The 41,424-nt window shown below is 61.6% G+C and carries 40 protein-coding genes and 4 pseudogenes; 21 read left to right on the plus strand and 23 right to left on the minus strand.

The window, feature by feature from the left end; translation table 11 throughout:
* From YH3_RS37455 to YH3_RS32345, 8 genes and pseudogenes are all read left to right on the plus strand, one after another.
* Positions 1–143: pseudogene (locus tag YH3_RS37455) on the plus strand (helicase); the annotation flags it as partial.
* Between the two features lie 130 nt (positions 144–273).
* Positions 274–1,068, plus strand: a pseudogene (locus YH3_RS32315) (AAA family ATPase); the annotation flags it as partial.
* Positions 1,068–1,805: pseudogene (locus tag YH3_RS32320) on the plus strand (helicase); the annotation flags it as partial. The pseudogenes YH3_RS32315 and YH3_RS32320, both read left to right, overlap by 1 nt.
* Positions 1,806–1,952: 147 nt before the next feature.
* A complete protein-coding gene (locus YH3_RS32325) occupies positions 1,953–2,192 on the plus strand; it encodes a hypothetical protein (protein ID WP_238592762.1) in 240 nt (79 codons plus the stop codon).
* A gap of 139 nt (positions 2,193–2,331) precedes the next feature.
* The gene (locus tag YH3_RS32330) at positions 2,332–2,547 is read left to right on the plus strand and encodes a hypothetical protein (protein WP_064444958.1); all 216 of its coding nucleotides are present in this window, start codon (positions 2,332–2,334) and stop codon (positions 2,545–2,547) included.
* Positions 2,548–2,850 (plus strand): type II toxin-antitoxin system PemK/MazF family toxin, encoded by a 303-nt coding sequence (locus YH3_RS32335; protein WP_011133429.1) that lies wholly within the window; start codon positions 2,548–2,550, stop codon positions 2,848–2,850.
* A gap of 28 nt (positions 2,851–2,878) precedes the next feature.
* The gene (locus YH3_RS32340; RefSeq protein ID WP_238592763.1) at positions 2,879–4,849 is read left to right on the plus strand and encodes a hypothetical protein; all 1,971 of its coding nucleotides are present in this window, start codon (positions 2,879–2,881) and stop codon (positions 4,847–4,849) included.
* On the plus strand, positions 4,849–5,646 hold the full coding sequence (locus YH3_RS32345) for a hypothetical protein (protein WP_064444861.1): 798 nt from the start codon (positions 4,849–4,851) through the stop codon (positions 5,644–5,646). The genes YH3_RS32340 and YH3_RS32345 overlap by 1 nt, the downstream gene beginning before the upstream one ends.
* Positions 5,647–6,079: 433 nt before the next feature.
* Here the strand turns inward: YH3_RS32345 and YH3_RS32350 are convergent, their stop codons facing one another.
* The 9 genes from YH3_RS32350 to YH3_RS32385 all read right to left on the minus strand — a co-directional run bounded on the left by YH3_RS32350 (position 6,080) and on the right by YH3_RS32385 (position 14,528).
* Complete coding sequence (locus tag YH3_RS32350; protein WP_011133432.1) at positions 6,080–8,227, minus strand: cation-translocating P-type ATPase; 2,148 nt, start codon at positions 8,225–8,227, stop codon at positions 6,080–6,082.
* The gene (locus YH3_RS32355) at positions 8,220–8,612 is read right to left on the minus strand and encodes a DUF3703 domain-containing protein (RefSeq protein ID WP_011133433.1); all 393 of its coding nucleotides are present in this window, start codon (positions 8,610–8,612) and stop codon (positions 8,220–8,222) included. Before YH3_RS32355 ends, YH3_RS32350 begins: the two co-directional genes overlap by 8 nt.
* Before the next feature lie 27 nt (positions 8,613–8,639).
* Complete coding sequence (locus YH3_RS32360) at positions 8,640–8,969, minus strand: helix-turn-helix transcriptional regulator (RefSeq protein ID WP_030538015.1); 330 nt, start codon at positions 8,967–8,969, stop codon at positions 8,640–8,642.
* A gap of 311 nt (positions 8,970–9,280) precedes the next feature.
* A complete protein-coding gene (locus YH3_RS32365; protein ID WP_037127360.1) occupies positions 9,281–10,000 on the minus strand; it encodes a TIGR02206 family membrane protein in 720 nt (239 codons plus the stop codon).
* A gap of 89 nt (positions 10,001–10,089) precedes the next feature.
* Positions 10,090–10,509: a ubiquinol-cytochrome c reductase iron-sulfur subunit gene (locus YH3_RS35285; RefSeq protein ID WP_011133436.1), complete on the minus strand. Its 420-nt coding sequence runs from the start codon at positions 10,507–10,509 to the stop codon at positions 10,090–10,092.
* On the minus strand, positions 10,506–11,771 hold the full coding sequence (locus YH3_RS32370) for a ZIP family metal transporter (protein WP_011133437.1): 1,266 nt from the start codon (positions 11,769–11,771) through the stop codon (positions 10,506–10,508). Before YH3_RS32370 ends, YH3_RS35285 begins: the two co-directional genes overlap by 4 nt.
* Positions 11,768–12,829, minus strand: a complete 1,062-nt coding sequence (locus YH3_RS32375; protein WP_011133438.1) for a multicopper oxidase domain-containing protein — start codon at positions 12,827–12,829, stop codon at positions 11,768–11,770. Before YH3_RS32375 ends, YH3_RS32370 begins: the two co-directional genes overlap by 4 nt.
* A gap of 245 nt (positions 12,830–13,074) precedes the next feature.
* Positions 13,075–13,557: a signal peptidase II gene (gene lspA / locus YH3_RS32380; protein WP_051721011.1), complete on the minus strand. Its 483-nt coding sequence runs from the start codon at positions 13,555–13,557 to the stop codon at positions 13,075–13,077.
* 50 nt (positions 13,558–13,607) lie between these two features.
* On the minus strand, positions 13,608–14,528 hold the full coding sequence (locus YH3_RS32385) for a cation diffusion facilitator family transporter (RefSeq protein WP_030538018.1): 921 nt from the start codon (positions 14,526–14,528) through the stop codon (positions 13,608–13,610).
* Positions 14,529–14,707: 179 nt separating this feature from the next.
* Here YH3_RS32385 and YH3_RS32390 point away from each other — a divergent pair, with 179 nt between their 5' ends.
* The 6 genes from YH3_RS32390 to YH3_RS32415 all read left to right on the plus strand — a co-directional run bounded on the left by YH3_RS32390 (position 14,708) and on the right by YH3_RS32415 (position 21,458).
* Positions 14,708–16,657: a bifunctional copper resistance protein CopD/cytochrome c oxidase assembly protein gene (locus YH3_RS32390; RefSeq protein WP_051721010.1), complete on the plus strand. Its 1,950-nt coding sequence runs from the start codon at positions 14,708–14,710 to the stop codon at positions 16,655–16,657.
* A gap of 132 nt (positions 16,658–16,789) precedes the next feature.
* Complete coding sequence (locus tag YH3_RS32395; RefSeq protein WP_225320456.1) at positions 16,790–17,671, plus strand: M23 family metallopeptidase; 882 nt, start codon at positions 16,790–16,792, stop codon at positions 17,669–17,671.
* Between the two features lie 32 nt (positions 17,672–17,703).
* A complete protein-coding gene (locus tag YH3_RS32400) occupies positions 17,704–18,063 on the plus strand; it encodes a BlaI/MecI/CopY family transcriptional regulator (protein WP_011133443.1) in 360 nt (119 codons plus the stop codon).
* Complete coding sequence (locus YH3_RS32405) at positions 18,064–19,014, plus strand: M56 family metallopeptidase (protein ID WP_011133444.1); 951 nt, start codon at positions 18,064–18,066, stop codon at positions 19,012–19,014.
* Positions 19,015–19,131: 117 nt separating this feature from the next.
* A complete protein-coding gene (gene ctaD, locus YH3_RS32410; RefSeq protein WP_011133445.1) occupies positions 19,132–20,889 on the plus strand; it encodes a cytochrome c oxidase subunit I in 1,758 nt (585 codons plus the stop codon).
* Between the two features lie 29 nt (positions 20,890–20,918).
* On the plus strand, positions 20,919–21,458 hold the full coding sequence (locus YH3_RS32415; protein ID WP_011133446.1) for a hypothetical protein: 540 nt from the start codon (positions 20,919–20,921) through the stop codon (positions 21,456–21,458).
* Between the two features lie 132 nt (positions 21,459–21,590).
* On the opposite strand, the gene YH3_RS32420 is transcribed toward YH3_RS32415, so the two are convergent.
* The 3 genes from YH3_RS32420 to YH3_RS32430 all read right to left on the minus strand — a co-directional run bounded on the left by YH3_RS32420 (position 21,591) and on the right by YH3_RS32430 (position 23,241).
* Positions 21,591–21,782, minus strand: a complete 192-nt coding sequence (locus YH3_RS32420; RefSeq protein ID WP_030538021.1) for an antitoxin — start codon at positions 21,780–21,782, stop codon at positions 21,591–21,593.
* 143 nt (positions 21,783–21,925) lie between these two features.
* Positions 21,926–22,588 carry a vitamin K epoxide reductase family protein gene (locus YH3_RS32425; protein ID WP_030538022.1) on the minus strand — a complete coding sequence of 221 codons (663 nt, stop codon included), beginning with the start codon at positions 22,586–22,588 and terminating at the stop codon, positions 21,926–21,928.
* Entirely contained in the window at positions 22,585–23,241 is a 657-nt protein-coding gene (locus YH3_RS32430; protein WP_030538023.1) for a thioredoxin domain-containing protein, read from the minus strand. The genes YH3_RS32425 and YH3_RS32430 overlap by 4 nt, the downstream gene beginning before the upstream one ends.
* Positions 23,242–23,424: 183 nt before the next feature.
* Here YH3_RS32430 and YH3_RS32435 point away from each other — a divergent pair, with 183 nt between their 5' ends.
* The gene (locus YH3_RS32435; protein ID WP_225320455.1) at positions 23,425–23,967 is read left to right on the plus strand and encodes a copper resistance CopC family protein; all 543 of its coding nucleotides are present in this window, start codon (positions 23,425–23,427) and stop codon (positions 23,965–23,967) included.
* Between the two features lie 42 nt (positions 23,968–24,009).
* The gene (locus YH3_RS32440; RefSeq protein ID WP_030538024.1) at positions 24,010–24,945 is read left to right on the plus strand and encodes a cytochrome c oxidase assembly protein; all 936 of its coding nucleotides are present in this window, start codon (positions 24,010–24,012) and stop codon (positions 24,943–24,945) included.
* 58 nt (positions 24,946–25,003) lie between these two features.
* Here YH3_RS32440 and YH3_RS32445 read toward each other — a convergent pair whose 3' ends face one another.
* The 7 genes from YH3_RS32445 to YH3_RS32475 form a co-directional block, all read right to left on the minus strand.
* Positions 25,004–25,708: a DUF305 domain-containing protein gene (locus tag YH3_RS32445; RefSeq protein ID WP_095996212.1), complete on the minus strand. Its 705-nt coding sequence runs from the start codon at positions 25,706–25,708 to the stop codon at positions 25,004–25,006.
* Positions 25,709–25,739: 31 nt separating this feature from the next.
* Complete coding sequence (locus YH3_RS32450) at positions 25,740–26,540, minus strand: DUF3105 domain-containing protein (protein ID WP_011133455.1); 801 nt, start codon at positions 26,538–26,540, stop codon at positions 25,740–25,742.
* Between the two features lie 46 nt (positions 26,541–26,586).
* Complete coding sequence (gene lnt / locus YH3_RS32455) at positions 26,587–28,107, minus strand: apolipoprotein N-acyltransferase (RefSeq protein WP_370627693.1); 1,521 nt, start codon at positions 28,105–28,107, stop codon at positions 26,587–26,589.
* A gap of 89 nt (positions 28,108–28,196) precedes the next feature.
* Entirely contained in the window at positions 28,197–29,777 is a 1,581-nt protein-coding gene (locus YH3_RS32460; RefSeq protein WP_125053621.1) for a cytochrome c biogenesis protein ResB, read from the minus strand.
* Positions 29,778–29,824: 47 nt separating this feature from the next.
* Entirely contained in the window at positions 29,825–30,631 is an 807-nt protein-coding gene (locus YH3_RS32465) for a cytochrome c biogenesis CcdA family protein (protein ID WP_064444863.1), read from the minus strand.
* The gene (locus YH3_RS32470) at positions 30,628–31,272 is read right to left on the minus strand and encodes a TlpA disulfide reductase family protein (protein ID WP_082920752.1); all 645 of its coding nucleotides are present in this window, start codon (positions 31,270–31,272) and stop codon (positions 30,628–30,630) included. Before YH3_RS32470 ends, YH3_RS32465 begins: the two co-directional genes overlap by 4 nt.
* Positions 31,269–31,910: a TlpA disulfide reductase family protein gene (locus YH3_RS32475; RefSeq protein WP_064444865.1), complete on the minus strand. Its 642-nt coding sequence runs from the start codon at positions 31,908–31,910 to the stop codon at positions 31,269–31,271. Before YH3_RS32475 ends, YH3_RS32470 begins: the two co-directional genes overlap by 4 nt.
* A 267-nt stretch (positions 31,911–32,177) precedes the next feature.
* Here YH3_RS32475 and YH3_RS35290 point away from each other — a divergent pair, with 267 nt between their 5' ends.
* The gene (locus tag YH3_RS35290; RefSeq protein WP_082920753.1) at positions 32,178–32,405 is read left to right on the plus strand and encodes a DUF4229 domain-containing protein; all 228 of its coding nucleotides are present in this window, start codon (positions 32,178–32,180) and stop codon (positions 32,403–32,405) included.
* A 136-nt stretch (positions 32,406–32,541) separates the two neighbouring features.
* On the opposite strand, the gene YH3_RS32485 is transcribed toward YH3_RS35290, so the two are convergent.
* From YH3_RS32485 to YH3_RS32495, 3 genes and pseudogenes are all read right to left on the minus strand, one after another.
* Positions 32,542–32,850, minus strand: coding sequence for a hypothetical protein (locus tag YH3_RS32485; protein WP_064444867.1), 309 nt, complete (start codon positions 32,848–32,850; stop codon positions 32,542–32,544).
* Positions 32,847–33,251: a MerR family transcriptional regulator gene (locus YH3_RS32490; RefSeq protein ID WP_064444868.1), complete on the minus strand. Its 405-nt coding sequence runs from the start codon at positions 33,249–33,251 to the stop codon at positions 32,847–32,849. Before YH3_RS32490 ends, YH3_RS32485 begins: the two co-directional genes overlap by 4 nt.
* Positions 33,252–33,306: 55 nt before the next feature.
* Positions 33,307–33,959: pseudogene (locus YH3_RS32495) on the minus strand (magnesium transporter MgtE N-terminal domain-containing protein); the annotation flags it as partial.
* A 701-nt stretch (positions 33,960–34,660) separates the two neighbouring features.
* On the opposite strand from YH3_RS32495, the gene ccsB reads away from it, so the two are divergent.
* The 4 genes from ccsB (at position 34,661) to YH3_RS32525 (ending at position 38,993) form a co-directional block, all read left to right on the plus strand.
* Positions 34,661–35,647 (plus strand): c-type cytochrome biogenesis protein CcsB, encoded by a 987-nt coding sequence (gene ccsB / locus YH3_RS32505; protein WP_064444871.1) that lies wholly within the window; start codon positions 34,661–34,663, stop codon positions 35,645–35,647.
* 515 nt (positions 35,648–36,162) lie between these two features.
* Complete coding sequence (locus YH3_RS32515) at positions 36,163–36,381, plus strand: hypothetical protein (protein ID WP_084326696.1); 219 nt, start codon at positions 36,163–36,165, stop codon at positions 36,379–36,381.
* Between the two features lie 1,497 nt (positions 36,382–37,878).
* Positions 37,879–38,106 carry an ANTAR domain-containing protein gene (locus YH3_RS36985; protein WP_231783883.1) on the plus strand — a complete coding sequence of 76 codons (228 nt, stop codon included), beginning with the start codon at positions 37,879–37,881 and terminating at the stop codon, positions 38,104–38,106.
* Positions 38,107–38,339: 233 nt separating this feature from the next.
* Positions 38,340–38,993, plus strand: coding sequence for a PhoU domain-containing protein (locus tag YH3_RS32525; protein ID WP_064444875.1), 654 nt, complete (start codon positions 38,340–38,342; stop codon positions 38,991–38,993).
* A gap of 632 nt (positions 38,994–39,625) precedes the next feature.
* Here YH3_RS32525 and YH3_RS32530 read toward each other — a convergent pair.
* Positions 39,626–41,424: heavy metal translocating P-type ATPase (locus YH3_RS32530; protein WP_082920767.1), on the minus strand; the 1,799-nt coding region annotated here is incomplete at its 5' end.

Below are 41,424 nucleotides of genomic sequence, written 5' to 3' on the forward strand. Positions count from 1 at the left end.
GACCGGTCCCGCCGTCGCCGCGCCCGCCCGTCCCGTCGCTGACGGGGTGGCCGGGGTCGGAGATCATGGCCGACCCGATCACGGCGCGTGTGCTGTTTTCGGTGTGGTCGGGTGATCCTGCGGTGGTGGTGCCGTCCCCTCCTGGTGCGGGCAAGACCCGCTTGGTTGCACTGCTCGCAGCGGCGTTGGCGCACCGGGCGGATCTGCGGGTGGGGATCGCGGCGCAGACCCGCGAACAGGCGGTGGAGATTGCACGCCGTTTGGGAGCACTCCGGTGCGGGCAAGACCCGCTTGGTTGCACTGCTCGCTGCGGCGTTGGCACACCGGGCGGATCTGCGGGTGGGGATCGCGGCTCAGACCCGCGAACAGGCGGTGGAGATTGCACGCCGTTTGGGAGCACTCACCGATCGCGCCGCCTTGATGTGGAAGGCGAAGGCACCGGCACCGGATAGCGGCGGCACGCCGGTGGTCTCGGGACAGAAAGTGCGCTGGCAGGGCGACGTCGGTGCAATTCTGATCGGCACGACGGCGCGATGGTTGTTCTCGGACCCGGACCGAGTCGGTGCGGACGTGTTGATCGTGGACGAGTCGTGGCAATGCACCTACGCCGATCTGGGAGCGCTGGGAGCCATGGCGAAACAGGTGGTGTGCGTGGGCGATCCCGGACAGATCGACCCGGTGGTGACCGGCGATGTATCTCGTTGGGAGGGAAGCGAAACCGCCCCCGATCTACCCGCCCCGATCGCGCTGTTGGCTGCGCACGGCGATGCGGTGGGGATGGTGCGGTTGGCGCACACCTGGCGACTCGGACCCGACACCACAGCGCTGATTGCGCCACTGTTCTACCCCGATCTGCCGTTCACCTCCAAGCGGCCCCCGGAACACCTCACCGATTCGAGTGGCGCTGTGTGGCCGGAATTGGCGCATCGCCCGATCACAGCCTGCGCAGGCCCGTCCGATCCGGCCCTGGTGACCGCATGCGCTGCGCGGGTGCGAGAGCTACTGGCAGCGGATCTGGTCACCACCACAGGCCAGCGGCCAATGGCGGCCGCCGACGTGGCCGTGGTGTCGGTGATCCCGGGCAGATCGACCCGGTGGTGACGGGCGATGTAACTCGTTGGGAGGGAAGCGAAACCGCACCCGATTTGCCCGCCCCGATCGCGCTGTTGGCGGCACACGGCGATGCGGTGGGGATGGTGCGGTTGGCGCACACCTGGAGACTTGGCCCCGCCACCACAGCACTGATCGCGCCACTGTTCTACCCCGATCTGCCGTTCACCTCGAAGCGGCCCCCGGAACACCTCACCGATTCGAGCGGAGCTGTGTGGCCCGAATTGGCGCACCGCCCGATCACAGCTTGCGCAGGCCCGTCCGATCCTGCCTTGGTGACTGCATGCGCCGCGAGGGTGCGGGAACTACTGGCAGCGGATCTGGTCACCACCACAGGCCAGCGGTCAATGACGGCCGCCGACGTGGCCGTGGTGGTCCCGCACGTGACCCAGGCTGCGGCGATCCGTGCCCTACTGAGCGAGCACCCCGACGTACTGGTCGGCACCGCCAACTCGCTGCAAGGCCTCGAGCGTCCCGCCGTCGTGGTGCTGCACCCATTGGCGGGATACCGGACCGTCGAACCCTTCAACCTCGATCCGGGCCGCGCCTGCGTGATGCTCTCGCGTCACCGCGCCCACATGTCCGTCGTCATCGACGACACGTCCGCGAGCGTTCTCGCACACGGTGCGCCGTCGCCCGCGCTCGAGGTCCAGACCGGCCTGTTGGCCGCGCTGCACAGCACCCCCGCTGTGTAGTTCAACCGAAAAAGAAAGGGACACAACGAATGTCCGAAACAACGAAGATCGAATACCGTGCACGCGTCTGGGAAGGAAAGGAATAGACACATTCGATGCAGTCGCAGCCGTCGACGGCGGGCGGGGGGTATGCGCGATGAGTTCCTTGTGCGAGCAGGACCGAAGAGTCGCAGATCCACGACAACTTCCGTCCGCGCTGTGCGGGCAGCGGACGCAACGATCGCGTATGCCCGCCGCTGCGGTACCGGCACCGAAGAATTGCCCACGGTGTTCGCGGACTTCCTCGGCGATGCACATCATCTTGCCGACGCGTTGGGCGTCGATTCGGTGATGCCACACGCAATGGGGAGGGGCATTTTCGCCGCCGAGTTGTACGGCACCGAGTAATCGGGCACTGACGGCGTGATAGTCCACGGACGTTCGGCCGGCAGTACCCGGCACCGGGAGTGTCAGGGACGGTGGTGACAACGAACTGAACGGAATGGAACGGTACCGATTTGCATCCCGATTCGGTATCATGATGGTTATGAGCACGCAGATCGCGGTACGGCTACCCGAGGACATCGTGGCGTTTCTCGACAGCGAGGTCAGCGGTGGACGCGCGAAAAGCCGTGCCCAAGTGGTGCTTCGAGCGTTGGAGCGTGAGCAGCGTCGGCAGCTGGCGGTCCGGGACGTGGAGCTCTTGTCTGACGGCGCGGGTAGCGATGTGAATATCGCTGCCGCGCACGGAAAGAAGAACTGAGTGCGGCCGATTCACGACGCCCAGCTTGGAGGTCTTTGTCCGGTGTTGGTTCTGACGAGGGAATTGGTCCGGCCTCATCTGGGGACGGTCACTGTTGCTCCCATTCGTTCGGAGGGGCGGGGGTTGTCGACGGAACTGAGTTTAGGCGAAGGCAACGGCGTCGAGGACGGATCGGTTGTCGACTGCGACGGGGTGACGACGATCCCGGTGTCGGCACTCGGGGTGAATCGAGGTTTTCTCTTGCCGGCTCAGGAAGTGTTGTTGAGCAGGGTTCTGCGATCAGCATTCGATCTCGAATCATGAGGACATCGGTAGCGAGGAGGGGGCAGCGATGGCGGTGAAGAAGTGGGAGCAGATCCCTCTGTTCGACCTCGATCCTCCTCCGGTGCCCGAAGTTCGGGAGGATGGTCCTGAGCTGGATTCTGAACCAGCACTCTTCGATCTCGACGACGCCGCGGCGCCGGAATGCGATGCTGACGCGGATGGCACATCGCCGACTGCGGCAGATCGCGCCGACGCGGAGCCTGAACCCGAACCAGAAACCGGCGAAAGCACTGATGCCGATCGTCAAGGTGCCGGCTCGACGTCGCCCATGTCATCGGTCTCGGACACCGAACCGGTTGTGCCCCAAGCCAGGACCGCCGCTGACGTGGCACCGGAACCGGAATCCATCCAGGCGTCCGAACGGGGCGCAACTGAACCGGCCGCCCTTCCTCCCGCCAGCGAGGCAGCAGACGGCCACGCCGTCATTGTCACAGCAGCTGGCACCTACACACCATCTGGCCACACACTCACCGGCCCAGTCGATTCCATCGAAAAACTCGACAAACTCATCAGATGGGCAACGCTCACCCCGCTGGGCGCACCGGCACAGATCTGGATAGTCGGAATCGAAGCCTGCGAAATGCTCGGATGGATCATCGACCCAGGCAGCGAAGACGATGGCGACGACATGGAAATCCTCCGCACCCGCGCTGCCGAAGAACTCACCGCGATCCTCCACGCCACGCTGACCCCGATGCTGACCGCAGGATGGGAACTGCGCGGAGAACCCGGCCACGTCGTTCACCTCTCCCGCACCACCGGGAACTTCACATCCATGGTCGACATTTTCATCGAACCCTACGTGTGGACCTACTGGAACAAAGACTTCGGATGGGGCAATCGCGTGGGGGACATGGGGATCCTCGGATCACCCACCGCCGGAACCTACCTCCCCGACGACGACCTCCCCGCTGCCCAGGAACTGGGACGCCGACTCGCCTGGTGCGCACAACACCTCGGCGTGCTACCCGGCCCCACCCCCGCACGCACCGGCGCCGCCATCGTCGACAAGATCAAACGCGACCGCACCCGCAGCGGCAAAGGAATCGTCGTCACTGTCGGTGGACCGGGCCCACCGCTGGACGGCGAACCCCGCGGAGATCTCGAACCTGCCCTCGGATGGACCCGCATCCCGGACCTCGAAGAACTTTCCGACGCAACACAACTGGTATCGATAGACCAACGAGCTGCGTACCTCGCGTCCGCTGGCATGCTCGAATTCGGCTACGGAAAACCTCGACATCTTCGCGGCGAGAACGCGCTCGACGCTGCGCGGCAATCGAAAACCCCGTTCGGACTCTGGCGTGTAACCCTCCCACCGGGTGACATGCTGGCGCTCCCACCCGCTCTACCGTTGCCTCACCCACACATGCTCGCCGACCAACCTGTGCAGACCTGGATCACCACCGTCAGCCTCGATGCACTGCAAACCTCTGTCGCCGATGGCGGAATCGGCGCAGAACTCGACGACCTCGACATCGCAGAAGCGTGGGTCTACCCCGAACAGGGTCGAGCCCTCGACAAGTGGGCGAAATTCTTGAGAGAAGCCCGCAAAGTTGCCGTCGACACAGGCGACACAGCAATGAAACGGTTCATCGGCGCCTGCTACAAGGGTTACATCGGCCGAATGGTCAACCCTGACATGTGGACTGCCAAACAAATGCAACACCACCACCAACCGCTCTGGCGAGCAGCGATCATCGCACACTGCCGCTGGCGAGGTCGCCGTGTCGCGATGCGCATCGCACGCGAAACCGGCCGATGGCCGCTGCGTACGGTCACCGACTCCTGGGTCTACCCCCTGCCCCCTGGCATAGACATCGCAGACGACAGTGACGCACTCGGGAAAATGACTCTGGAAAAGCGTGCCCCGCTCACCGAGGACATAACCGTCATGCTGACCGACGCCCGCGACACCCACGAGATCAACCTCGCACTCAAAGCTGCGTTCACCGACGAAGATGAAGGAAACATATAGTGGCCCTGCATCTTCCGAAACCGCGATCAACCAAACCCGCACAAAAGACTGTCGGCTTGGACGGACTCAACGTATCCGTCTCGACAGCAGCGACCAGTGGTGTCGAAAAATCGAAATCGGTCAAAAGTGGGGGATTGGCCGGACTCACCAGCAAAGTCTCCGTACGCCAGCTCCGTACCGAAATCGGCAAAGAAGGCCTACGGCAAGCAGCTGTCGACGCCGGAAGAAAGCCACCCTCTGACCGAACACTGCGCCGCTGGGCGCAGCAAGGACGAATCCCGCACCCCGACGTCACCGAACGTGCACAACGGCGAGCCGCCATCGAACGCCTCGGCGGAATTGATGCTGTCGCAAAGAAAATCGGCCGTTCACGATCAGCGGTCTCTCGCTACCGTACCGGCGAAACGAACGAACTGCGCGCTGACGCGAAAAAGAAACTCAAGAACGTCAAAGCTCGCGACATCATGGACCGCGCCGGCGTCCTACGCCCCGACGGACGACCCAAAAAGGCCACCATCCGAGTCCGCGGGGGAGTGTCCGTCCGCAACGGTTCCGAGGAGGGTTACGACTATCGAGTGCGTACCCTCGACTTCGCGAACTCCGACAGCCCCTTCAGTCTCGACGAAACACGGGAACTCGCCATGGCTTTGGCAGGCGACGATCATGCCCGGGTGGTGGCGATCCTCGAACGTCACGCCACGATGGACTACCCCGAGAACAAGGGATTCGACCAGTACGGCGACACTTTCGGATTTCACTTCGATTCCATCGAATCCGTCCACATCGACTGGACCTAGATAGGTCATTGCGATCGCACCTCGCCGATCCGATGGCAGCCCAATTGGTCTGGATAGGCGGCTGCGTACGAGGTAGATTCACGTGAACGCGAGAGCCTCGTCACGCTCTTGCCAGCACGTACTCGGTGTTCGACAAGCACGCAACGTAAGTGCTTGGAAGTTGGTGGCGGGCAATGCGACGGGATTTCGGACCATCGGGATCCGGGAGAAAATCGCCTAATTCGACGGAATAGGGCGCGATACAGTCCTTCTCGAACGCCGGACAGCAGCGCATTCCTGATCTTCTGAACCGTCAATCGAAGCATTTTCGGCAACCGATCCGTCATATGTGATCAGTGACTCGAAGCAGCGCTTAGTGCGAGTGCCGAGGGATGGCGAGCGGGTTGATGAGTCACGATTCCCGCCGGTCTAGGCGGTTCCTCGTGGCCGGATGTCACGTTCCGCGTTGGTGAGTCTCTATCGGCTCCGGATCAGCGGTTTCACAGCAAGAGCAACCGCCGTCGGATTCGCCGTCGGCTTTCGTGGGGTGCGGTGTAGTCAGCGTCAACATGGTGGGCGGTGTGCCTTCGCGCTTGTTCAGTGTCAGTGGTGCAGGTGCAGGTGTGCAGCAAGCGTCACCGAGATCGTGACGTGGCGGCGCAATGCTTACGTTCAACTGGCCCGTTGTGCGCGGAATCTCGGGTTGGCCAGGCAGCGGCGTGGTGCGTGCCGCGCGAATCGCGTTCGCGATGACGAGGACTTCGGCGAATTCGTGGACGAACACCACGGTGGCGAGTCCGAGGACACCGGTGGCGGCGAGCGGGATGAGGACCCCAATGATGGCCAGGGAGAGCCCGATATTCTGCAACATCACCGCCCTGGCGTGGCGGGCGTGAGTGAGAACCTGCGGTAGATGCCGCAGGTCCTCACCCATCAGTGCGATGTCGGCGGTTTCGATGGCGACGTCGGTGCCCATCGCACCCATGGCGATACCGATGTTCGCGGTGGCCAGCGCGGGGGCATCGTTGACTCCGTCGCCGACCATCGCAATGTGACGGCCTCGCGCGATGTCTGGGAGCAGTCGGGCTTTGTCTTCGGGGAGCAGTTCAGCGTGGACGATGCCGATTCCGACTTGCCCGGCCAGGGCCTGTGCGGTGCGGTGATTGTCACCGGTGAGCATGGCTGTTTCGATGCCGAGTGCGGTCAGTTGGCGGATCGCTTCGGGTGCTTCTGGTCGTAATTGGTCGCGGACGGCGATCGCCGCGACCACCACGCCTCCACGTTCGATGAGGACGACGGTGGCGCCCTCGCGTTGGAGTCGGTCGACATCGGCTGCAAGGGCACCGGGTTCGACCCAGCCCGGTTTTCCCAGCCGCAGTACTACGCCGCGATGTGTGCCGTGCAGTCCGTGTCCGGCGACGGCAGTGACGTCGTCGGCCGGATCGACGGTCTCGGCGGCGTCGAGGATTGCTCGGGCGAGTGGGTGTTCGCTGCGAGATTCGAGTGCTGCTGCGGCCGAGAGTGCTTGTTCGCGTGTGGTTCCGGGCGTGGTGACGACGTCGATTACTTCGGGTGCTCCGGCGGTGAGGGTACCGGTCTTGTCGAGGGCGACCACCGTGATGCGGCCGAGTTCTTCGAGTGCAGCTCCTCCTTTGACGAGGGCGCCGTTTCGGCTTGCGGCACCGATCGCCGCCACCACTGACAGGGGTACTGAGATTGCGAGTGCGCAGGGTGATGCGGCAACGAGCACCACCAGTGCTCGTTCGATCCACAGCATCGGATCGCCGAGGAGCGTGCCCATTCCCGCGACCAGTGCGGCGAGGACCATGATTGCCGGTACCAGGGGGCGGGCGATGCGATCGGCAAGGCGTTGGCCGGACCCCTTACGATCCTGGGCTTCTTCGACGATGTGCACAATCCGAGCCAATGAGCTGTCGGAGGCGCGGGCGGTGACGTCGACTTCGATGGCTCCGCCGCCGTTGATCGCCCCCGCATGGAGTTGATCGCCCGGTCCGGCTTCGACGGGCACCGATTCGCCGGTGATCGCGGACAGGTCCAGGCTGGTGGTGCCGGCGGCGATGGTGCCGTCGGTGGCGGCGCGTTCACCGGGGCGCACGAGCATGCGGTCACCGACGGTCAACTCGTCCGGTTCGATCGTGACTTCGCGGCCGCCGCGCAGGACGGAGACGGTCGGCGGCACCAACGCGAGGAGCGCTCGCAGGCCGCGCCGGGTTTTGGTCACGGCATAGTGTTCGAGGCCTTCAGCGACGGAGAACAAGATCCCGAGCATCGCGGCTTCGTTGATCTGGCCGAGCGCGATCGCGCCGATCGCGGCGATCGTCATCAGGGTTCCGACGCCGATGCGGCCGTGGCGCAGGTTCACCGCGGTATTCGGTACGAAGGTCGATGCCGCGATGATCGCGGCGACGAGAGCTACGGCGGTGCCGGCGGCGGTGCGTCCGATCAGCCAGGAGATCGCCAGTAGAAGCGCTGCTGCTGCGGCTATCTGCAGGTCGCGGACATGCCAGAGTCGTTGCTCACTCTCGTGCACCTCGGTGGCGTCTTGCGCGCTGGGGTCTGGGCCGCAGCATGCGTCAGCCATGAGTGCTCTCCGGTTCGGTTGCAGCGTCGGAGTCTTCGGTGTTGCTGCGCGCTAGCAGTTTCTGTATGTCAGCCGGGATCGGCATCGGTGTCATCAGCCCGACAGCAGTGCGTCCGGTGTTGCTTACCGGATACCGCCCACTCAGCGATCCGGGCGCGGCGACCACAATGCGGAGGACTTGACCGAGTGCTTCGCGTCGATCATGTTGCCGCAGCGCCAGGTTGAGCATCGAGAGGTGGTTGCGGGTATGCAGCCACGGATGTGGCTGCGAGAGGATATGGGGGCGTTCGAGGTGACTCCACCGGACCGTGTCGTCGGACGCGGTGTGCGCGGAAGACATTTCACGCTCGTACAGTGCGCGAACTGCGGTGGTCGGCGTAGACATGGCGGTTCCTCCCTATTCGTGACACGGTCAGCAGCAGCCTTCGGCATCCGATTTCGGGCACAGAGTGGGGTCGACGGCGAGGACGAGGTCCATCAATTGTCCGAGGGTGTCCCCGATCCGTGGATCGGCCAGCTCGTAGCGCGTTCGGCGGCCCTCGGGGACGGCGACGACGAGTCCGCACCCGCGCAGGCAAGCGAGGTGATTCGAGAGAATCTGACGCGATACCCCGATCTGGTCGGCGAGGTCCGACGGATACCCCGGGGTCTCCCGCAGGCTGAGCAGTACCTGGGTTCTCGTCGAGTCCGAGAGGGCGTATCCGAATCTTGACAGGGCGTCCCGATGCAGCAAGGTATCCATATCAACCATAATACAGAATATTATGAATACAGGAAATAATGAATAGTCTGCGGTATGTCGACAGACGCCTCTCGTTATAGGTGTCGACGATTGGATCAAGCACGTGCCGACGAACTCGCGTGGGTGAAACTCCGAGTCGCCGATCGGAGCGTGCGCCGCCCACCGGATCCACATACCGGTTGAGCAATCACATCTGCCGCTCTCGTTGGCCTGCCACTGGGCTGCCCGGCAGTTCTGTTGGGCGGGACTCTGTGCAGATTGTTGTTGTGAAGCAGTCCAGTGCCAGGGGCGCGAAGGTCGAGCGAGGGCGGCTAGCCCATAGGTTGATCTGCGGCATCCTTGTCGAGACTCCCGTCTCTCTCCCACGGCCACGTCATCAGAGCCCAGATGACGAATACGATCGTCATCCCAGAAAACAGATACACCGGCCACGGACCCATCAGATCCAGCAGCGATGCGGTGGAAGGTTTGGCGTTGAGAAAGCCGTAATTGGTATCGGCGACGCGATTGAAGATGAAAGTGACTATCGCCCATGTGAGCGTGACCAGTACCGCGAGGCGGTAGCTGCGCCATGTAGGTCGCATTCTCCGGCCCCACGTGAGATAGATCGCGGCCCAGACGACAAACAGGTGAATCGCCCAGAAGACAAGAAACTCGTAACCGGGGAAGTCTGGCCCGGCCAGAGCCGGTGAAATCAACGCCTGCGTACTCAATACAAGCCCCCAGTAGTAGGTGAGGGCGAACGGCCAATGTCGGTGCGACCACAATGCGTAGATCGCGGAAACTGTCGCGAGATCGGTGAGTTGTAGGGGTACGGATCCTCCTAGCGTGGGCGAGGACAGCGAGTAGAGCACCGCCGAGCCGTATATCACCGCCAGTATTCCGCCGAGGACGCGGCTGAGGTGGCGAGCTTGCACCTCGGTCTGTCTACGTCCCGCAAAGATCAGAAACACCGAACCCACGACAAACAGAGCGATGACGGCCCAATGCGATAGGCCGTACGCCGAAAACTCGGGTTGCGCAGAATACACATCTCTCACTTCCTCGGCGCCGCCGAACGCACTGCTCCATGACAACCTTCGCAGATAGCTGTTCCAGTTCGGAAGTGCCGTTCTCCGGCTTAGTTGACGATGATCGTGTCCCCAGTGAGAGAAAGGGGGTAACTGTGTAGGGACTTCTGAGCCGGTCGTTGCACGACCGAGCCATCGACGATGGAGTATCGGCTGCCATGACATGGGCAGTTGATCGTTCCATCGCTGACCTCGGAGACTACGCATCCCTGGTGGGTACATACCGCAGAGAAGGCTTGGAACACGCCTTCCTGCGGCTGGGTGATCACGACTTGCTCGTCCGCCAGAATGACTCCGCCGCCGACAGGAACCGCTGATATCGGAACCTCGGCACTGCCCAGGGTTACGCCGGGTGCATTGCTGTTGTTCTGGGTGCTACATCCGGCGACGGCGAGACAAGTTGTTGCGCAGGCTGTTAGGAGGACCGTTCGGCGCCCGACCTTGATGTCGGATGGATCGATCGTGCTCATGCGGGGACCACCAAACCAGTGAGAAACATCAGGAGTATTCCGACGCCGACGCCGACGAGGACCAGAGGGTCCAGGTCTGAGCGGCCTTGTGTGCGCAGGGATGGTGCGATTTGGATGATGACTTGAATGATTGCCCCGACACCGACTCCGAGCAGCAACGCAGATACTTCACGGTTGTCGACGCCCGCTCCGATAACAGCACCGAGGATTGCCGGCGCACCCGCGATCAACCCCAATCCCAACAAGGTCAGTAGGGGGGTGCGTCGCCGAGCCAATGGGGCGATGATCGCGAGCCCCTCTGTTGTGTTGTGCAGGGTGAATCCGATGACGAGGAATGCGCCGAGTGCAAGTTCACCTACCGCATACGCGGATCCGATCGCGAGGCCTTCTCCGAGGTTGTGCAATCCGATGCCGATGGAAATCATCAGTGCCAGGCTGAGTTCGGATGCGCCTGTCGTGCCGGCTCGGCGCCGTTTTCCTCTCAGATAGCGGTCGATGCACGTGAGCGTCAGGAAGGCGATCACCGCGCCGAGGACGACGAGAGTGCCGCCGCCGAAGGCTCCGCTCGAGGCTGCTGCCAGTTTGAACCCTTCACTCGTGCCGTCGAAGATCAAGAAGGCGAGTAGGCCGACCGTGACGGCCAGTACGAATCTGACTGCCCTGGTGCCGGCGCGCCGCATCACCGGCAGCAAGAGCATCCCGAGCAGGACCGGGATGATTCCGACGTATGTGCCCAGGAGGGCCATCAGGCCGAAGAATGCCACTCCGGGGGCGGGAGTTGCTACAGCAGCGGGAATTTCGTGTTCGATGACCAATCCTGTGGAGGTGAGCATCGATACGAGGTACGGCTGGCCGGTGATCCACGGGTAGTCGAGGGTGACCGTCTGGGACTCGAGTCTGCCGATGGGATCTGCAGCTCCTACCAAGTCGACGAATGTGTCGTTCACGGCAACTTGCGCGACGGTCACCGCGTCGGGGCCGGTGTTGCGTAGCGTCAACGTGATTCGGCCTGGTTCGAGGGCCGTCCGTTCGACGGAGATGTTCTCGATCGGTGGGCCGGTACGTTCGGGAAGGCTTTGTCCGGCGAGCATTGCCAGCGCAGTCAAGGCGACGACGATGATCGCGAGCACTGCAGCGCCTCGGAACCAAAGGCCAGCGCGAGATGTGTCGCCGTGATCGGACTCTGTCTGCGCGGAACCCGCAGCGCCAAGGGAATTCTCATGAGTGCTCGTCGGAGGGGTTGAATTCGGGGCGTCACTCATTCGGTCACCTCGAAGAACCCCATCCAGCCCAGATCGGCGAATTCAGTCTTGTGGGCGTGGAACATGTACTTGCCCGGGTGGGGAAAGCGCAGTTCGCATATTCCACGTTGGCCCTGGGCCTGGACGATCGTGTCGGTGAATTCGCTGGGTTCGAGCCGTGTCCCGGTCGGGTAGTAGTCGAAGAAGTTTCCGTGGATGTGGAAGCTGTTGATCGGGTCGTATTCGAGGATGTTGACCAGATAGATGCGAACCAACTCGCCTCGTTTCACCTGTACAGGTTCGTGCATGTAGTGAAAAGGGATGCCGTTGACGGCGTAGAGCTGATTTCCTTGTCCGTCGAAGGTGGTGTTGTAACCGTGCATCACCATCACCATTTCGTCGGCCGCTGGACGGCCCTGAGCGGGATCGACGATGAATGTGCCGTACATTCCGCGGGCAATGTGCTCGGCGAGCGGACTGACGTGGCAGTGATAAAGATGCAATCCGAAAGGGGTGGCATCGAATTCGTAAGTGAATGACTCTCCTGGCTCGATGATGCCCCGGCCCACCCCGGGAATTCCGTCCATTTCAGCGGGATGGATTCCGTGAAAGTGCATCGTGTGGGGGTGCGCGGAACCGTTGACGAACTTCACTCGGAGCCGGTCTCCCTCACTGCACCTCAATGCGGGACCCGGAATGCGGGAGTTGAAGGTCCACGCGGGATAATAGACTCCCGGTGCTACCTCGATCTCCTCGTCCGCTGCAAAGATCTCCCACTCGCGTAACGTTCGGCCGTCAGACGATACGGAAGTCGTCCCGTAGTCGAAGTCACGCAGCATTGCGGTGGGATGAAATCCGTTGGCGAGGTGGTTCACCTGCCGACCGGCCCGAAAGGTCGCACCGCTCGTGCCGCCGTGACGGACTCCGCCGTCTCCGTCAGGTGCGGCGGCACCCGGGTTGGTGTCTCCGGGATGCTCGGTAGGCGATGCGCCCGCCACTCTTCCTGCGTTCATCATGAGTCCGGCTGATCCGGCGAGCGCCCCGCCGATCAACAATTGGCGCCGCGAGGGTGCGCTCATGGCCACCCGACCGAAGCATCGACATTCTTAACAGTCAAGAGAGTCACACCTCAAAGTTTGTCATGCCAAACTTTATTTTCATAGTCCCCAAACTATCCGAACTGATTTGACCGAAGCCAGGCGGACCTCGCGAATTTTCGACGAGTGGGGGCGTCGTGGTTTCGCCACCTCGAACCGCAGAAGTTCGAAGAGATGGGCTGCTGCCCCGCCGACAGCGCTCCGGCTCCCTCCTCGCGCGAGTCAGGTCACACGGATTGCGGGCGCTGAATCTCGGGTTCGGACCCGCACGAGGATTCGACCAGCAGCGACACGACGACCAGGATGAATCCACAGGTGAGGTAGGTATCGGCAAGATTGAAGGTGGGCCACCAGCCGGTGTGGAAGTAGTCGGTGACCTTCCCGTCGAGGGCTCGGTCGACCACATTGGAGGCAGCTCCGGCGACAATCAGAGCGAAACCGATCACGGCCACCCCACGACTTTGCGGGACACTCCGCCAGGCGTATACGGCGATTCCAATGGTGGCGAGAGCGGTAAAGGCGATGATGACGGCACTTGGCAGCTGATTACCCAGGCTGAAGGCGACACCACTGTTGTATGCCAGTCTCAATCTGACGACGCCCAGATCTATCTCGTTGGACCCGGAAAGGTGCTTCCGTGCAACGGGTTCAACCGCCAGAGCTATGCCTGCCGAAATAAGCGCTGTTGTTACGAAGAGTGCTCGTCTCATGCGATATGTGGTTTGTTGTTCGTGTTCCGGGGCAAGTGCCTCGCTGGCGCTCACCACGGAAGCTCCTGGCAACGCCCGTCGCCCGCAGCAGGTTCCACTTGCAGGGTCGCGTGCACGAGATCGAACTGCTTGGCCAACAGATCCTGGGCCACAGCAAGAACCTTGGTCGGATCGGACTCGTCATCGATCGTCAGATGAGCCGACGCAACCTCCATGCCCGATGTCAGCGTCCAGATGTGAAGGTCGTGGGCGTCCTTGACTCCGGCGATCCCCTGCAAGGCTTGCGTCACCTCGGTGATGCTCACGCCCGCGGGGGCATGCTGGAGCAGGATTCGCAGAGCATGGCGCCCGAGATTGTATGCACGCGGTAGGACGAACAAGCCGATCGCAACGCCGATTACCGGGTCTGCGTATCGCCAGCCGAAGATCAGTGTGACCAGTCCGCTGATCAGGACTCCGACGGATCCGAGCATGTCCGCCATGACTTCGAGATACGCGCCGCGAACATTGATGCTTTCCTTTGCTCCGCTGCGAAGCAGCAAAAATGCCGCGATGTTCATTACGAGGCCGACGACAGCGACAATGCTCACAGGGAGCCCCGGAACCTCAGGTGGATCGGAAAGTCGACCGGCTGCTTCGTAGAGAACCCATCCGGCGACACCGAACAGGAGTAGAGCGTTGAACAAGGCTGCGAACACTTCTGCCCGATACATACCGAACGTGCGATCAGGGCGCGATCGTGCCCTTTGAGCAAGCAAGATGGCTGTCAAAGCCATGAGGATGCCGAACACATCGGTGAAGACGTGTGCGGAGTCGGAGAGCAGGGCGAGCGATGACGTGGACAAGCCCACGATGACTTGCGTGACGAACGTGACCAGGCCGAGTCCGACGGCTATCCACAGTTTGCTGACATGTTTACCGGATGCACTCGCAGCCTGTTCTGCAACACCGTGCCCATGACCGTGACCCATCTCGATTTGCCCTTCTCTGTCGTCGACCACATGGTCGCATTGTCATATGCGCATATCTGATGATTGGAGGGCTTCAGTAAACCCCGACTGAAACCCCCTTGCAACTATCGGTCATAGTATTTTGGTCCGGAGCGCCGATCGCGCGGGCGAGATCCACACCCCGAGAGGCCCCACCCGCAATGATCGAAACCGAACCGGATGACACTCGCGCCGATATTCTTGTCATCGGACGACCCACGCGGAAAGTGTTGGGATGGGGTGTCGTAGCCGCGATCACTGCAGCGGTGTTGGCTAGGGCGTCAACATCCGAAGCGCTGCGATTGCTCGGACTTCCTGATCCAGGTCCCCTGACCACTTACGGACTCCCCGCAGTGATGGCGTTCGGCGAGGTTGCCGCCGTGATTACCGTAGGCAGTCTGCTTTTGGCTGCCGTTCTCGTTCCGCCTCAAGCTTCAGGTGTACTCGATGTCGACGGATATCTGGCGCTACGAACCGCAAGCGTCGCCGCCGCTATCTGGGCGGTATGCGCGGCGCTTCTCGTTCCACTCACCCTCTCGGACAGTTCAGGCCAACCTCTCTCCGTCGTGTTCGCCGATCCAGGGCTGTTCGCTCGCGCGATTGCGGACATCGATGTCACCACTGCATGGGCATGGACCGCAGGACTCGCACTCGTGCTCGCGATTGCGTGTCGTCTGACCCTGCGATATTCGTGGACACCGTTACTCCTCGCATTCGCTTTGTTCAGCCTGCTCCCCAGGGCACTGTCGGGTCACTCCTCCTCGGGAGGATCCCACGACATCGCCACGAACAGTTTGGTTCTGCATATCCTTGCGGCGTCGATCTGGATGGGAGGAATAGCGGCTCTCGTGCTGCATGCCCGCAGAAAGGGGAGCTATCTCGACTTCGCCGCGCGCCGCTTCTCGGCCGTGGCACTCATGGCGTTCGTCGTCATAGCGATCAGCGGTGTGGTCAACGCTGCCGTGCGGGTGCCGCTCACCGAGGTGTGGAGTAGCACCTACGGTGTCTTGATTCTTGCCAAAGTCGCCGCCTTGGTCCTCACGGGACTGGCGGGTTGGCGCCAACGGAAAGTCGCGATCGCCGAACTGACGAAGGACCCCGGCGACGGTCGCACCTTCATTCGTCTGGCAGTGGTGGAGTCGGTCGTTCTCGCAGTAACCGTCGGTATCGCCGTCGCGCTGGGCCGCACGCCGCCCCCGGCGCCCATGGAACGACAGGATCCGAGCAGAGTCGAGGAGGTACTCGGGTATGCGCTCGATGGCGTACCGACTGCGGGCCGCTTGCTCGTCGACTGGCGATTCGATCTCATTTTCGGAACTCTCGCCGTGGTGTTGGCTGCGTGCTACTTCGTCGGCGTTTTTCGCCTCCGGCAGCAGGGCGTGCAGTGGTCGACGTGCCGATCGGTCAGCTGGGCTCTGGGGTGCCTCGTGTTGCTTGTCGCAACATCGTCGGGAGTGGGTAGATATGCACCCGCAGTGATGAGTGTGCATATGGCCGCAACGTCCGCCGTGGCGGTCCTTGCTCCACTCTGTCTGGTCCTGGGCGCCCCGTTCACGCTGTTTAGGCTCTCCGTTCGACGATCGTCCGGAGATGCGCCCGGGCTGAGGGAATGGGCGCAAAGCGTGTACAGAGGCTCCTGGTTCCGATTCGTGTCCCAGCCCTATGTGATTGCTGTGATTTTCGCCGGAGCCCTGCCTCTCCTTTACCTGGGGGGGATGTACAGCGCTGTCGCCGGCTCGCACGTCCCCCATCTGGTGATCAATGGCACCCTGCTGATCTGCGGTTTCATGTTCTTCTGGGTCATGGTCGGCGTCGATCCCTTGCCGAGACGAGCAAGCCCCGCAATCAGAACGGTCCTTCTTCTGGCGGCGTTCTTCGCCTATGCGTGCCTCGCAGCAGCCTTGATTGCCACTGACGCGGTGATTGCCGATTGGTACTTCACATCGTTGCAGCGAGGTTGGCTAGAGGACCTCGCACGAGATCAGCGCCTCGGTGCCGGACTGATACTCGCTGTCGGAGTAATTCCCCTGGCAATTGCTACAGGGATCCTTGTCATCAGGCGCTGTGCGGGTCGAGAGACCGACTCTCAGCAAGTCAGGAGGGAAAAGTGAGTACTCGCAGTGAGGCTTTTCATCGAGAGTGTGATCTCTTGTCAACGCCCGATGAAAAACTATGCGAAATAGTAGTACGCTGACTGGGACCGTCACCATTCTGTGACCTTCCGCGACGCAAGGAATGCGATCTTGGCCCGACACCGCAAGCCCGACACCGACGATCTCGACTGCACGCTTCGGGAAAGTTACCTTTTCGGCACTCTCCACAGTGGTCACAACCTGGAGGGCGACTCGATCCGGATCTCCACCACGTCAGCAGTCGACGTTGAATCCGGCGTTGGAAGCGTTCACTCGCGACGAGGCGGCGCTCATCGCCGACAGTCCCGCAGTCGTCCTGGTGGGCGGGCCTTGGTTCTCTCTGTTGCCACCGGCGCTTTGCTCGCCGCCGGAACATCCGCTTCACATGCCTCGGCAGGGAGCGTCAGTGCTCCTGTCGAGCTCGACCAGCAACCGCTGGCACCTCTCGTCGAGCAGGCACTGGCTTCGGCTCCGGAAATTCTTCAGGTCCCCAAAGTGGCCGACCTGGGGAAGTTGGCCGAACAGCTGGCTCGAGGCACCGAACGCGACGCCGAGCGCGCTTCGAGAGAGGAGGCTGCGCGCCAGCCGCTGACGATGGCTCCAGTGAGCGGAACATTGACCTCGAACTACGGACCGCGGTGGGGGTCGACTCACTACGGGTTGGACATTGCCAATGAGATTGGTACGCCTATCGTGTCCGTGACCGACGGTACGGTACTCGAGTCCGGACCTGCGTCGGGTTTCGGACTGTGGGTCCGTATCCTGCAGGATGACGGGACAATCGGGGTCTTCGGACACATCAACGAGACTCTGGTAACCGCGGGTCAAAAGGTGCGTGCCGGAGAATTGATTGCGACGGTAGGAAACAGAGGACAATCAACAGGGCCACATCTGCATTACGAGGTGTGGCAGGCAGACGGCCAGAAGGTCGATCCCATGGCATGGTTGGACGCGCGCGGGGTACAGATCCAGCCTCCGGCCATCAGTGACTGACGCAATCGACGATTTTCGAAGGGGGAAGGAAGATGAAGAGGCTCGGCGGGCTCGAATCCGAAGTGATGGATCTCCTGTGGGATGCAGACGAGCCGCAGTCTGTGCGGGATCTGGTCGACCGCTTCGAGGGCGGCGCCCCGAAGGCATACACCACGATCTTGACCGTCGTGACGCACCTTCACGAAAAAGGTTGGGTGCAGAGGGAAAAACGAAGCCGCGCGTACATCTATTCGCCATCGCGTAGCCGCGATGAAGCTGCCTCGCTGGCCATGCGCGAATTACTCGACAACAGCAATGACTCTGTTTCAGCGCTTCTGCACTTCGCGCAAAACGTCTCCGATGACGAATACGAGGCACTGCGGCGAGCACTGGATCACGGCAAGGTTCGGTAGATGACTCTCGCTGCAGTCCTCTTTCTCGGGGCGGTGCTCATCGGAGCGTTCATGCCCAAGGTTTTGCGGCGTTTCGAATCGACCACTCTGGCTCCTGCAGCGATTCTCGCGGCATGGATCGGCAGCATCGCAGGTCTGGGGTTCTTTGCCGTATCGGCAGTAGCGATCCTTCTGTGGCCGAGCCATGCGCCGGCCGAAGGACTCTCCGAGGCCCTTGTGCGATGCTTCACTGCCTTCCAACACGCGATGGCCCCCTGGATCGGGGAAGCGCTCGCTGTCGGCGGAGTTGCGGTTACCGCGCTCATCGCCGCTCGCAGCTTGTTCTTGGCTCATCGGCAACATAAGGGCCGAGCGAAGGTCCGCGACTACCACCGTGATGTCGTATCGATCATCGCCCGCGCAGATCCGGCATCGGATGATGTTCTCTGGCTTGATCATCCGATGCCGATGGCCTACAGTGTCGCGGGACGGCCAGGGTTCGTCGTAGCGACCAAAGGTCTTTCCGATTGCTTGACCGCATCCGAGCGTGAAGCGGTGATCGCACACGAGCGGGCACACTTGCGAGGTCACCATCACCGAATCATCAGTGTGTGCGAAGTCTTCGCGAAGGCGCTGCCGTTGATCCCGCTGTTCAAAGCGGCTCCTGTTGCGGTGCGGCGGCTGGTCGAGCTAGCTGCCGACGATCGGGCCGCACAGGCCACCAGCCCCGATGCCGTCAGGTCGGCGTTGCGCGTGGTGGCGACGTCGCCGCTACCTCAGCCGGTGTGGACCCTCGGACTCGGTGACGACGAGATCTCGGTGCGCTTGGTCAGGCTGCAAGCGGATTCCCGGATTCGCGGCACCAAACTGGTCTGTATCTCTGCAGCGGTGCTCCCGATGATCGTTCCCGTCATCGCCGCGTTGACCACCATGGTCGTTTTTTCGGCGTCCGCTCATGCCCTCGTGACCTGACGGCAGTCGGAAAGGGTGGCCGAGGCGCCACCCCAACCCAAAAACTATGCAACGTAGTATTTGGGTTATGCTTCTGGCGCACACTCTATTTGCGTCTCGACAGGAAGCGGGCTGACTATGACCGCAATTGCATCACCCCCTATCCCCGCCCGGCCGTACCCCGCGCGTAGAGCGCCGAAGGGATCGGTGCTGCGGAACCTTGTGACGACGACCGATCACAAGACACTCGGCCTGATGTATTTGGTGACTTCGTTCGCGTTCTTCCTCATCGGCGGACTCATGGCGTTGATCATGCGTAGTGAACTGGCGATTCCGGGCATGCAATTCCTGTCGAACGAGCAGTACAACCAACTCTTCACCATGCACGGCACGATCATGCTCCTGCTGTACGCGACGCCGGTGGTGTTCGGATTCGCCAATTTCGTTCTCCCCCTACAGATCGGTGCGCCGGACGTCGCCTTCCCGCGACTGAACGCTTTCAGCTACTGGCTCTACCTTTTCGGCGCCCTCATCGCTACAGGCGGGTTCGTCACCCCCGGCGGTGCCGCAGATTTCGGCTGGACGGCCTACACACCTCTGAGTTCGGCGGTCAGCTCACCCGGAGTCGGTGCGGATCTCTGGATTGTAGGACTTCTCGTCTCCGGTCTCGGCACGATTCTCGGCGCGGTCAACATGATCACCACCATTGTCTGCTTACGCGCTCCCGGCATGACGATGTTCCGCATGCCGATCTTCACGTGGAACATCTTCATCACCTCCGTCTTGATTCTGTTGGCCTTCCCGCTGTTGACCGCCGCACTCTTCGCACTGCTTTACGACCGTCGCCTCGGAGGCAACATATTCGACCCCGCGAATGGCGGAGTCCTGCTGTGGCAGCACCTGTTCTGGTTCTTCGGCCACCCCGAGGTGTACATCATCGCGCTGCCGTTCTTCGGCATCGTCTCGGAAATCTTCCCGGTCTTCAGCCGCAAACCGATCTTCGGCTACAGCGGCCTGGTGTACGCAACGCTGGGTATCGCGGCGCTGTCGATCGCAGTGTGGGCTCACCACATGTACGCAACCGGCGCTGTTCTCCTGCCGTACTTCTCGTTCATGACGTTCCTGATCGCCGTGCCGACAGGTGTGAAGATCTTCAACTGGATCGGCACGATGTGGAAGGGACACTTGACGTTCGAGTCACCGATGCTGTTCTCTCTCGGATTCTTGATCACCTTCCTCTTCGGTGGTCTGTCCGGTGTACTTTTGGCCAGCCCTCCGTTGGATTTTCAGGTCACGGATACTTACTTCGTGGTCGCCCACTTCCACTACGTGGTCTTCGGTACGGTCGTGTTCGCCACGTACGCCGGTATCTACTTCTGGTTCCCGAAGATGACCGGTCGCATGATGGACGAGCGCCTCGGCAAGTGGCACTTCTGGACCACGTTCGTCGGCTTTCACATGACGTTCCTCGTCCAGCACTGGCTCGGTGCCGAAGGTATGCCGCGTCGTTACGCCGATTACCTGCCCGCGGACGGGTTCACCACACTCAATACAGTCTCGACCATCGGGTCCTTCATTCTCGGAGCATCCACCCTCCCGTTCATCTGGAACGTCTTCAAAAGCTACCGATTCGGCGAAGTTGTCACTGTCGACGATCCGTGGGGATACGGAAACTCGCTGGAATGGGCAACGACCTGCCCACCGCCGCGCCACAACTTCACCGAGTTGCCGCGCATCCGCAGCGAACGCCCTGCTTTCGAATTGCATTACCCGCACATGGTTGCTCGGATGCGGGCAGAAGCGCACGTCGGGGCCGGTCATCGGCCGGAGACGAGTTCATCGGAATCGGAGCAGGTACTTACCGCTTCCACGTCCGATGGTGACGAGAAGAAGTAGTTCGGCGACGAAGACCGATGGGAAAGTCAATGTCAACACGAACAATGCCGGTGGTCATCGTCCCGGCAACCGATGCTGCTGCTGCCGCACTCGCGGACTGGTTGATTCGAGACGTACTGCCGGCCGCTCTCGACGGCGGTGTGGCGAACCATGCTGGTGCCCGGTTGCGAGCGTTGCCGCCGGTATCTCGTCGCCACATCCGGCACCCTCGCAAACTTCGGGTTCACACCCGTCGAGTCAGCGAAGCAATCGCGGCAATCGAGAATCATCTCCAGGCCGTAGCGGGTTCGGTTGACGCAGAGCGGATCTTCACGCGTTCCGCCACTGTCCTTCCAGACCCCGTGCTGAATGCCTCAGCCAGTATCAGTGGCGCGGTGATGGATATCGGGAGTTCCGCGGCGGCGTTGGCGAATCGTGCCCTCCTTCTCGTTCCGGCGACAATCGAGTCGTCGGAAGCGGCGCTCTCGACCCGATCGAGGGTGACCGAATCCTATTACGCTCTCCTTGCGCGGCTGTGGCACAAAGATTTTGACGCGAGTATCGTCATTCCTCCGCAGATCGAACCCTGAGCGCTCCTCGCTTCGGTGTGCTGTCACGAGGGGGGCACACCGAAGTGAGATTGTTCGCGATCTCGACGCCGATTCTCAGTCGTACGGCGCGGCGACCAACGAGCAATCAGTGCGGCACGGCAAAGAGAGCAGCTACTTCTTCGGAGGAATTGCTCTCTTTGCTGCAAGCGCAGCCTTCTGAATCTGGCTGGTCAGTTTTCCGCCCGTCCTGGCTTCGGCAGAAGCGGCAGTTTTGTCGATTGCATTTTCGATCTTGTCTGCGTTCTTCGAGGCAGCCTCCTTGCCTTTGTCGACTAACGCTTTCGCTGCACCCATGAGTTTCATGGTCGTCTCCTTGGTCTGGCCTCAATCGCCGATGGTCGAGAAGATTGCGGATCTAAAAACTAAGATCCATAGTAGTTGCGTTAAGGGGTGACTGCTCGCGCAACTACCGAGGTCGACGGCGTCGGCGGATTCTCGTGAGACTCTCAGACCAGCGTCGACCAGTAGGTCCAGAATGCGTTGAGAATCATGCTCGCGACGGACAAGACCCAAATAGTAGGCACGAGCGTGTGATTCTTGGTGCCGACGGTCACGATTCTCGTCACGGTTCGAGAGGAGGCTGAGCGGCTACGGGTGCACAGGTGCAAAGTGGCGTACCACAGGGCTGTCATTGTCACCACCCACACGAGCATGCAGTACGGACACAGTGCCTGGATTCTGTACAGGCTTTGGAATATCAGCCAGTGAACCAGCACCGCGCCGGCGAACAATCCGATGACGATACAGCGCCAATACCATTGAGGCAGTGCGTTTGTTGCGACGAGGGTCACGATTCCCGTGGTCAGCAAGACGGTGAACCCGACTATGCCGAGGATCGAGTTCGGGAAACCGAAGATCGACGCCTGGGGAGAACTCATCACCGATCCACAGCTGAGGACGGGGTTGATGCTGCAGGACGGGCGGTATGAGGGATCCACGAGAAGCTGAATCTTCTCAATGGTCAGAATCAGAGACGCCGCCAACCCGAGAGCGCCAGTAGTAACGAGAATCCATCCGGTCACAGAGGCAGAGCACACTTTCGGATGCGCGCCGACAGATGAAGACGCTCCGGCATCAATCTGGGTGCCGTGTGAACCCGTCGATGTCATTGGGACAGTGCTGCGTCGATGCGAGCGGTGAGATCGTCGTACGTCGGCATCGACGGCAACTGGACGCCGTTGAGGAACAGTGTGGGCGTGCCCTGCACTCCCAGGTCGATTCCTTCGTTGAAATCCTGTTCGACACGTTCGGCGACCGCCGGGTCGTTCACATCCGCGTCGAAGGCTGCCATGTCGAGTCCCAGATCCTGTGCGAATGAACGAAATACTGCTTCTTGGGACTCGGACGACTCGCCCCACTGGGTCTGCGTGTCATACATCCGCTGGTACATCTCGACGAACTTCCCTTGCCGGGACGACGCTTCGACCACTCGCGCCGCGAGTCCACTGTTCGTGTGACTGGGAATGGGAAAGTACCGTACACCGAACGTGATGCGGTCAGCGTACTCAGCACGTATCCGCTCCATCGTCGGATACATGGCCAGGCATGCCTCGCACTCGAAGTCGAGGAATTCGACCAGAACGACGTCGTTGTCCGGCGCAGTGGACAGCAGGTGTGTGTCGTCGCGAAGAACCGACGCGCCCGAAGCCCCGGCGTTGGTGGTCTCCGTCGCGCTGCGGTTGCCGAGCAACAGTGCGCCGAGGACGACAGCGAAGACAGCTACCAGGGCTATCGAGAATTTCGCGTTGGTGGTCAACTTCATGGATCCGCCTACCTGATCGGAGTTCGTCGATGCGTGCAACCTCCCGGCCACCACACAGCCCTGAATACTATGCAACATAGTAGTCGGAGGTATTGTCTCAGCGAAGTGCGGTGTGCATCGATCGCCGGACTCCGCACCTCGATGGTGTGAGCCGAGTAGGAGGAACAGATTTTGAGGCGTGCAATGGTTGTGCTGCTGGTGGCTGCGGGGTGTGCGCTCATAAGCGCAGGCACCGCGCAAGCACACAGTGCACTGGTCGGATCGACTCCATCCGCCGACGCAGTTCTCGACACTGCGCCGAGTTCGGTGGAATTGGTTTTCAATCAGGAGATTCAGACGAGTTTCGCGAACGTGACCGTCAGTGCGGCCGACGGGACGCAGGTCGGAGCCGGGGAGCCGTCGGTGCAGGGAGAGCGCGTTTCTCTCGTGACGACCGGTCAGATGTCGTCTGGCACTTACACCGTTGGTTACCGGGTGATCTCTGAGGACGGACACCCGATCACGGGGTCGTACTCCTTCACCTTGAACGCGGCGACGAACAATGCGGCGCCGCTTCCCGGAGGTGCAACACCTCCGGCAACTGTTGCGCCGTCGGCGGCGACCGCCGATGCCGACTCCGACGACGGATCCCCACTGTTGTTGCCGATTCTCGGTGGCGCAGTGGCAATCCTGTTCGTGATCGGGATGGTCATCGTTCTCCGCGGAGACAAGCGCTCGAAGCGCTGAGATTTTACAACACAGTACGAGCGGGGAGGGACAACGTAGGTGATGGACTGGATACGTTTACCCGAGGCCGTGCCTTCGTTCGGAGCAATGGTGGGGTGGGCGCCGCAGCCGCTCCCGGTCCTACCACTGATCGGAGTCCTACTGGCAGCGTGGTACTGCTGGGGTGTCTACCGGGTGACGGCTTCCGGTCGGGTGTGGCCGTGGACGAGGACGGCGAGCTTCCTCTTCGGCTGTATATTGCTGATCCTGGTCACGGGGCTCGCCGTCGAGGGCTACGGGTACGAACTCTTCAGTATCTGGATGTTCCAGCATTTGACCTTGTCGATGGCGATTCCACCACTGCTGGTTCTCGGCAGTCCAGGTCTGCTTCTGCTGCGCTCCACGCCTCATGCAGGTTGGGGAATTCCGATCCTCAAGCTTGCATTGACGGCACTCAGAAGCCGGACGGCGAAGATTCTGCTACACCCCGGCGTCACGATTCCGCTGTTCCTGTTCAGCTACTACGGCATTTACCTCTCTCCGGTGTTCGACCTGGTGGCGTCGTCCTGGGTCGGTCACACGGGCCTGGAGGTCTTCTTCCTGGCCACTGGAGTGTTGTTCATCGTTCCGGTGCTCTCATCGGGGCCGTTGCCCGTCAAGCAAAGCAACCTGGGGCGATGTTTCGACCTGTTCGTCGAAATGCCTCTCCATGTTTTCATCGGCGTGATCCTGATGATGGCAACCTCGCCGCTTCTGAGTACCTTCACCAATCCGCCGGCGTCCTGGAACGTCGATCTGATGGCCGATCAACAAATGGCGGGGGCTTTGGCATGGTCGTACGGAGAACCGGTCGCGTTGATCATCATGGTGGTTTTCGCGATGAGGTGGAATCGCGACGAGACCCACACCAACGCCGCCGTCGACAAAAAGGCCGCCAGGGACGGTGACGTCGATCTCGAGGCATACAACGAGTTCCTCAAAACCCTCCCACGTCGATGAATTTCGCAGAATTCGGTAACCCCCGGTTCAGCAGATGCGACGGCGGGTGAGAAGAGTGTCAGTTCATCGGAATCGGTTGGGCGCCTCGCATTGCGAGCAGTTCTCGCAATGCGGTCGATTCGGCTTGCTGTGTGGCGGCGATCTGTCGCGCAAGATTTGTCACGACGGGGAGATCGGCATTGTCGGCGGCGTATTGGGCCATCGGAATTCCCCCTTGATGGTGGCGCAACAGCAATTGCAGATAGCGAATTTCGAATGCCGGCCCTGTCAGCGCGCGTAGTTCCGCGAGTTCGGCAGGAGAAGCCATGCCGGGCATCACAGCTGACGAATTTGTGCCGGAATCATTTTGTCCGGTGCTCATGCCGGGCATCGAGTGATTCATCGCCGAGGTAGTCGAGGGCATCCACTCCATGTATTCGCCCGTGCCCCGGGCTGGTCGATCCCAGAGGGACAACCACCCCTGCATCATTCCTATCTGACTTTGCTGAGTAGTGACGACGTCGTAGGCGAGCGTACGGATGGCAGGGTCGGCTGTGTTCATCAGTGCGAGGGATGACATCTCGACCGCTTGCCCGTGGTGAACGGACATGTCCTGCGCGAAGCCGACCTCTACTGCGCCGACGGCTGGGGCGCTCTGCGAGGTGTTTTCGATTCGTCCCTTTGCCCACAGTCCGATGACGATTCCGACCAACAGGGCGATGACAACACCGAGAACCAACGCTGTGGGCCTCGTGTCACGGCGATTGCCCGATGAATCGGACATCGACTCGGTCTCAATGGGTACCGGAGCGTGTTCAACCATTGCGGCGTTCTCCCGTGATCGCGGGCGTCGGTGTGGCCGTTGCCCCGGGGAGACCAGTTGCTGACTGCTCCGATGCTGCGGGAATCGCATCAGGGCCTGGCGGAGATGCGTCGAAGGGGGAAGGAGCCTTCGGGTCGAATCCGCCGGGGACGGTTGCACAGCTGGCCCCGACCTCCGGATGGGTGTTCGGGTTCTGTTTGAGGGAGGTGACGAACTTTGCGATACGGGGGTCGTCGACGCTGTCGACTTTGAGTTGGTGCCCCCACGATTGAATCGAAACAGGTGAATCGATGCCGGGGAACGGTGACATCAGAGAATACGGTTCACCATCTACTTGGGAGGCAAGGGCATCGACGTCGGACGAGTTCAAGGAGTCAGGATCGTAGGACACCCAAACCGCGCCGTGCTCGAGTGAATGCACCGCATTCTCTGTGCGAATCGGCTCCGGGTAGACGATGCCTGTGCACGTTGCCCAGTACTGATCATGCGCTCCGCCCAAAGGCGGAGTTTGATCGTATGCCACACGCTGAGGCGCTTGGATATGATTGGCGGCAGCATATTCGATTTCGGTCACCCCCTCGATCGACTTCGACGGGTCCGGGTTGTCCGCGCTCGGAGCGTATTTTTGCGCTTCGGTTCTCTCGATGGCCTTGGGCACCATGTTGTAGGCGATGACCGAGACCAGGCCGGCGATAATCAGGACTGCGATCGATATCGACCACGGAAAACTTCGGCCACCGGGCACCCCACCGCCGCGGGGGCGGGGTGTGTTCTTCTTGCGGTTCTTCGACATTGGTGGACTCGTTCCCTTGCGCGCTGGCACCGACACTGAATTACTATCAATCATAGTAATTCATGGTTTCGTTCTTCTGCCGAGACAGAAGCGGTACGCGCCCCCGAAGAGATGCGGCAGCGAGAGAAAGGACGATCACCGCCAGGGCGATCTCGGGAACCGCGCCCAGACGTGTTGCCGGTGTGAGATCGGAACGCAGGGCGATCTCGTCGGTCAATGCCTGTGCTGTGAAGATCTCACTCTGTTGGCGTACCTCTCCCGTCGGCGTGATGATCGCACTGACACCGCTGGTCGCGGCGATCAACACAGTGCGACCGTGCTCGACTGCCCGCACCCGCGACATGGCCAACTGCTGAAAGGTCATCTCCGTCCGGCCGAAGGTCGCATTGTTGGTGGGAACCGCGATGACGGTGGCTCCCGCCTGGACCGACTCGGTCACCAGATCGTCGAAGGCCACCTCGTAACACGTGGCAACAGCTACCTGAACTCCGTTGAGGTCGACGACACCGTTCCCGTTCCCGGCAACGAAATTGCCCGCAGAATCGGCGTACGACGACACTGCACGAACGATCGATCGGAGCGGCAGATACTCCCCGAACGGCACGAGTTGTCGTTTGATGTGTTGCTGGCCAGGGCCATCCGTGGGATCCCACACCATGACACTGTTGATCGAGGTGCCCGCCTCACCTACGAGAACCGTACCGACCAGGATCGGTGCCCCGATCGAACGGGCTGCTCGGTCCAGTCGCTCTGCCGCATCCCGATTCACCAAAGGATCTATATCCGAAGCATTTTCGGGCCAGATAACAAGCCGTGGCCGGGCTACGCGACCCGCCGCGACATCGGCAGCGAGCTGCTCGGTGCGAGCAACATGATTGTCGAGCACCGCTCGGCGTTGGGCGTTGAAATCGAGGCCGAGTCGCGGCACGTTGCCCTGAACGACGGTCGCTGTGACGACCTCGTCAGGGGCGGCACCGGGAGAACTTGTCACCAATGCACTCACAAAGATGAGGACGACGGCAATGCCACCCTTCGCCAATGCTTGCCATCGAACACGGGAGGGTCCGGCCAGTGACCAGGCGATGAGTGTTCCGGTCAGTGCAGTCACGAAGGAAAGACCTGGCGCCCCTGCGATCGAAGCCAACGGCAGCAGCGGACTGTCCGCCTGCCCGAAGGCCAAACGCCCCCACGGGAAACCGCCGAACGGAATTCGGCTACGAAGTGCTTCGGCGGTGACCCATGCACCCGCAATCCACACCGGGGAAAGCGGAGCGCGGCCGACGGCCACCGCCAGTACGCCGAACACGCCGAACGCGAGCGCTTCAATCGCCGCCAACGCCAACCAAGGCGTTGCACCTACGTACGCTCCGACCCACGGCAGCAAGGGAACGAAGAACCCCAGTCCCGCGGCATAGCCGAATCCGAAACCCGCACGGAGACTACGACCCCGGAGAACGACCGTCAGTAGGGCGATGGCGACAGGGGCGAGAAACCACAGCGTGCGCGGCGGAAAGCTGAGAAACAGCAGCCATCCAGCGCCCACCGAAAACGCGAGACCCAGGACAATCCCACCGCTGCGCCGCGTGGGCCGGTCATCTTTGGGGCCTGTATCAGTGTCGCAGTCGGTAGCGATTGCACGTTTGGCCGAAGGAACCTTCACATGCCCGCTCTTATCGAGGGAGAGCTTCGCTGATCCGTCAACAATTTCTCACAGAGATCGTCGAATTCGCCGCCCCACCCGGCATGATCGGTCCTCGCCAGTCCACCGAGTTCGAGATCAACCTGCTCCGGTCCCGCCCCCGGGCGTAGACGGATCCACACTCGCCGCCTCCTGATCACGAGCGAGATCAATAGTCCGAGCATCATCGTGATCGCAAAGACAAGAACCCACTGTTGCGCAGGGTCGTACGACACCTGCAGATTGGCGAATTCCTTGGCCCCGTCGAACCGAACCTGTGTTCCATCGGTGAGAGTCCGCGTCTCTCCCGGGCGAAGGTTCACACGATCTTGTTTGACCAGCCTTCCTTGGTTGATCATTTCCTTGTTCAACGAGAAGATCGATTGCGGGATGCCGGTATCCAGACCCGTATCGCCCTTGTAGATGTCGATCGCGACCGCAGGGTCACGCGCATCGGGAAACGACGAAGTCAGGAGCGTCCCGCTGAAGGCCGCGGTCGGTGCGAAGAGTCCCTCGATGGCGATCTGATTCTTCCGGCGCTCGTTCGGATCGGGGAACGAACCGCCGGGTGGATCGAACCGCAACGCCCCACTGCTCAGGAACGTCACCGCGTCGTCCGGTTGAAACTGCATTGTCTCGGTACGGGATTGTCCATCGGGGAATGTGACCGTGAACTGCGGCGCGTACCCGTGGCCGGTCAGATAGACGCGGGCGCCATCGGTACGCAGCGGTTCGTTGACCCGAAGGCGATAGTCCTTCCACGTATTCGTCGCGATGTCCTGCCCACTCTGATACGAAATGTTGGAGGTGAACATTTCCGCCTGACCGGTATCGAGATAGTCCGCGGAAAAATCGTTCACCTTGATGCAGAACGGTGCGAGACCCGTTCCATCAGTTGCACTTCCAGCGCGAAACGAGTCGTACACAGCGGGTGACGTGTTGCAGAAACCGGGGCCGCCGTCGGCAATGACGATCACCGAACCCTCATACCCGACCAACTTGCCGATGGCGACGGTGACGAGCAATCCGATCAGCGAGAAGTGGAACACCAGATTCCCTGCTTCTCGCAGATACCCCTTCTCCGCGGAAACCGCTACCTCGGAATCTTTTTCGGACCTGACCGCTACCCGCCAGCCCTTGAGCGACTGCCGCACTCTGGTGAGGGCCTCGTCATGCGAGATATCTACTACGCCGCGAAAATGGTGAGGCAACCTGGACAGATTTCGAGGCGCTCGCACAGGTTGGCTCCGAAGCGCGCCGAGATGCGCCTGCAAGCGTGGAACCAGACAGCCGATGAGAGAGAGAAACAGCAGGACATAGATCGCAGTGAACCAGAAGCTGGAAAAGACGTCGAACAACTCCAGCTTGTCGAACAACGGGCCAAGGGTTGGTTGGGCCGCGATGTACTGGGACACCTTTTGTACGTTGAGATTTCGCTGAGGCAACATAGCGCCGGGAAGTGCTGCGAGCGCCAAGAGGAACAGGAGCACGAGCGCGGTACTCATCGATGTCAACCTGCGCCAATTCTGGCGCAGTAGCCGAATGCTTTCTCGGATCATCAGTCTCGGGAGGCGACGGATGCGAGCTCCCGCGGTGGCGCTATCTGTCATATCGGCAACACGACCGAACTGACGAATTCGTTGCGCAACCAGCCGATGAACATGCCCCACGCGCCGGTGACCAGTGCCAGGCCGACAGCGACGAGCATTATTCCGCCGACGATCTGAATCGTCCGTGAATGGCGTTTGAGCCATCCGACGCCGCGGAGCGCCTTCGCCGACCCGAACGCCAGCACGATAAACGGAAGTCCCAATCCCAGACAGTAGGCGACGATCAGTATCACCCCTCGCGCTGCTGTCGTGCCTTGAGTTCCGGCCGCAACCGAAATAACCCCAGCGAGGGTGGGGCCGAGACACGGTGTCCAACCCAACGCGAACACGCCCCCCAACAAGGGAGCGCCGGCAAGGGATGAGATGCGCCGCGGGGCGAACCGTGCGTCTTTCTGCAGGGCAGGAATGAAGCCGATGAACGTCAACCCCATCACGATGGTGATCACACCACCCACGCGTTGGAGCAGCGCTTCGTTGATACGAAGGGTGCCGATCACCCCGAATACCGAGGCAGTGGCGAGGACGAACACTGCGGTGAATCCCGCAACGAACATCGCTGCGGCCCCGGTCACCCGCCATCTTCCGACGGGTTTCGAGGTCGCATTGGCAGGGGCAACCGCAGGGGAGTCCGCTCCGGAAATGCCGGCCAGATATGACAGGTATCCGGGAACCAGTGGCACCACACATGGTGAGGCGAAAGACACCAGACCAGCGAGAACACACGCCGCTACGGCCAGCAGCAACGGGCCGCTCGCGGCGGCTGTCTGGAAGCTGGACCCGATGCCTTGGGCGAGTTCGTTCACCGTTCGGCCGCCACACGCTCGATGACAGGTTGTAGATCCTCGGTGAGAAGTGCGCGAAGGAACACGGCGGCGACGCGATGCTGTCGATCCAACACCAATGTGGAGGGAATCACGCTGGTCGGGTAGTTTCCGCCGAGCGCTGTCAAGGTCCTCATCGACGGGTCGTAGATCGAGGGGTAGCTCACGCTGTTGTCGACGACGAAGTCCTGAGCTTTGTCACGTTGAGGATCCCGAACATTGATCCCGAGAAACTGAACACCGAGGTCTTTGGTTGCCTCGTATGCGCGCTCGAGATCGTCGGCTTCGGACCGGCACGGGGCGCACCATTGCCCCCACAGATTGATCACGACGACCTGACCTGCGTAATCGGTCAGTGAAATGTCGTTACCTTCGGCCATGAGGTCAGGCCCGGCCAATACGCCGATCATGTTTCGCGACTCGGGTGGGTCGTACAAGATATCGGTTTGCCCTCCCGGTGAGACGAAATCAAAGTTGGCACCCGAAGCGACTGCGTCGGTGCCGGTTGCACACCCACTCGCGGCGACGACGATCGCGGTGAGAATAACGACGAGTGAGAGGGGATGGGCATGCGCTCGCGGGGTGCGGTGCATCCGTTGTCGCGCGGGTGTGGGGACGGTCATTTCATCAACTCACTTACAGCGAAGCGTATTTGGTCCGTGTTTTCGAAAACCATGGGGGCTGTGACCTGGTCGACGGACCCGTCACGTTGGACGAGGAAGCTCAGCGGCAGAACTGGCGGCGCCGACAGTGCAATTCCGACGTCGTCGATGGCGGCGAACGAGGGATAGCGCACGCCGGCGTCCGTGAGAAGTGCTAGTGCTGCTGACATGTCGTCCTGGACATTGACGCCGACCACACGGATCGCGCCGGGGCTGCCTGCGTAATCGTTCAGGACTGGGATTTCCGATCGACACGGCCCACACCACGATGCCCAGAGATTGATCAAGGTGGGTTCCCCGGACAGCGCTGCGCCGAGGTCGACTTCAGTGCTCTCGCCAAGACACGTCGCTTTGATTCCCAGGAGTTTTCCGTTCACGGGCGGTGCCGCCGGGGCCACTGGACAGGAAACGTCCGCTGCCGCGGACGACGATGAAAGCCCCGAGTTGGGAGCTTCTTCTTCCCCTTGTGATGCGGCCGGGGGCACTTGCGGCCGGGTCGAGGTGTGGGCCTCGGTTGACGTGGATCGAGGCCAGATTGCCACGACAAGGAGGGCGATCACGGCCAAGAAGAACATGAGCCATCGCGACCGTGCCTGCATGCACTTCCTCCAAGTATGGTGCGGCGAATTGGGGAACAACACTGAACTACTATTGTGCATAGTAGCTATATTGGTTCTTCCACCGGCCCTCGCTCAGCAGCGGCAGAGGGCCCGAGTCCAACTATTGAATCGAGCACTGTGAAACGTCAATCCGCCCCGGAGGGGCGACCCAGCTCGTCGGCTCGCCCCGAAATTCCAGCACTGGATTCACATCAAGCGTCGCCGACACGATTGACACGAATTGCACGGTCGAAGCTTGTGCGATTGATGGTGTATTACACCGCAGCTCGACTCGCCCTGATCGCTGGGCTCGCAGTGATCGTCATGGGAATCAACGCCGTATTCGACCTCGAAATCCCCGGCGCTTTGTCACTGTTCGGGGCCTTGCTGCTCGGATTCGCCATCTCTGCGATCGCATTCCGATCGTTGCGACGCCGGATCAACGACGAGGTGATGGTCGTAGATGAGAAGCGTCGCGCGTCGCGCACCGCGTGAAGAGTTTCCCACTGTCACGCCGGCATAGATGAAGACTTCCTTCATCCCCCGGTGTGACGCGGGAAGGGGCTAGGTCACGGCGATCGCTGCTGCCGAAGCCGAATTCGGAGCAGCAGTCAACGACTGTCCACGTTGGTCAATCCATTCCGAATGCTCTCCTCAGCGCCGACACAGTAGGAGCGCCGTCGACAGCGCCCGCGGCGTCGCGGTAGAGCCTGCAGGACACGCTCGGCACCTGATCCGGTTCGGCAAAGGGATCGTGGCCGTCGACGAGCAACGTCGGAGACCCGGCCATACCCGTGAGTGCTGCTGATTGGGAATCCTCGATGACCAGGCGGCGCAGTTCCCATTCGATCGGCATGCCTGAAAGAGCGTGCTCGATTCGTTGTTCGAGGATCGGCACGTTAGGGCAGTCCGGGACTTGCAGAATTTCGAGATTCATCATGGTCGTCCTGTGTCGGTGTGCAGTGTCTGGAGCATGGGGCAGTGCCGGTCCGCTCGCGGTCGCGCGCAGGTGGACGCGAACTCGGTCAGCGAGGCCCGCATGCGTTGCAGATCTCGGATCTTTTCGTCGAACTCGGTGATCTTCGTCTGCGCCAGTCGCCGAGCTGTGTCGCAATCGTCCGGTCCGCCGCCGGCGAGATGGAGAAGTTCGTTGATTTCGTCGAGGCTGAAGCCGTGTTCCTGGGCGCGTTTGACGAACCGGACAATTTCGACAGTTTCGTCCGGATATGAGCGGTATCCCGAGGCGGATCGTGGAGGCTGCTGCAGGAGTCCGCGCCGTTCGTAGTACCGCAACGTCTGTACGTTCACCCCGGCGCGGGTGGCCAGTTCACTGCTACGCATGTTGCCATTGTGAACCTTGTACCCGGCTACGGAGTCAAGTCGTTCTACCCGGCGGCAGGACATCGTCGACGGTGACCACGCCGACGACGTGGTCGGCATCGTCGACGACCGGGATCGTCGCGAGATTATAGTCGACCATCAGCACCGCCACCTCGGTTAGGTCCGCCACGGGGGTCACGCGCACAGGGTCGGTGTCCATGATGTCGACGATCGGGGTCACCGACTCCGATTGCAGCAGTCGGATAACCGACGCCACCCCGATCAGCCGGCCGGCGTTGGTGAGCACGTGCACCTTCAGCGGAGCCTCGGGCTGCATGGACCGTGCTGCTGAGGTTGCCGACAGGGCCTGCGCCGCAGTGGCGGTGGCGGCGCAGGAGATGACGTCGACGCTCATCAGGCCGCCGGCGCTGGACGAATTGAACCCCATTAGTGTGATCACCTTCGTGCGTTGGCCGGCCGGCATCAGATCGAGCACTCGTCGACGGCGGGACTGTCGTAACTCTGCGACTGCGACGGCGGCGTCGTCTGCGCGCATGAGACCAAGCACACCGGCCACCTCGACGTCGCTCATGTCGTCGAGCAGCTTGTTGGCCTTGCGCCCGGGTCGAGCTCTTCGAAAACGTCCGCCTCAAGCTCGGGGTCGGTGTGGACGCGGTCAAGGATTTCCCCACCCTCGCGCTTGTCTGCGCCCTCTTTCCGCTCCGATATTGTTACATGCGCACCTATGCATGTAAGGTCCAGTTTGGGAGCCATTTGGGGCGACTCTCAAGCTCGGCGACTTCTGGCGTAGCGGTTCGGGTTGTGAGGTCGTCGGAGCAGAGGCTCAATGCGGATGCACGGTCGACCCCGCCTTTGGTGAGCGTATCCATACATTCGCCCATCTATCGCGCACGTGGTCCAGTGCACCTAGAAGCGTTGCCGTGAGCGCGAAGTCGCGTCCCCGGAGGGTCGGTCAGCAGATCAATGCGTCAACGTGTTCGCTCGGTGGCATGGCAATGTTCGTTGCGTCAGCGAGCCCTTGCGCTCTGAGGGGTTTGGCGTATCACTCAGCGCCGCGGAACGCGGTATCGATCCCGGCATCCGACGGCAGCCTCATTTCCGGGCGACTCCCCGTTGAGCCACACAACATTGACTACTATCGGGCATAGTAGTAAATGTGTGCCCTCGCCGACCTCTACGGGCATGCTGATCTGAACGAACGACTGATCGAAACCGCAGTGCGCCGAGGTCGGGCAATGACGCGTACGGCGGGTCCGGCGCATCCCAGACGGAATTGTAGGTTGTGCGATTCTGCCAAGTCTGCGGCACGGATTAATGGACCACGAATGACGTACGAGTAGTAGAAACTCGCTGGACGGGTGCGGCCGCATCTGATCTGAGAACCCGGATGGCTCAGGAGAGGACCCACCGTGCCCATCAACCAAACCATTGCCAGGCTGAGTGACCTGTCGTTCCAGTCGGCCTTCGCCGTGTATCTGTTAGCACTCGTGTTGCTGATCTGGCACTACGCCGCGACACGCACCGACCACGTTCACCGGTTCGAGTTGGGGAGCAGGAAGCTTGTAGCGGCAGGGGGAGTCTCGGCGCCGTCGCCGGAAGTGCCCCGACGGATCGTTTCGGCTCCGCCGAAGCCAGTGCCCGAGCGTCTCGGCAACATGGGTGCCGCGGTTCTCGTCGTGGGCTTGGGCCTGCACCTTGTGTCGATCGTGTTGCGTGGCTTCGCAACCGGACGTTTCCCGTTGGGCAACATGTACGAGTTTGTCACCATGGCCACCGTGGCCGCAACGGCGACTGGCATCGTGTTTCTGCGTGGGCAGACATACCGCGCGATGTGGGTTTTTCTTCTGGCGCCGGTCCTAATCCTGATGTTCGTTGCGGCAACCCTGCTCTACGCCGACGCAGCGCCTGTCGTTCCGGCTCTGCAGTCCTACTGGCTTCCGATCCATGTCACAATCGTCAGCATCGGCAGCGGCGTCTTCCTGGTTTCCGGCGTGGCCAGCCTCGCGTTCCTACTACGGATCCGACAGCCCGCCGGCGCGGAGCGCCGCGGGCCTGTAGGTGCGATGGCTCGTCGTTTGCCTGACGCCCAGACACTCGACCGGTTGGCCTACAGAACCGTCATCGTCGGCTTCCCCCTCTTTGGTGTCGGCGTCATCCTCGGCGCGATCTGGGCGGAGGCAGCCTGGGGTCGGTTCTGGGGGTGGGATCCCAAAGAGACGATGTCGTTTATCGCCTGGGTGATTTACGCCGCCTACCTCCACGCCCGAGCGACCGCAGGTTGGCGCGAGACCAAAGCCGCTTGGATAAACATCGCAGGATTCGTCGCGATGCTGTTCAATCTGTTCATCATCAACATGGTCGTGTCCGGATTGCACTCCTACGCCGGTCTGAGCTGAGCGATTCGTGATCGAATTGAAGTCGGCGGGCACGTCCACGGTGGCGTTCGAAGCGAAGACAACGTATGAGTGCCCAAAGAATGATCTTCGTAGGCTACGCCGTGGGCGCGACTGGTGCGTTCGAGGCGGCGGGGGATTCCTTCGTGTCTTGCCTTCCTGCTGCTTGTTTGAATGCAGTCACGGGTTTGGTTATAGGTTATTCGGGTGAGGGCGTGACGGAAGGCGGGGTTCGAGTGCCGGTGAAGGGTGGTCTTACTGCTGGAAGCCGGTGGGATTCGCCGACTCGGCGGATTTGTCAGAACTGCCCCTGATGCCCTGGGTGCTGGTGAGCCGTACGGAACCTGGGGTGTCATGACCGAAGCCGATCGAAAGCTGGGATCATCCTTTGACCTCGTCGGAGACAGGTGTGTAATTGTCCCGTGGGCCAACCGCAAATCCACGTTGCGAAGTCCGCTCGGCCGGGGAATGGTCTTCGAGATTCTCTTGCGGCGCCGCTGTATCAAGGAGGCGATTCGATGACGAATGACGAGGCGCCTCTGTCGGTTTACCGAATGACGGGCGATGACCTGGTCGAGGAGTACCAATACTTGTACGACAGGTTTGATCGCCACACCCCGAATCAAAAGGCGCGGTTCTACTATGTGAACGGGGAAATGAAAGCTCGTGGGCTCGAACATGGCATGCCAACTCCCGCTGCGCGCGATCACGACGATGCCTGGGATGGAGAGATCTGAGATTCGCGTGTTACGCAAATAACTGCACTGCATGGCTTCCCAGGTCGATTTTACGGTGTCGAATCGGTGCGCAATACACACTCATCAAGGACCTGGGATCAACGAGCACTGAGGCGGTTGCTGAAACCACTCACGCCCGCGGACTCAGGCGTTTGACGGATCACGGTGATGCTCCCTCTTCGGGTGTGGTGTCATCCGGTTCTCCTGACTGTATTGCGTAGAGGTTCGGCTTGCACTGGACTGCTTTTCGGCGGCTAGCGCACAGATAATCGAAGTTACAGATTGGAAAACTTGCGCTGCAGGCGTAGCACCGACCGTCTTGACTTTTCGACACGGCGAAAAATGCTGTGGCGGAATGGAGTTCGCTTTTCGGACTGATCTCGCGAGGTCCTCCGTGCCGTTCGTGGTTCTCTGGCCGAGATCGACGAGTGAGAGCGAGCTTTCGGTGCAACTGCGAGATTGGGCCGTGCATCATTGCAGGACTATATGTGCTCTACCCAACCGATGGGGCTCTGACGCTGGGAGGGCAGTCTCGACGACCATACAAGGCAGAGGACCGACGAGACCGGTAGATGCCGGCGCCCGCTCCCGGACGTGTACGACTAGGCCGTACGTGTCGCGGGCGGTCGAGGTGAGGTGAGGTGAGGTTTGTCCTGGGTATGTGCTGAGCACACGTCGACACCATCAATCCACGTCTGCCACCATGGGGTCGCGTAGGCGAGTGTGTGTTCTAGGCGTTGCCCCCGGCCAGGCGTTGCGGCAAGATCGCCGAAGGTTCCTAGGCGCTGTCCGGGGTGAAATTCTTCTGTACCCATGTTTTCGGCGGCCGAGCGAGGGTATGTGTTTTCGCCAGTTGGGGGACACAGTTCCACCGTGGTTCACCAGGTCAGGGTGAGACGTCCGACCTGATGGGCCGTGAGGCCCGGTGTCAGGGTAGACGGGCGCGCAGTCAGAGGCGGCCCACCGAATTTTCGGCCTGCGCGACCTCGCGTTCGGTGGGCCGAGTGCAACGCCACGTCGGGATTGTGCTGCATTGATCGACTGTAGCGAAAGCATTGTCTGCGTTCGACTCCTGACGTTTCCGCTCGGGCAGATCCGGCCCTGTGAAGATGCAGTCCGCGAAGGTGGGTGTGGTGGCGTAGCGGAGAGTATTGAGGAGGGGTGATGTCGGAGGTGCTGGGCGTATTCGGGTGATGCGCCGGGTCCGCTTTCTTGCTGTTGAAGTTCGGTGTTGATGCGGCGGGCTTCCGCGAGTTGGTCTTCGAGGAAGATAATGCCTCACGCCTCGTAGAGGGCGGTGCCGGCGGCGACCAGTTTGGGCCGTTCAGTAGTCGACATCGCATCATCGACACGAATGGTGTGACGAGATCGGTGATCGTGGTGGGCGACAGCATCCTCGGCGACAACGACGAAGTAATCGGTAGTGCCGGTCTTTTACATAGACGTCACCGAAACGCTCGACCGCATGGGTCAGGGAGTCGGTCGGCGAGTTGGTCGATGAAGATCAGTAGCTCCCGTGGAGCGATCGAGCAGGCCAAAGTGATGCTGATGATCGTGTACGGAATTTCCGCGGAGCGGGCCTTCGACATTCTCATCTGGTGCTTGGAGCAGAAGAACGTCAAACTCCGCCAGGTTTCCGAGCAGTTGAGCGCCCGTGTTCGCGCAGACTTGGCTCTACTCGGTGGGTTGCGTTCGCAATTCGATCAGCTGCTGCTCGGTTCGTGACCGACGACAGACTGAATCGCGTTGTGGTCAGCACCTGCGGCTGACTGCTTAACCACAGGCACCTCGCCGACAGCACCCATTACGGCTGTCGGCTTCAATCCATTTCTACCCGTCACCGGCGGGCGCAGAAGCGGTATTGCCCGGACGGAGGCCGAGAAGAGGCGCAATGGACCCGATGCCCCGGATCGAACTGAAGACGAAACAACCGCTGGGTACACATCTAGGGTGATGAGATGCGCACACATTTCGCCGACAGCCTCGACGACCTCTCGTGTGGCCTGGCGTCGATGTGCGGGCTCACCGTGACGGCGATGTCGGAGGCAACGTCAGCCCTGCTCGATGCTGACCTTCGCACCGCCGAGCGAGTGCTTGACGCGAACACCGACCTCGACGGGGCCGCCTCCGATTGGGAACACAAGGCGTTCTCACTTCTCGCCTTGCAGGCCCCTGTGGCGCATGACCTGCGATTTACCGTAGGCGGGTTGCACATCGCCGCGAGCCTGCACCGTATGGGCGCACTGGCCGTCCACATCGCCAAGATCGCGCGCCTGCGCCACCCGGCACCGGCCGTACCGCTCGAAGCGCGGGCAGTCGTCGCGGACATGGGACGGACAGCAGTGGCCCGGGCGACCGAAACGCAGTTGATACTGCGGCACGTCGATTCTGCTCGCGCGCAAGAGCTTGTCGCTGCCGATACGGTCATGGACGAGCTGCGCCGGCGCCTGTTCACCGTGACCCAGGCCCAGCAATGGGTGCACGGAGTGCAAGCTGCTGTCGACGTCACCTTGCTCGGACGGTTCTGCGATCACACTGTGGAAATCGGACGGCGCATCATCTTCCTCGAAACCGGTCGACTCCCCGCTCGACCGGACGCCCTGCTTCCGTAGGTTGGAAGCTGACGGGATGTCAGGAGGAGATGATGCATGCCGGTCCCGATGTGGAAGCCGGCTGTCTGGTCAGTCGGAAGACGTGGACAGTGTGATGGGATCCGATTTGGTGTTGCGTTGGGAGTTCGATTCTCGCGCCCGACCTTGGCTGCACGACGTCGCCTCTCCCGAGGAAGGATCTTGACCCCACGTCCGTGGTCCCGCTCGTGGTTGCGAGATGAGATGCAGCACGAGTGTATCGGCGGTGAGCATGGTCGATGCCATGCCGGGCTACTGTGCTGCGTTCTCTGAATTGAGTCGACTGATCTCCGCACGCATCCGTCGCATCGGTCGGTCAACTCGGCTCTTTCTCTCGTTGCCCGCGGTCATCAGTCCAATTATGGCGGCCATTCCTGCTGGAATTCCGAGAACTACGACGAGGAACGGCGCCAAGCTCATGGAGTTCTCCTATGCTCGGATCGAGTGGTCTGGGACAGTGTCGATCAACAATCTACTATCGTCAATAGTAGATTGCTCATGGCGGTGGTCCATTGACGGCGTCCCGCGGCAAAACTCGCGGGTTCCCTTCGCCACTACGTAGCGCGCAGGCAATCGAAGGCGGACGACCTTTGCTTGGGAGATGTACCTCTTCTCTAGATGGATCGAGCCCGGCGCCACCCGAGGTTGCCTGTCTCGTAGCGCCACGCGCGTTGGGAAAGGAGTCGCATTCCGTTGAGTCCGACGATGACGGTGGAGTCTTCGTGTCCCGCGACGCCGAGGGGTAACGGTAAGTGCCCGAACAGGTCCCACAGGACGAGGGTGGTGATGAAGGTGGCGGCGATCGCGAGGTTGGCGATCACGATGCGCCGGGCACGGCGTGAGAGGGCGATCACGCGCGCGATGGTGGCGAGTTCGTCGCGGACGATGACGGCGTCGGCGGTGTCGAGTGCGAGGTCGGATCCGGCGCGGCCCATGGCGACGCCGGTGTGCGCTGCGGCGAGTGCGGGGGCGTCGTTGACGCCGTCGCCGACCAGTAGAACTTTCGCACCGCTGCGTTCGAGGTCGGCGACGGCGGTGACCTTGTCTTCAGGGAGAAGTCCGGCTCGCACGTCTGTGATCCCGACCTGTGCGGCGAGCGCAGCGGCGGCGCGGGGATTGTCGCCGGTCAGGAGCACCGGTATGTGTCCGGTGAGGGCGGTCAGTTCGTCGCCGCCGCCGCGGGTACCGTCGCGGAGTTGATCGGCCAGGCCGAGTACTCCGATCGGTGCGGCGTCGACGATCACCACGATCGCGGTCTTTCCGCCGGCTTCCATCTCGGCGGCCGTAGACATCGCTTGGGCTGTGCCACGGTCCGCGACCGCGCCCGATGCGGCCGGGAGCAGGTGGGCGGGGCTGCCGACCTGCTCCCGGCGACCGTTCAGGCGTGCTCGCACTCCGCGCCCGGGGGCGGAGTCGAACTCTTCGACCGGGGGTACCTGCAGCCCGCGTTGGCGGGCAGCGGCGACGATCGCGGCAGTGAGCGGGTGCTCGCTCGGATGCTCGGCAGCGGCGGCGAACGTGAGCAGCTCGTCGGGGGTGAGGTTCGCCCCGCTCATCGGCCGGACATCGGTCAGTGCCGGGGACCCGTTGGTGAGGGTTCCGGTCTTGTCGAACGCGACGGTGGTGACCGAACCGAGCTGCTCCGTCACGACGGCGGATTTGACCAACACACCGTTGCGGCCGGCGTTGGCCATCGCCGCCAGCAGCGGCGGCATTGTCGCCCGCATGACTGCGCACGGGGAGGCGACGATCATGAACGTCATTGCCCGCAGCAGCGACGGTTGCAGGGCGCTCCCGAGCGCGACCGGGATGAAGAACACTGCGAGGGTCGCGGACACGACTCCGACCGAGTAGTACTGCTCGACCTTCTCGATGAACAGCTGAGACTTCGCTTTGGTGGCGGACGCTTCTTCGACCATCGCCACGATCCGCGTGACGACGGTTTCCGATGCCGCGTGATCGATCCGGATTCGCAGAGTGCCGGTCCCGTTGAGAGTCCCGGCGAACACCTCGTCATCGCGATGTTTTGCCACTGGTAGGGGTTCTCCGGTGATCGAGGCCTGATCGACATCGCTGCTTCCGGAGATGATCCGGCCGTCGCCGCCGATCCGCTCGCCCGGTCGGACGACGATCACATCACCTGCCGTCAATGACGCTGCATCCACCATGGTTTCGTGCCCGTCAGGGCCGATGACGGTGGCACGTTCGGGAGCAAGGTCGAGCAGGCTGCGCACCGAGTCGGCGGTGCGCTGGGTCAGGAATGCTTCCAGTGCGCCGGAGGTGGCGAAGATGACGATCAGCAGGCCGCCGTCGAGGACCTGGCCGATCGCGGCGACGATCATGAGCAGGTCGACGTCGAGGGTTTTCTCTCGAAGCGCCTGCAAGCCCGCCAGTGCGGGTTCCCACCCGCCGG

It is taken from the genome of Rhodococcus sp. YH3-3 (assembly GCF_001653035.1).
In the GTDB taxonomy this organism is placed as follows: Bacteria; Actinomycetota; Actinomycetes; order Mycobacteriales; family Mycobacteriaceae; genus Rhodococcus_F; species Rhodococcus_F qingshengii.

Coding starts and splice junctions, on each gene's coding strand:
- YH3_RS32420 (WP_030538021.1), bottom strand. CDS start 21,782: ATGAAACTCATGGGTGCAGCGAAAGCGTTAGTCGACAAAGGCAAGGAG.
- YH3_RS32390 (WP_051721010.1), top strand. CDS start 14,708: ATGATCGAAACCGAACCGGATGACACTCGCGCCGATATTCTTGTCATC.
- YH3_RS32405 (WP_011133444.1), top strand. CDS start 18,064: ATGACTCTCGCTGCAGTCCTCTTTCTCGGGGCGGTGCTCATCGGAGCG.
- YH3_RS32485 (WP_064444867.1), bottom strand. CDS start 32,850: ATGATGAATCTCGAAATTCTGCAAGTCCCGGACTGCCCTAACGTGCCG.
- YH3_RS32430 (WP_030538023.1), bottom strand. CDS start 23,241: ATGAAGTTGACCACCAACGCGAAATTCTCGATAGCCCTGGTAGCTGTC.
- YH3_RS35285 (WP_011133436.1), bottom strand. CDS start 10,509: ATGAGCACGATCGATCCATCCGACATCAAGGTCGGGCGCCGAACGGTC.
- YH3_RS32450 (WP_011133455.1), bottom strand. CDS start 26,540: ATGTCGAAGAACCGCAAGAAGAACACACCCCGCCCCCGCGGCGGTGGG.
- YH3_RS32445 (WP_095996212.1), bottom strand. CDS start 25,708: ATGTCCGATTCATCGGGCAATCGCCGTGACACGAGGCCCACAGCGTTG.
- YH3_RS32340 (WP_238592763.1), top strand. CDS start 2,879: ATGGCGGTGAAGAAGTGGGAGCAGATCCCTCTGTTCGACCTCGATCCT.
- YH3_RS32515 (WP_084326696.1), top strand. CDS start 36,163: ATGACGAATGACGAGGCGCCTCTGTCGGTTTACCGAATGACGGGCGAT.
- YH3_RS32435 (WP_225320455.1), top strand. CDS start 23,425: ATGGTTGTGCTGCTGGTGGCTGCGGGGTGTGCGCTCATAAGCGCAGGC.
- YH3_RS36985 (WP_231783883.1), top strand. CDS start 37,879: ATGAAGATCAGTAGCTCCCGTGGAGCGATCGAGCAGGCCAAAGTGATG.
- YH3_RS32355 (WP_011133433.1), bottom strand. CDS start 8,612: ATGTCTACGCCGACCACCGCAGTTCGCGCACTGTACGAGCGTGAAATG.
- YH3_RS32350 (WP_011133432.1), bottom strand. CDS start 8,227: ATGGCTGACGCATGCTGCGGCCCAGACCCCAGCGCGCAAGACGCCACC.
- YH3_RS32375 (WP_011133438.1), bottom strand. CDS start 12,829: ATGAGCGCACCCTCGCGGCGCCAATTGTTGATCGGCGGGGCGCTCGCC.
- lspA (WP_051721011.1), bottom strand. CDS start 13,557: ATGAGACGAGCACTCTTCGTAACAACAGCGCTTATTTCGGCAGGCATA.
- YH3_RS35290 (WP_082920753.1), top strand. CDS start 32,178: ATGGTGTATTACACCGCAGCTCGACTCGCCCTGATCGCTGGGCTCGCA.
- YH3_RS32460 (WP_125053621.1), bottom strand. CDS start 29,777: ATGATCCGAGAAAGCATTCGGCTACTGCGCCAGAATTGGCGCAGGTTG.
- YH3_RS32490 (WP_064444868.1), bottom strand. CDS start 33,251: ATGCGTAGCAGTGAACTGGCCACCCGCGCCGGGGTGAACGTACAGACG.
- YH3_RS32400 (WP_011133443.1), top strand. CDS start 17,704: ATGAAGAGGCTCGGCGGGCTCGAATCCGAAGTGATGGATCTCCTGTGG.
- YH3_RS32330 (WP_064444958.1), top strand. CDS start 2,332: ATGAGCACGCAGATCGCGGTACGGCTACCCGAGGACATCGTGGCGTTT.
- YH3_RS32425 (WP_030538022.1), bottom strand. CDS start 22,588: ATGACATCGACGGGTTCACACGGCACCCAGATTGATGCCGGAGCGTCT.
- YH3_RS32525 (WP_064444875.1), top strand. CDS start 38,340: ATGCGCACACATTTCGCCGACAGCCTCGACGACCTCTCGTGTGGCCTG.
- YH3_RS32475 (WP_064444865.1), bottom strand. CDS start 31,910: ATGCAGGCACGGTCGCGATGGCTCATGTTCTTCTTGGCCGTGATCGCC.
- YH3_RS32440 (WP_030538024.1), top strand. CDS start 24,010: ATGGACTGGATACGTTTACCCGAGGCCGTGCCTTCGTTCGGAGCAATG.
- YH3_RS32370 (WP_011133437.1), bottom strand. CDS start 11,771: ATGAGTGACGCCCCGAATTCAACCCCTCCGACGAGCACTCATGAGAAT.
- ctaD (WP_011133445.1), top strand. CDS start 19,132: ATGACCGCAATTGCATCACCCCCTATCCCCGCCCGGCCGTACCCCGCG.
- YH3_RS32470 (WP_082920752.1), bottom strand. CDS start 31,272: ATGACCGTCCCCACACCCGCGCGACAACGGATGCACCGCACCCCGCGA.
- YH3_RS32385 (WP_030538018.1), bottom strand. CDS start 14,528: ATGGGTCACGGTCATGGGCACGGTGTTGCAGAACAGGCTGCGAGTGCA.
- YH3_RS32415 (WP_011133446.1), top strand. CDS start 20,919: ATGTCAACACGAACAATGCCGGTGGTCATCGTCCCGGCAACCGATGCT.
- YH3_RS32360 (WP_030538015.1), bottom strand. CDS start 8,969: ATGGATACCTTGCTGCATCGGGACGCCCTGTCAAGATTCGGATACGCC.